Consider the following 57,671-nt stretch of genomic DNA (forward strand, 5'->3'; position numbering starts at 1 on the left):
GTGAGCGTGAGCGTGACAGCACAAGACGATACGCCCACCTCTTCAGATGGTGTTATTAACACTAACGAAGACACACCAACCTTCATTGAATGGAGTTCATTCGGAATTACCGATGTTGATTCACCTGATTCAGCTCTAGGTATTGAGATTACCGATTTACCAGATAACGGTCAGTTTGAGTATTTCGGTGATGATGGTCAGTGGCATGACATTTCGGTTGGTCAAGTTATTGACAAGGGCGAGTTTGATGCAAATAGAGTTAGATTTACTCCGGATGAAGATGAATCTGGGTACGATAGTCACTCAACTCCAGGTATCGGGGATCAACAACAAGATTATGCACAGATTGGTTTCAAACCAACGGATGGTGTAAACGTAGGCCAAGAGTCGACTATAGCGATAAATGTTACGCCAATTGCTGATGCGCCTAACTTGATTACTAACATAGACGGTATTGAACTACCGGATCAACAATTCAACGTAAATATGTGGAATAGTGTCTCTGTTGGTTCCCAATATGGGGTTGGTAATGGTGTGGACCCTGTTACCTTGATAAATGTCATCGATGGTTTGGATAGCAACAGTAGTTCTCCAAGTAATGTCAACGATGTGCGTGATGCTAGTCAAGGTGCGGGTCAAGCTACACTCATCACTGGCTTAATTTATTTAGAAGCAGGTAAATCTTATGATTTCGTTGGTAATGCGGATGATAGTTTAGCGATAAAAATTGGTGGCGAGCTTACAGATGATGCTCGATGGGGAGATAGTAGTGGGAGTATCCAAGGGATTGCATTTACACCGACTGTGTCAGGTTTCTATCCGATAGATGTTTACCACCATAACCAGAGTGGCCCTGGTAATTTCGATGTCAATGTTTCTGTAGATGGCGCGAGTCCTGTCAACTTAGATAACACGAACTTTGGTGTAGTCAGTGATGTGTCTCAGCTTGATAATATTGACATAAGAACATCACAACTAATTAACGAAAATGGCGTTGAGTTCTATCAGGTCTATACAACGAATGAAGGTCCGCAAGACACCCGTATTCCACTGACGGAGCTGCAAGCAAATTTAAATGATACTGATGGTTCAGAAACTTTGGCTGTTAATGTAAGTGGTTTCCCTATCGGTTCTGAGTTAAGTGATGGAGTTAATTCTCACACATTCACTAGCACTAATGAGACGTTTGATATCAGTAGTTGGGAGATGACAAATCTAACTGTCTTACCGCCTTCGGGAAGTCACGACGATTTTACTATTGATGTGGAAGCGATCGCTAGTGAAAAGGATTCAACAAGTACTGCTACGACTACGACAAGTATTGATGTGGTTGTTCATGAATACAATGTTACAAACACGCAGCCAGACACCCGTACTGTAGATGAAGATACAAGCGTCTCTGGTAACGTTTTAACAAACGATACTGATGCAGATAACATATTATCACTGCAGTCAATTGAAGTAGGAGGAACCTCCTATAACGTTGGTGACACTATCACGCTAACTGTTGGTGAGTTGACGGTTGAGCAAGATGGTAGTTACGCGTTTGTACCATCTGATCATTGGTCAGGTAACGTTCCGACGGTGACTTACACTACAAATACTGGTGTGAGCGATACTCTCGATATTACCGTTAGTGCGGTTGCTGATGCTCCTCGCGTAACTATTGCGGTCGGAGAGCTGCAACAATCACAAGCTGTGCCTGAATTTGGTACTTCACCTAGTGATATTAGAGACCTTGTAAGTAGTGGTGAGACATCTATTGGGGGTGTTAACTTCGACCACGTTGACCAGTCTCCAGCTTTCAATAATGGCAATCAAGGCGATGACTTGATGATCGCACCGGACAATGCGGCGGCTCAGCAGTTTGTTGGCGATCAGCAAGCCGTTAACCTGAGTCAACAGGGTAGCGATACGTTTGTTGGTACTAGTGGCAATGATTCGTTTTATGGTGGTAATGGGTCTCAGGATAGTAAAGTTGAAACGGATACAGTTATCTATCAAGGTAAATTGTCTGAATACGATCTTGATTTTAGAGGCCTGGAGCATAGCCAAGTACCTTATTGGTTAGTTAAAGATTCTCTTGAAAGAGATACATCTAGTGATAATTCACCTTCTACTGAAGATGGTGATCACTTATATGGTATTGAACGAATTATTTTCTCAGATGCTGTTGTTGAGATTGATAGTGAGACCGGAGAATATACAGTCCTACAAGACAGCGTAATACCGCTAGATATTTCAGCGGAACTCGTTGATAACGATGGTAGTGAATCGCTAGGTAATGAATTTACTCTTGAAGGCATCCCTCATGGTGTCGACTTGTACGTTGGTGGTCAGCTTATATCTCCAAACATCGACGGTTCGTATTCAATTGTTATACCTGTTTCTGGTGATGTTAGTGCAGAGCTTCGAATTCCTTATTCTTATGAAGGAGACCTTGATTTTGAGCTTTCTGTATCTGCATCATCTTCTGAATTGATTAATAATGATGAAGCAATAACTATCACGTCAGCAGATATAAGTTTCAGAAGCTATGATTTGGAATCTGGCTCCCACGGTGATGATAATATCAAAGGAACAGAGAACAACGATTTGATTGTTGGTGACGTTCAAGGGATTCAAATTGTTGCTGGCGAGGATTACAACATAGCGTTTATTCTCGATACGTCGGGCAGCATGGGAAGAGATGTTGAAACCGCAAAAGATGAACTGTTGGTTGTTTTTGATGCGATTCTTGCTAGTTCACAAGGGCAACATTCCGGTCAGGTCAATATTCTAATTACGGATTTTTCAAACAATTCAAATACGTCAGTATCTGTCGACTTGAGCAGTCAAAACCCAAGAGAGCAGTTCGTCGCAGCACTTGATTCCATCACTGATGCTGGCGGAGGTGGTACTAATTACGAAGCTGGATTCCAATCTGCTGTTGAATGGTTCGCTGACCAAAACGGTGGGAACAACATTTCATATTTCATTTCTGACGGTGAGCCGACTTCCTTCACTGACAGTAGGTTAATGAAAAGTGAGTTCGATGAAATATTGATCGATTATGATTTGAGTACGAACCAAGTTATAACACTGGCCGATTTATTGCCTGCCGGGTATACAAGTGGTGTTGTTAATTATCAAGGTAAAGTATTAATCGATGATAAGCACAAGTTATATTCACCATTAACTGGGGAACGAATTGGTGACTTAAGCATTAATGGTAATTCTTACGATTATTACGACAAGGGCGGAGTCAACAAGCAAGGGCAACACATGTATCAACTGCTTGCATTGATGTCTTCTGTTGACGCTATTGGACTAGGGAATTCACTAGATGAAGACGTTCTTGAAGATTATGACTCTGATGGCCTAGTTGAAACGTCAATAGATGTAACCAAATTGTCAGAGGTTATTCTTGGTAAAGAGGTGAGCTTGTTGCAAGGTGAAGACCAAATTGATGCTCTAGCTGGTGATGACATCATGTTCGGTGACTTAGTGCAGTTTGACGGTATTTCAGGGCAGGGCGTCGCAGCGATACAGAAGTATGTAGCTCAAGAAACTGGTCAGCAATTATCTTCTGTGTCAGCGCGAGATATACACAACTATATTTCAGATAACGTACAAGATTTTGACCAATCCCGAGCGAACGACAAGGATGATGTTTTATCTGGCGGTGAAGGCGATGATATTCTGTATGGTCAAGGTGGCGATGACACTTTAATTGGTGGCTTGGGGAATGATATTTTAGTTGGAGGAGATGGTGACGATTTGTTCCAGTGGGTTGACCAGCCATTCCAAGGTGATGTTGATACTATTAGCGACTTCGCTCTAGGGGAAGACCATCTTGATATCTCGCAATTATTGCCAACGGAAAATTCAATGTCTGATCTTCTGGAGCATATCACTATTGAGAAAGTCGATAACGGTGGAGGTGATAAAGATTTGGTTATTACTATTTCTGAAGACGCGAATAATGGAGGTCAAACACAAACTATCATTCTTGATAATACGGGGAACCAGTTTGATTCAGTGAATGCTCAAGGTGATGGTAGTGTAATAAGTAGCGATTTGAGTAATTTGGTCAATCAATTATTCGTTAACTTACCAGACTAAAAACAAAAAGGGCCGAAAGGCCCTTTTTTAATACGTCTGTTTTGCTATAAAAGCTAGATCCTAAAGCTTTAAAATTAAAGAACCTTACAAGCAAAACCTTTCAGGTAGAAACCTTCTGGGTAGGCCGTGTCCGTTAGGTGGTCGGCTGCTTGCTCGAAGCGTTCTACGAACTTAACAGTGCGGCCTGCGTCTAATGCAGCGTCGGCGATGATTTTCTGGAACAAATCAGTACCCATTAAACCAGAGCAAGAGTAGGTGAGTAGAGTACCACCTGGTTTCAGGATTTGCATCGCAAGCATGTTAACGTCTTTGTAGCCGTTAGCGCCTGAAGTCAGGTTGTTCTTGCTTGAAACAAACTTTGGTGGATCCATGATTACTACGTCAAACTTAGTACCTTGGTCTCGATATTCACGAAGCAGTTTGAAAACGTCAGCGTTTAGGAATACAGCGCGCTTTTTCGAGATATCAAACTCGTTAAGTTCAGCGTTGAACTTAGCTGTATCAAGAGCCAGTTGAGATACATCTGCGTTGATTACACGCTTAGCATCACCTTTAAGGGCATACAGACCAAAACCACCTGTGTATGAGAAACAGTTAAGAACATCTTTGCCTTTAACGTACTTCATTGACTCTTTACGGCTATCACGTTGATCCATGTAGAAGCCCGTTTTATGGCCTTCCATGATGTTCACGCTGATCTTCACGCCGTTTTCTTCAATGACTACTGACTTAGGTGGCTCTTCGCCATGTAGTACACCGACAGTTTGTTCTAAGCCTTCTTTTTTACGAACCGCTACGTCAGAGCGTTCGTAAATATTGCAATCAGGGAAACACTCAACTAACGCTTCAACGATAATGCTCTTGTTGAACTCTGCGCCAGCGCTCAGTAGTTGGCAAACTAAGAAGTCTTGGTATTTGTCGATAGTAATACCTGGCAGGCCGTCAGATTCAGCTGCCGTTAAGCGGTATCCTGTCAAACCATCGCGTTCGATAATATCTTCACGCAGTGATTGTGCGTCTTTAAATCTTTTGATGAAAAACGCTTTATTGATTTCTTCCTTTTCAAATGTCCAAACACGAGCTCGAATTTGAGAAGCAGGAGAGTAAGCTGCTTTCGCAAGCCACTGACCATTTTGAGCATATACGTCTACAGTTTCACCTTGTTTTGGTCCGCCTTCGACCTTATCGATACCGCGAGAAAATACCCAAGGGTGTTTGCGGCGTAGTGATTTATCTCGGCCTTTAGCTAGATGAATTGAAGGAGTCATAATTTACTCTGTTTGTTGAATTTGAAGGAGGGGTATTGTCGGGGAAGTACAGGTGAAAAGCAAATAAGAAAGGGCTGCAGAAGCAGCCCTAGTAATGATTAATCAACACTTAGTGGTTGGATATCAGTATTAAGCTTTAAGACCTGTCAGCAAACCTTCCATCGTATCGCTTTGTTTACGAAGTTGGTCGACATTGGAATTACTCTTACTGATCATCTCGCAGATACTGTCTGATTGATGACGAATCTCTTCAACACTTTGTGCAATGTTGTCAGCGACTACGCCTTGTTCTTCAGCCGCGGTAGCAATTTGAGTGCTGCTATCTGAAATAGACTGGTTCTTTTCAGCTAATGAACCGATCTCAACGTTCACTTCCGACATCAGTGTTTGGCCTTCACCAGCATTGTTTACCGTTACTTCCATCAGTTTGGTCAGTGATTGGCTGTTACGTTGTAATGACTCAATCATACTTTGGATTTCAACCGTTGCTTGTTGAGTACGACCAGCAAGGGCACGAACTTCATCGGCAACAACAGCGAATCCACGACCTTGCTCGCCTGCACGTGCAGCCTCTATGGCAGCATTCAGTGCCAATAGGTTAGTCTGCTCTGAAATGCCATTGATGGTTGCGACCACTTCATCGATCTGCGCCGCGTTGGCATCAAGCTCTTCTACTGCTTGTGAAGCGGATTGGATCTCTTGAGATAGGTTAGAGATAGACTCCAATGTATTTGAAACCTTGACTTGACCACTTTGAGCAACGCCGCGAGCGTCCATGGTTTGTGAACTAGACGCATGAGCAAGAGTTGCAACTTCGCGAATCGTAGCCGCCATCTGTTCCGTTGCACTTGCCAAGCTATTCAGGTGTTCCTGCTGGTTACCTGAGATGTCTGAACTTTGTTGTGTTGACTGGTTCAAGTCCGAGCTGATTTGCTGCATGAGAGCAACAGACTCTTGGATTGATAGAACCATGTTTTGTTCACGCTCTGCTACCTTGTCGATTGTAATCGCGATTTCACTGAACTCGTCACGAACTAAGAAGTAGTTCATGCGGCAAGTTAAGTCGCCATTCGCTAGAGTGTTCAAGGCTTTATTCATTGAGAACATCGCGCCGCCAATGAAGGTCATGATGTAGTAAACACCTAGCGCTATCAGCGTTAAGGTTACAGCGATGATAGAAACCTGAGTCGTCGATAGAGCAGACCAAAGGTTTTGATCATGGTTAGCAACTAGACTGAATGCACCATTCATCACCGAAACAGAACCAGCACCGTAGCCTAAAGAGATGGTTTCAGAGTTGCTAACAAGCTGAGCTACTTGGTCTTTAGTGAGTTGGCCGGCTTCGATAAGCCCTTTCATCAAGAGCATTTCTTCTTGATAAAGGTGAGCAAGTAAAGAGTCCGCGGCGCTATCTAAAACGAGAGTTAATATAACCAGGGCGAGAAGAGGCAATAAGAAGAGTAGATAGAACTTTTCTTGGATTTTTAGATGAATGAGATATTTGTCAATCCAACGAAATGGGATTTCTTTCATAATCGTTATACTCGAAGTAAGTCCACCAATAAGCGGTGAATGAATAGAAGCTAAACTATATCATTCATACAATTTATGAGGCAACGTTATGGAAAGTTCGCAATATATTTTTGTCGTATCAGGCGTAGTTCAATGTGTTGGGTTTCGTTATCACACCAGTAGACAGGCGCAAACTCTAGGTCTCTCTGGCTATGCAAAGAACTTAAATGATGGTCGAGTTGAAGTATTAGCTGTCGGAGAGAGTCAGCAAATAGAGAAGCTACATGCTTGGCTTAACATTGGCCCTTCAAGCGCGACAGTAGACAACGTAGTGATGCGTCAAATTAAAGAAAGTGAGCAACAGAACATACGTGTTGGGGAGTTTAAAATACTGTAGTTATAGCACTACAGTATTTATATCGAGCGTAACTAAATAACCTAAAGTGAGTTAGGTTTTACAAGCACTTTGCTGGTTTAGGTAAACCGGCGAGCTTGGTTGCTTGTTTTGCCGGCCCTTTTTTGAATAACTTGAATAGGTACTTGCTGTTACCTTTTTCTGGGCCGTGCGCTTTTTCCATCGCTTTAACTAGCATACGAACCGCTGGTGAGGTATTGAACTCTTCGTAAAAGCTCCTTACAAAATGGACGACTTCTAAGTGTGCATCCGTAAGTTCAATCGCCTCATCTTGAGCAAGAATTTCAATCATACCTTCTTCCCATTGCGTGTAATCCAATAGGTAGCCTTGAGCGTCGGTTTCGATTTGCTTGCCGTTATATTCAAACATGTTTAATCCAGAATCCAATTAACTATGCAGGTAGGGTACATGACCAAGTTTATCTTTCTCAATAGAAATTGTAGCTATCTATAGAAATATCGCACTTATAGATACAAAAAAGCCCAAGAGGTAGGCTCTTGGGCTAGATATTCTTCAATGATGGGAACGATTAGTCGTCGCTGCCCATGATGCCTAGGATACTTAGTAGGCTGATGAAGATGTTGTAGATCGATACGTACAAGCTGATCGTTGCAGAGATGTAGTTTGTTTCACCGCCACGAATGATGTTTTGCGTTGTAAGCAAGATAACACCAGTCGAGAATAGGATGAACATACCGCTCATTGCCAATGATAGAAGAGGCATCTGTAGGAAGATGTTTGCAACCATACCTACAAGCAGTACAACGAAACCAGCTAATAGCATGCCGTTAAGGAACGACAGATCACGCTTAGTTGTTAGTGCGTAAGCAGATGCGCCCATAAACGCCAGTGCTGTACCGCCAAGTGCAGTTAGGATTACATCACCCATGCCTGCGCCAACGTACATATTAAGAATTGGACCAATGGTGTAGCCTAAGAAACCTGTAAATAGGAATGTGAAGACTAGACCCATGCTGTTGTCACGGTTCTTCTCTGTTAGGAAAAGTAGGCCGTAGAAGCCAACAAGCATGATAATAAGACCCGGGCGAGGAAGGTTCATCGCCATGGATACGCCTGCTACAACAGCAGACCAAAGTAGTGTCATAGACAGTAATGCGTAGGTGTTACGCAACACTTTATTGGTTTGCAGAGCACTTTCTTGAGATGCTGTGCGTGAAAACATAGGGCTGTTCATAATCTTCCTCGTAAGGTGACTTCAATAGTTATTAGTACATTTATGGGGGTGAAAGTTCGAAAAATCAAGTCTCTCATTCCTCTTGTATACGTAAAATAATAATCAAAATAGTCGGTTAAGTGTTTCTGAAGGTGTAACAAAGTATTTCTTAAAGTGCAGTTAAGGTTCGATGTTCAATTTTTATCGCACTGAGTCGCTGTTTATAATCTTGAGAAACTAATTATAACACTGAAAACAAAGAGACGACCTAAGCCGCCTCTGTAGTTTATGCATCATAACACATTAGTGGTGTAAGATTTGGCTTAAGAAGTTCTGCGTTCTATCTGATTGTGGGTTTTCAAAGAAATCGACAGGGTTGTTCTCTTCTATGATTTCACCGGCATCCATGAAGATAACGCGATCTGCTACCTCTTTAGCAAAGCCCATCTCGTGCGTTACACAAAGCATCGTCATGCCTTCTTCTGCAAGCTCAACCATTACGTCTAATACCTCACGAACCATTTCTGGATCGAGCGCCGACGTTGGTTCATCAAACAGCATCACTTGAGGGTTCATACACAAAGAGCGAGCGATAGCTACACGCTGTTGTTGACCACCTGAAAGCTGACCTGGGAACTTGTCAGCTTGCTCAGGAATTTTTACACGCTCTAGGTATTTCATCGCAATAGCTTCAGCTTCATCCTTCGGCATCTTTTTGACCCAGATAGGTGCGAGAGTACAGTTCTCTAATACCGTCAGATGTGGAAACAGATTGAAGTGCTGGAAACACATGCCGACATCTCGGCGAACAGCTTCGATGTTCTTTAGATCTTCCGTCAATTCATTACCTGAAACGAAGATATGACCTTTTTGGTGCTCTTCTAATCGGTTGATACAGCGGATCATTGTTGATTTACCAGAGCCAGATGGGCCACAGATAACGATTTTCTCGCCTTTCTTAACTTCTAGGTTAATGTTCTTAAGCACGTGGAACTCACCGTACCATTTGTTCATGTCTTTCAACTCGATCATAAGACCTTGAGAGTTGTTTTCTGTCTGCTGCGTCATAATACGTCCTTGATCTTGTTAATTATCGTTTGTGACCGGTGTGAAGTCTGTTTTCTAGCCATATCGAATATCTCGACATGCCAAAACAGAACACCCAGAACACTAACGCGACAAATACATAACTTTCTGTTGAATACCCAAGCCATTCAGGGTCGGTATTCGCGGCTTGGCCAATTCCTAATACATCAAACATACCAATAATCAAAACAAGACTGGTATCTTTGAACAAACCAATGAAGGTGTTCACAATTGAAGGAATCGTGATTTTAAGAGCTTGAGGAAGAATGATAAGCCCGGTTTTTTTCCAGTAGCTTAATCCCAGAGCATCAGCCGCTTCGTACTGGCCTTTTGGTATTGCTTGTAAACCACCACGAATTACTTCTGCCATGTAGGCTGCACTGAATAGTACTACCCCAACAAGTGCTCTAATCAGCTTATCGGTTTCTGTTCCTTCTGATAAAAAGAGCGGGAGCATAACTGAGGCCATGAATAGAACGGTAATGAGCGGTACGCCACGCCAAATTTCGATGTATACGGTACACATACTGCGAATGATTGGCATCTCTGAGCGTCGCCCAAGCGCAAGTGCAACACCAATAGGGAGTGACACTACAATACCAACAAGTGCGATGATCAGTGTAACCAGTAGGCCACCCCATTTATGGGTATCAACAACTTCTAATCCAAAGACACCACCGTATAGCAAGCCTGCAATGATAAATGGGTAGATGTTTACGAAGAACAACCAGATCCACGTACGTTTAGGTGTTTTTTCGTAGGCTAGTAAGGCTACAAAAATGGCTAACGTTGCGTAGAAGAGGCGAGGTCGCCACAGTTCAGCTTCTGGGTAGAAGCCATACATGAATTGCTCCCAACGAACGCTAATAAAAACCCAACAAGCGCCTTCGCTAGTACAGGCATCGCGTGTGGTTCCTATCCAGTCGGCACTGATGAATGCCCAATCTGCTACTGCCCATATAAGAGTAAAAGCAAAGTAAGCAAGAACCACAGTGACGATGCTGTTAATTGGTCCATTAAATAGATTTTTTCTTAACCAACCGACTGGCCCAACGGTATTCGCTGGAGGCGGAAGATCAGGTTGAAATTGATGTGTACTCATCTTATCTCTCCACCAACGCTACTTTGCGGTTGTATATGTTCATTAGAGCTGATGTTAATAGGCTCAAGGTTAGGTAGACGCCCATTGTCATCGCGATTACTTCGATAGCTTGTCCGGTTTGATTCAATGTTGTTCCTGCAAATACAGAGACAAGATCAGGATAACCAATGGCCATCGCAAGTGATGAGTTTTTGGTCAGGTTTAGATACTGACTGGTTAGTGGTGGGATAATAATTCTTAATGCCTGTGGGATAATGACAAGCTTAAGGGTTCTAGAGCGTGGAATTCCTAGAGACATAGCAGCCTCTGTTTGCCCATGGTTTACGGCGTTAATACCTGAACGAACAATCTCGGCAATGAACGCTGCTGTGTAGATACTTAAAGCAAGCATCAATGCAGCAAGCTCCGGGATTATGCTAACACCACCCTTGAAGTTAAACCCTTTTAAAACAGGGTAATCAGCAGAGATAGGCATGCCCATAACAAAGTAAGTCACCAAAGGTAAGCCTAAAATCAACGCTGCAGCAATTCGCAACATAGGTGTTTGTTGGCCGGTAAGTTTCTGTTTGTTATTAGCCCAAATGTTGATAATAAACGTAGCGATAATACCAACAATCAATGATGCGATGACAATGCTACTGCCTTGCTCTAACACTGGAGCAGGGAAGTACAATCCACGTACGTTCAAGAAAATTGCTTCACCTAGGCTCATGCTTTGACGAGCAGAAGGCAAGGCTTGCAGAACGGCGAAGTACCAGAAAAAGATTTGCAAAAGAAGAGGGATATTTCGGAATATCTCAATGTAGACAGCTGCAAATCGGCTAACTAGCCAGTTTGAAGACAGTCTAGCGATACCCATACTAAAGCCAAGTATCGTGGCAAGCATGATGCCTAGTACTGAAACTAAAGCGGTATTGAGAAGACCGATAAAGAATGTACGACCGTATGAGAAGGTCTCGTCGTATTCAATAAGTGTTAAGCCGATGCCAAAACCAGCTTCTTGGGAGAGAAAATCAAAACCAGTGGCGATACCACGGGAATCTAAGTTAGTGAGTGCATTATTTACAATCGTGTAAAAGAAAGCACAAAGCGCCCCGACGGCGATAATTTGGAAAATGATAGAGCGAAAAGTGGGGTTGTAAAATAAGTTGGCACTTTTGGGCTGTGGCTTTGCCTGCGCTGGAGAAATAGTTTCATTAGGTTTCATACTACTATAACCTCAAATCCATTTAATAAATAGGGCGGAAAACTCCGCCCTAATTGATGCTTGAAAATTTATTAACGGATTGGTGGAGCGTACATAAAGCCGCCCGCATTCCATAATGCATTTACACCACGAGAGATTTGAAGTGGAGAACCTGTACCAACAGTACGCTCAAAACTCTCACCGTAGTTACCAACTTGCTTAATTACTTGGTAACCCCAGTCGTCACGAATGCCAAGGCCTTTACCTTTAGGACCGTCTACACCAAGAATACGTTTGATGTTTGGATCTTTTGACTTAAGCATTTCGTCTGCATTTTTAGAAGAGATGCCGTATTCTTCCGCGTTAATCATTGCTGAAAGTGTCCACTTAGCAACGTTAAACCATTTATCATCATCTTGACGAACAACAGGGCCTAGAGGTTCTTTAGAGATGATTTCAGGAAGTACTTGTGCAGATTTAGGGTCAGCGAGGTTTAGGCGAAGTGCGTATAGACCAGATTGGTCAGTAGTTAGCACGTCACAACGACCTGCGTCGAAACCTTTAGATGTTTGTGCCGCTGTATCGAATACCACTGGCTTGTAAGACATGCCACTGTTACGGAAGTAATCGGCTAGGTTAAGTTCAGTTGTTGTACCTGATTGAACACATACAGAAGCACCATCAAGCTCTTGAGCACTTGTTAGGCCAAGATCTTTCTTAACCATGAAGCCTTGACCGTCGTAGTAGTTGACGCCTACGAAGTTAAGACCTAGAGCAGTGTCACGATGTAGTGTCCATGTTGTGTTACGAGATAGTACGTCGATTTCGCCAGATTGAAGCGCAGTAAAACGCTCTTTTGCGGTTAGAGGTACATACTTAACTTTAGTCTTGTCACCGAGTACAGCCGCTGCAAGAGCTTGACAATACTCAACATCAATTCCTTCCCATTCACCTTTTGAGTTAGGGTTAGAGAACCCTGGAAGACCTGTACTTACACCACAAGTTAGAAAACCTTGAGATGTGACTTTGTCCAGAGTGCTTTCTGCCGCTGATGCTGATGTTGCCATCATCGCAGTTGATGCAGCTACTACTGAAGCAAGAAGTGTTAGTTTATTTGTCATTTGTATCCTTCCTTGTTAACCAGGTGACACCTGATACTCGTGCTCGTTTGAGTGTCTCTTATGTGTTGCGTTTTCTATGACCTTGTTGCTCAAATTACAAGAGTTGCATTTTGCAAATGAAACTGTGTGCGATTTAAGCAACTGTTTATAAGGTTAGGAAAGGATCCGTAGTTTCACAAATGTATAATTTAAAAAGAATTTTGAATGAAATCACAAATCCGAACACAATTAGAATGACCAAATGTTAACTGAATGTAAATAGTGCAACAGTTCACACTGTTGGTGCAACGAGATTTAGAGTTTTATATTGATAATCGACTAGATAAATATTCTGAATGAATGTCACAGTTGTGGAGCATTAGCCTTAAAAAAGATTGAAATTTGGTCAATAAATATTTTTATTGCACTTCGGTAGTTATGAATATGCTCCAAATTTGGTAGCATGGCTGAATAGTTATTGAAGTAGTCTCAAGGAAGAACATGCGTTATTTCCCAATGTTTTTGGATGTAGAAAATAAGTCAATCTTAGTGGTTGGTGGAGGTGAGGTTGCTTGCCGTAAAGTCGATAGCTTGCTACGCGCTGGTGCCAATGTGACTTTGGTGTCTCCCAAGGTAGCACCTTACTTAAAGCAGCTTGTCGATGAAGGCCAACTTCACTGGGTACAAAACTTTTACTCGTCGCAAATTATTTCAAAAAATTACCTTCAGGTATGGGCGACAACAGACAATCCAAGCCTAAATCATCAAGTACATAATGATGCAAAAAAAATGGGTATTCTTGTCAATGTGGTCGATGATTTACCCTTTTGTGACTTCATTACTCCATCAATGATTAATCGCGGAAGGATCCAAATTGCCATCTCTAGTGGCGGTGCATCACCTGTTTTGGTAAGAAATATTAGAGAAAAACTCGAAACGGTATTGCCACAAAATATAGGTTTGATAGCAGACTTCGGTGCATCAAAACGCAATTCGATCAAAGAGTCATTTCCAACTGTCGATGAGCGTCGTAAATTTTGGGAGCGCTTTTTATCGTCCAGTTTCATCGAACAGGTGACTGACAGAGAGCAGTTAGAATCATACTACCAGCAAGCGCTAACGGAAGGCATTGATAGTGAAGGACAGGTGACTTGGATTGAATTCGAGCAGGACGTTGAGTTGCTGTCTATGAAGGCTTTACGTTTGATGCAAGAGGCAGAGCTCGTACTTTCACCGAGCGATTGTCCATTCGAATTTGTCGACCTGTGCCGTCGAGACGCAGAAAGAGAGAGCTATGCTAACAGCGGAGAGCTATCAACCAAGCTTGAGCAGGCAAGAGCTGAGAAATTGCGAGTGTGTGTGTTTATTCCACCAGCAAGCGTAGAGTTTAATTTGTTGGTCGGCAAAGACCTAAAATTGTCAGCGGCCAAAGTACTTAGTTGAGTTGGCTGATTACCAGCTAGGAACTTCGATTTAAACTGACCAGATAAATAAAAAGCCACTTCCTATAAAGAAGTGGCTTTCTGCTTTTCAAACACGATATTGTGATGAGGAATGAGCAATCTAAATAAGCGGTCGCTCAAACTCAAAAATTAGTCGCGGAAGTTGTCAAACTGGAATGGTTGACCAAGTTCACCGTTACGAACCAGTGCCATAACCGCTTGTAGGTCATCACGCTTTTTACCCGTAACACGAACTTTCTCGCCTTGGATAGCCGCTTGAACCTTAACTTTGTTGTCTTTGATTAGCTTAACGATTTTCTTAGCTACATCAGTTTCAATGCCTTGCTTAAAGATAACCGTTTGGTGCCAAGTGCGACCTGTTTGGTCTGCCGCTTTTGCTTCCATCGCGTTAGGATCAACATTACGCTTTGTTAGGTTGCTACGAAGGATATCGCGCATTTGCTTCAGTTGAAAATCGTCTTGAGCAGTCAATTTTACTGATTCATCTTTGTAATCAAAGCTTGCTTCAACGCCGCGGAAATCGAAACGAGTCGATAGTTCACGGTTTGCGTTGTCTACCGCGTTACGCAGTTCTACTGCTTCTACTTCAGAGATAATGTCAAATGATGGCATTGTGTTGTTTCCTTAAGCTAAGTTTCTATCTTTAATTGCTGTTGCAAGCATGTCTAGCATTGTTGCCGTATCTTCCCAGCTCAGGCATGGGTCAGTAATTGACTTGCCATATTCTAGGTTGTTGATGTCGGTCATTGGCTGGTTACCTTCAACAATGAAGCTTTCCGCCATGATGCCTGCAATTTGGTTCTTGTTAGATTTAATTTGCTCACAAATGTCCTGTGCAACTTCTAACTGCTTACGGTGTTGTTTCTGACAGTTAGCGTGGCTAAAGTCTACAACCAAACGTTGAGGTAGATCGAATTCAGCCAGTTGCTTACATGCGGTATCTACAGATTCAGCGTCGAAGTTAGGGCCTTTATCACCACCACGTAGAATAACGTGACCGTATGGATTGCCAGAAGTGCGGTAAACCGTCATGCGGCCGTTCTTATCTGGAGAGTAGAAGTAGTGTGACGCATGCGCTGCACGAATTGCATCGATAGCAATCTTGATGTTGCCGTTGGTCGCGTTCTTGAAGCCAACTGGGCAAGACAGTGCTGAAGCCATTTCACGGTGAATCTGAGATTCAGTTGTACGAGCGCCAATCGCGCCCCAAGTGATAAGATCTGCAATGTACTGACCTGTGATCATATCAAGGAATTCAGTCGCTGTAGCTAGGCCAAGCTTGTTGATATCTAGAAGAAGCTTACGTGCTTTATTCAAACCTGTTTCAAGTGCGTACGAACCATCAAGGTTAGGATCGGTAATTAAACCCTTCCAACCTACAACCGTGCGAGGTTTCTCGAAGTAGGTTCTCATTACAACGAACAGTTCATCTTTATATTGGTCTTGAATCTGGCTTAGGCGTTCAGCGTAATCGAGTGCCGCATCTGTATCGTGAACAGAGCAAGGGCCTACGATAACTAATAGGCGGTTATCACGACCAGTTAGGATATCTTCGATTTGGCGGCGAGAATTTTTAATGCGCTCAGCAACGTCGTCAGTAATAGGGTGTGCATTGCCTAGTTCGGCAGGAGTTGGCATAGGATCCAGAGCTTGGGTTCTCAACTCATCAGTTTTTAATGGCATGTGATAGCTTTTTTATTCTATTGCGAAGTGGTTAAGATAACGGAATTGAACAGAGGAATAAACTCTCTTAAGTCAAAGTTATCTCTGTTATTGCTAATATTCTTATTTTTATCAGCGGGCCAGCGTCAAATAAGGGATTTTCACTTGTATTAACAGGCAGCTATCGGTATTTTCGTTTGAACACAACATAAAAATGCTGGAGCAGCAATGACTCAAGAAAATCAAAGCACTTTGCACCCAGAACTTGTTTTAGGTGATGTGCTGCCTTCTTACAACGATAATAATAATTCCAACCACTTATACGTTTCATTATCTGAATTAGTGATGGACCGTGTCTTCTACCACCCAAGTATTGAAAGTCATTTAGATAGACTGACTGATATCGAAGAAACGTCTTTAAATGCCATCCTTGGTGATAAAACAGTCGATGAGCATTTTGTGTCGACGTTAGTGATTGCGATTCAAGCTGCCGTTCAGCCAAATCACACTTCTGTTCGTATCGCATTAAGCAGTGCAGACAGCTATGGATTCCGTTCGCTGCTTGGCGGGAACTGCGAAGCTGAAGAGATTAACCCAGCACTAGGCGTTCGTGGCGTTGCTCGCTATGCGACACCAGAATACAGCAAGGCTTTCGCTTTAGAATGTCAGGTTATTAAGGCATTACGTGAGCAGGGCATCAACGTTGAAGTAGTTGTGCCTTACGTTCGTGCGTTAAGCGATGCCGCTAAGATTATTGACCTGCTTGCCGAGCAAGGGTTACCACGTGGCCTTAATGGTTTGAAAGTACTGTTCTCGTGCGATGTGCCGTCTGCAGTGCTACTGAGCGAAAGATTGCTGCATTACTTCGATGGTGTAGTGGTAAACGTTGATAGCTTAGCGTCTTTCACTTTAGGCGTAGACAAACACAATGAAGCTCAGCAACACGCTTTTGATCCACAAAATGAGGCGGTTATTACCTTGTTGGATATGATTGTTAAAGCAACCCTGAACGCGAAGAAGCCAGTGTTGCTAGTAACTCAAGGCTTAGTGGATTACCCACGTCTACAAGGTTACATAGCTGATCTTGAAGGCGTAGAAACGGTCGTGACTGCATAGATCGGTTTGTTGTCTTAGTAAATCAACTGGCTGTATCCGTTTATTTGAAGCGCTAAAGCTTTGAGAATGAAAGAGATATCATTATGCGATGATATCTCTTTTTTGTAACATTTTTTTGACATCTCTTTCGCTAATCGATTAACTGGTCTGATGACTGATTTAACTAGGTAATCCGAATGTTGACCCCTCTACAAAAAGCAAATTTCTACTTGAGCATGTTTGGTTTTTTCAAAGTGCCTCTGATCTGGTTATGCAGACCAAAATTGCTCGCACTGGATAACCAACATGTTGAGGTCAAAATTCCTCTTAAAAGGCGAACGAAGAACCACCTTAATAGCATGTATTTTGGTGTTTTGGCTGTCGGTGCTGATGTGGCGGGTGGCTTTCTTGCGATGAGCAAATCTCAGCAGCAAGGTGAAAAGATTTCGTTGGCGTTTAAAGAGGTGACGGGTAACTTTTTGAAGCGCCCTGAAGGTGATGTACATTTCACTTGTCACGACGGTGAGCTGATCAACACAATGTTGGCAGAAACCATGTCGACCGGAGAACGGGTCAATCAACCCGTCACCATTATCGCGACTTGTCCATCTTTACATGGTGACGAGCCGATGGCGGAGTTCACGCTTACGCTTTCAATTAAAAAAGTCCCATCTAGAAAATAGCGATTAAATAATAGATTTTGGTTTAGAAGTCATGGGTAACGTTGAAGAGATAAAACAACGGTATGTGAATGGTTTCCACATACCGTTATAGAGAACTTTATAACGGCTCTATGACTCTTGAGTGATCTGCTCAATATCAACGATTTTTGAACGGTTCATAACGATCTTCCAACGGTAGTAGGTTGGTTCGTTATCATGGTTGTTCTCTTTAATGATCAGGTTGAGAAGATGACGCTTTTCTACTGATTCGCGGCTAACTTGCCCTTCATTCAAACGGTAGATCTTGTTCGAACCCTTATCCATCAATCGTGTCAGCGCCCTTAGGCTGATGGATAACGTTTCACGAGTCTCTTCATAACCACTCATGAACGTCGATGTCGACATCTCAGTGTGCGAACGGTAGTGCAGGATTTGCTCTTCACGTTGGACGACACGCTTCTTACGTATCGATTGAATACGGTCTGCTAACTTAGAGAAATTTGCATAGTCCAACCATTCCAGTTTATGGCCGACAGATTTATTGGTCGTTGGGTCGAAGTAACGACGCTTCCATTTCGGTTTACCTTTACGCAGCCAGCGCCAAAGAATATCTCTCAAATCATCTTTGAAGATCTCACGTAGAGCGTAGATGAAAGACATCGCCACAATGAAAGAGGCGGTAATCTCACCAAGAAAGTCACGAGCCAAGATCACAGTAGTGGTCACGACAACCATCACCAAACCCGTTGCAATACCTTTCACGGCGCGCTTAACGTTCTTACCCATCGATGTCGTCTTTTCTTTAAGCACGATAGGGTGCTCAATCAAACGACGCAGCAAACGCATCTTGTTACTCAAGCGAGTAACGTCTTCTCGAACTCTCGCTGAGTTGTAGCGGTTCAGTTTACGGTGTGCAGTCTCTTTATCACAAAGCGTTAAGAGTCGTTCTTTAATCGTTGAATACTCACTGCCACGTGGCATATGCGAAACCAGCGATAAGAACTTTTGCTCTGTGTACCATGAAAGGTAGTTATCAATGTTTGCGTAGTAGCGTTTGAGGTTCTCTTCATAGGGAATACTACGACGAAGCTTTTTCAGAATATCTAACGCCAGTTCAATTACTTCATCTACTTCATCAGCCGTTACGTCGTCACTATCAGTTTTATTTAAGCTGCTGACTGCTTTATCTAAAGCAATAACATATTGGTAGGCAAACAGACTCAAACTGACACGATACTGTGTTGTAGATAAGCGTCCACGTTTTGCTAAGCGACTGTGTACCAAAGGTAAAAGTGTTTTGTCACTATAGTAGGCACGTTTTTGAGTGATCGAGCTGTAGAAAAAGGCACTTTCAGAAAGCACTTCAGGAGTCAGTCCAAGTTCACCGGGAATGAATAGATAAACGTCCATGTCGAGCTTTTTGGTCTTAGCCATGGCATGGTTAATTTTAAGTGTTATCGCATCTTGTTTATCAACGGTGATCAACGATGTCTCCTAGAATGTAAAAATATGAATGAAACTAGCGAAAGCATATCAGAGATCACGTATAATCTCCGCCAAATTTAAAGTAGAGACAACCTTGATGATTAATATTGGTCAAATAAACAACTTAGAAGTAGTGAAACAAGCAGACTTCGGTGTATTCCTTGACGCGAGCGACTATGGAACCGTGTTGCTGCCTAAACGATTTACTCCTGAAGGTGTTGAAATTGGTCAAAAGCTAGATGTTTTCTTATACATAGATTCTGACAACCAGATCGCTGCAACGACTGAAAAACCGATCGCTCAAGTAGGCCAGTTTGGTTTGATGACGGTTGAAGGTGTTAACAGCACTGGTGCGTTCATGAGCTGGGGCGTGAAAGGTAAAGACCTTCTTGTTCCTTTCAGCGAGCAGCGCGGCCGTTTAAACGAAGGCCAGTCAATCTTAGTATATGTGTATATCGATAAAGCATCGAGCCGTATCGTTGGTACAACGAAGTTCAATAAATGGTTAGACAACACGCCTGCGACTTATAAGCAAAATGAGCAAGTCGATCTCATTATCGCTGAGCGTAGCCAATTGGGTTACAAAGCGATCGTGAACGGTGAACACTGGGGTATGATTTTCCCATCTGATATCATCGGTAAGCTGTTCATTGGTAAAACACTAAAAGGCTATATTAAAAACGTTCGTGAAGAAGACGGTAAGATTGATCTGTCTCTTCAGAAGGTTGGTGTGGCTAAGATGGATGACCTAAGCACTAAGGTTCTTGACCTGCTTGAGAAGAAAGGCGGTTACCTGCCTTTGAATGATAAGTCTTCTCCTGAAGTTATTTTCTCTGCATTCAGAACCAGCAAAGGTACGTTCAAGAAGACCATTGGTGGTTTGTACAAATCTGGCAAGATCACTATCGACAAAGAAGGCATCAGCCTAGTTAAATAAGCGAGCTTGTCGGTCAAAAAAAAGCCCAAACTTTCCTGTTTGGGCTTAGGGGAAAGGGCTCCGAAGAGCCTACGCTAATCGTTTTAATTCTTTGACTGTTAGACTGAAGTCTAGTTTAAATTTCCTAATAAGCGATTTTTGTTATTGGAAATAGCGACTTGAATTGATATTTATGTAATTAATTGTTGATTTTACAGTGCTTCCCTTGAAATGAACTAGCCGACAAGAATAGAAAAAGCCCAAACAATGAAGATTGTTTGGGCTTTTTGTTTTTCTCAGTACAGTGTGAGCTTTAATCGAACGACTAGAAAAGGTTTTTGTCGCGTACTAGCTCTCTTGGTAAGCCGTTCTTCACTCGGTTACCTACCCATTTGCCAAGGCCGATGATTGCGCCGTTGTATTTTACTAGTACTTCGCCTTTGCCTGACAAGCCTTCTGGGCGAACGTCTCGGCCCATGAACCATTCTCGAGCATCTTCGATGCTGAGGTCTATAATGTTAGCTTCATTACCTGTCGCGAGCGTTGTCGCGACTTGATGTTGCCATCGATAACCTTTTTTATGGGTTTCAGCGATCTTGATGCCCATGCGAGAGAAACGGAATGCACCGATCATAGGCTCTAGCGCTTCTGGGAATAGCCAAACGTCTTTATCTCGGATCCAAACTTGAGTATCACTTGGTAGTTCGATATCGAGAGCACTAAGCAGTTGTTCAGCGATTTCTTGCTGAGCTTTCTTTGGCGCTTTTTCAAATGGGAACTTACCCATGCGTTTTTTAACTTCTGGTGGAGTCACAGACGCTAGTTTACGGATACGTGCAACAAAGAAACCTTCAGAGTCATATACCTGAGGGAAGATGTGAAGAAAGCCTTCTTCAGTCGTCGTTGCTTTTGCGTTGTCGAACAGTGATTCAAGAGATTCAAACTCAACCGCATCACCAAAGGTTTCTTTTAGGTGATGGCACACTTGTTGGTTCTCTTCAGTGCTTAACGTACATGTTGAGTAAACCAAAACACCATTAGGTTTAAGAGCATGGAATGCACTTTCAATCAGGTCTTTTTGCGTGTCGGCAATATCGACTACAGATTGATACGTCCAGTTCTTCATCGCATCGGCGTCTTTACGAATGGTACCTTCGCCAGAGCAGGGTGCGTCAAGCAACACAGCATCAAACTGTTCTGGTAACCAACCACCGAAAACTCGACCGTCAAAGTTACTTAGAGCGGCATTACGGACACCGCAACGTTCGATGTTAGCGTGAAGGACTTTCACACGGCTTGCTGCGTATTCATTGGCAACTAACACACCGCGATTATTCATTAGTGCCGCGATTTGCGTTGTTTTAGAGCCGGGTGCAGCCGCAGTGTCTAACACCGCTTGGTAATCAGCTTCACCTTGGAAAAGTGCCGAAGGTGGCATCATCGAGCTGGCTTCTTGGATGTAGAAAAGACCAGACATGTGTTCTGCCGTATTACCTAGTGGTGCTTCACTTTCGTCCGCTGTAATCCAAAAGCCCGTTTCGCACCAAGGTACAGGTTCCAGTTCCCAGCCTTTCTCTTTTGCTCGTACTAGGAAGTCTTCAACACTGATTTTCAATGTGTTGACTCGAATACTTTTACGAAGTGGTTTTTGGCATGACGCGACAAAAGAAGCCATATCTAGATGACTAGGCATGATTGCTTCGATGTGCGTTAGGAATTCTTCAGGAATATATACGTTAGCGTGCAAAAGACTATCTCGATTTATTGCATTAATGCGGGGAGTTTAAAGCAAAATGAGGTCGCCCTAAACCATATTTATAGCAAACAACAAAAATGCAGCCGAATGGCTGCATTTTGATGAAGAATTAGTCTTTGTTAAGCGGCATTAATTTGCATGGAGCTTCTGAGGATTCACTCTATGGACGAGGAATCGCGGTTCTCCATGATTTCCACTCATCTTCGGCTTGAGGATAGAGGTAGAAAGACTGATCTTCGCTTGCCACTGGTTGAAGCTCATTCGTCGGTGGTGTTGAGAATGTAATACCACCTCTTAATAAGCTGTCTACCGTTCCAGCTTTGATGTTTGCGCCTGACAGACCGATAGAGACATCGACGCCCGATACGTTCCAGAACACGGTGTTTGCGCGGATCAGATACGCATAGTCTGGTTCTATTTGAATCGTAGAGATGATGCGGTCAGCAAACTCGCCCAGCTGAACATCAATAACACTGCCGATTTCTAGCTCACGGAATAAGATAGGAGTGCCTTCAGATACCGAGCCTCTCGTTTCGCTTTGTAGCTTGAATATCTTGCCTTCAGGCTGCACGGGTCCCTTGCTAAGCTCAAATTTCGTGTTTCTTTCACCTTTGCCAGGATCTACGTTGATGTGCTTAGAGAGTAGCGCAGAGACGTTTTTGATGCCGTTAAGGCCAATCTCAGGTTCTGCCAACCAAAAGTGACTGTTCGCCACGGCAATCTTGTCGACGTACTCAGGTAAAATACGCGCAGTAATTTCAATACCGCCCTTGTTGAAGTTCGGAATCACCAAAGTAACCTCACCAACAGTGACACCTTGATATTTGATCGCCATGCCCTTGCTGACTTCTTGATCGCCAGAAGAGGTGATAGTAATTGCGCGGCCAAATTTTCGAGCGGATTTGGAATCTTTATAGAGCTTCCACACATCGCCGAGTTTGTTATCGATTCCCGGCAGCGAGTCAAAAGCAATACCGCCTTGGATAAGGGTTTTAACTGGTGCCGCCTTAATACTGATACCTGATAGCGACGCATCAACCTCAACGCCTGAGCGGTTCCAGAAAACGGTATGCTTATTGAGTAAGTGCGTGTAACGATTTTCGATCGTGACTTTGATTCTTACGCCACCGTCTGCAAGCTGAAAATCAGAAATACTGCCCACTTGTAGGTTGCGGTAGAGTAGTGGGCTACCTTTAGAAATTGATGGTAATTCACTCGCAAATAATGAAAGCGTCTTTGAACCAGACTGATTAAACTTGGCGATTTCTGCTAACGATTTACTCTGGAAAAGTTGGTAGTCCGTTCTAGCTTCAGATTTGCCTTCACTCACAAAGCTGATCGAGCCAGTAAGAAGCTGTTTTGCCGGTGGAACCGTAACACTTAGACCTGATTCGGTCAGCTCTGCAGTCGCACTACCTGTAACAAAGAAACGGTTGTGACTTTTGATAAGGTGCGCGTACTCGTTATCGATAAGCGCATCCATGAATACTTCGTGCTTATCAGAGCCAGAGCCAACACCATCGACTAAACCCACTTGGATGATAGAACCAACGGCAATGCCTTTGTAGAGCAGTTGTGTGCCGACATCTAACCCAAACGAATTGTTCGACGTTAAGCGAATCGCAACGGATTTCTCTTGTTCCTGACTGAATTCATTTTTGCGGATCGCAGTAAATCGACGCGCTTTTTCACCTTCGCCCGGTACTAAGGTTAAAAAGTTACCTGTCACTAAGTTGGCAATATTTTTCATACCAGTAAGTGACAGTTCAGCCTCTTCTAGAACGAATTTACTGCCGCTATTTAAAAAGTCACTGAATGCTGGTTGGATAGCGGCAGATGCAACCACGTTCTCGCGCCCTTCACTCAGCGACAAGTCAGTGATTTGACCGATTTCGATGCCGCGATACATGATCGGAGCACCTGTTGCACTGATCTTGTTGTCGTCTGGAACAGCGATCTTGATAGAGATACCACGGCCCGCTGTTTTCAAATCTGGGTAGAGTTTGAACTTGGTGTTCATCTCAACCGGTTGACCTTCTCCTGGAGAGTCAACCGCAATTGAACCGCCAAGTAATGCACTTAGGCTTTCTAAGCGAACGTCAACACCTGAAAATCCAATACTGGCGCCTAAGCCACTTACATTCCAAAAACGGCTTTGATCAGTAATGATATGGCTGTATTCATCTTTAATTGACGCTTGAATGGTTACGGATTTAGCGTTGTCGTTTAACTGGTAGTTGTAAACCTCACCAATGGGAATTTTACGGTAAACGATTTGAGAACCAACAGACACACCACCCAGGTCTTTGGTCGTCAGTGAAATATTCAAACCTTCAGAAGCCAGTAGGTCGGAAGGGGCGGATTCTAAGGCTTGGAAAACGGTTTCTGGGTCTTCTTTGGTTTCGCTAGGGTGAATAGCGATATAGTTACCTGAAACAAGTGCGTCTAACCCTGATATACCAGACAAACTTGCAGTCGGCTTCACAAGCCAAAAACGAGTTCCTTTTGAAAGTAGCTTCTTCGCTTCTGGGTAGATGTCAGCATCGACATAGATGCTCGATAGATCTTTGGATAAAGTGATGTCGCGCACCATACCCACCTCTAAACCTTGGTAACGAATCGTTGTTCGACCTGCGACTAAACCTGCGGCATCTGAGAAGTATATCTGCACACGTTGCCCAGCATCGTGTATTGATTTCATGACCAACCAAGCGGCTAAAGCGACGGTTAATATCGGCAGAATCCACAAAGGTGAGATGCCTTTGTTTTTTCTTACTTCTGGTGAATATGATGTTTGTGACTGGTTATCGTTGTTCATTCACTGACTCATCTTTAGAGGTGTAGTTATCCCAAATTAGCCTAGGATCTAAGCTTTCCGCTGCCAGCATCGTGAGAACAACTACGACGCCAAAAGCGACTGCACCATAACCTGGTGTAAAGTTTAAAATCTGTCCACGGTCGACCAAGGTCATCATGATCGAAATAACGAACAGATCCATTACCGACCATTTCCCCACCCATTTCACGATGAAATAGATGGTCATACGTTGCCTGTGGTAAACGGCGCGATTCATCTTGATGCAGATTAAGATGTACGCGAGGCCCAGTATTTTCGCGACGGGCACGACGATACTGGCAATGAAAATGATTGCTGCGATGCCATACATGTCGCTATTAATCAGCGAAGCGACACCGGAAATGATGGTGTCTTCCAGCCTTTGACCGTTTGTTATCAGGATAGAGATAGGAATGACGTTGGCTGGCACAATAGCCACTGATGCGGCAAATAATAGTGCCCATGTTTTCTGTATAGAGTAGGGCTTGCGGTGGTATAAGTCATGGTGACAACGCACGCAAGTATGTCCATCCGGTTGAGATAGGTGGCAGTTGTGACAGTGTACGTTCTTACTTTCAGCAAATGAGTAGTCAGATTCTTTTGTCCAAGCTTCCCAATAGCGACGCACGCTGATGCGGCTTACCAGTAATACACTGAAAAGCTGCAGAAGAATCAGGCCAATCAACCCAGGGCCGACAAAAATATCTGAGTAATCTTGCAGTTTGAAACATGAGACCGCCAAACTTACCAGAAACACATCCAACATCATCCAATGCTTTAATGTCTGGATGATGGCTAACGCATACTTAAATGGTGTAAAAAATTTAAAGCGCAATGATAAATGGGTAATGAGTACCGACGTACACACGAGCAACGGAGCGATCGAACTACAGAACAGGATCAGTAAGCCAAGCAGAGGGAAGCCTTCACCCATTAAAGTAAAGACGCCGGATGGTAACGTTGCAGGTATCATGACGCCAATCAGGCGAATACTGATGAATTCAAAAAAATGTGAGGGGATAAACAGCAATAAGCAGGTAATCGCAATTGCTAGGTTTCCAGAGAGGCTAGGGGTGCCGCCTCTATAAAGCTGAGTACCACACCTTGGGCAGTAAGCGGATTTCCCCAAAGGGATGTCCATTTTATCTACGGGAAGCTCGCAGCCCTGACAAAGGCGCACTGAGCTGCTGTCGCATTGGTGTTTTGTTGATAAAGGATTGGTTACGGATGGGGAGGTCACGCGACCTCCCAAGTTGAAACGTAAGTTAGGTTAGCAACCCGACTTAAAGACCCAGAGACACAAACATCAGGCGTGCGATTGCACACTGCCGTAGAGTGTTTGATAGAGTCCTTGTTGTTCAACCAATTCACCATGTGTTCCCGTCTGTGTGACTTGTCCATCTTCTAAAACATAGATTAGATCGGCTTGTTTCACCGCTGATAATCGATGAGCCACTATCAAAGTTGTGCGATCTTTCAAAAACTCGCTCAACGCTTTATGCAGCGCTGACTCTGTTGCTGTATCGAGTGCAGATGTCGCTTCATCAAGAATAACAAACTTAGGATTGCTCAGCACCATACGAGCTATTGCTAAGCGTTGTCGTTGACCACCAGACAGTCGAACGCCGTTCCTACCAATTTGTGTATCTAAGCCATTACTCAGTTGCTTGATGACATCTTGCATTTGAGCGACTTCAAGCGCACGCCACAACGACATTTCGTCGTATTCAGCACCAAGGGTCAGATTATGCCTTAATGTATCGTTAAAGAGTATAGGTTGTTGTAAAACAACGGCAATTTGATTGCGTATTACATCAAAGCTAATGTCATCGGTTGTTTCACCGTTATAGCGAATGTGCCCCGAGTCCGCTTGGTAAACCCCAATCAGCAACTGGATTAACGTAGATTTACCCCCACCACTAGCTCCAACCAACGCGACTTTCTTACCAGCAGGGATGTGCAGTGATAGCCTATTTAAAACAGTGTTTTCTAATGTGTAAGAGAATGTAACGTTTTCAATGTCGACTGTCACTTCTCGATCTTCATGAAACGGATTTACTTTGCTAATAGGGCGCCTCTCTTCTTCTAGTTGAAGAAGATCATTGATGCGTTGCAGTGCCGCCTTCGCACTATACCAAGAGAATTGAATCCCTAGCAGCTCTTGAACAGGGCCCAACATAAACCATAAGTAACCGAACACCGCGAAAATCTGACCGATGGTTAAGTCACTGAATAGCACCATTAACATCGCGACTGCGCGGAAAAGCTCAAAGCCTAATAGAAAGAGCAGAAACGAAACACGTCCAGCAGCTTCAGATTGCCATGCGTATTTATCGGCATCGATTCTTACTTGGTTCGCTTGAACCTTTAATTCATCTAGGAAGATTCGTTCTTTATTGGCAGCTCGTAGCTGATAAATGCCATCTAAGGTTTCCACCAAGCGATTCTGAAAGCGTTCGAAAGATTGGTTCTCGTACTTTTTAAGGTGCTTAACCTTGCTGCCTAGTTTACGAGAGAAATAAATAACAACAGGATTGACCAGTAGAATGAACAGTCCTAAACGCCACTCTAACCATAACAACACGATTGCGGTGCCAAACACGGTTAAGAAGCTGATGAGGAACTTAGACAGAGTCGAACCAATGAACTTATCTATTGTCTCTATGTCTGTTATTAGATGGGCGTTAATACCGCCACTGCCTTTGGTTTCGTATTGTCGAATACTGATGCGGCCAAGCTTATCTATCATCTTGCTGCGCATTTGATAGGTAATTGTTTTGGACACAAGCGTAAACTGGCGCCCTTGCAGAATGTTTAACGCTTGGCTAACGGTGCGCATGATAATCACTAACAGCAAAGTTAGTGCTATATAGCCAGTCGGTGTTTGTAACGATGATGGAAGTAGGTGGTTCATCATCTCTAAACCAGAAGCCGGCTTATCAAGTAATACTTCATCAACCATTAATGGCATGAGCAACGGGATAGGGACACTAATGAGAGTTGCAAATATGGCAATAATGTTAGCAAACAGTAATTTGGACTTGTGTTTTTTTACTTGAGTTATTAACCAAGAACGGCTAATAGTGTCTTTTGAATTGTTCATTGTAATGAGAATAAGTCCTATTTAGTTTGATTGCCGCATTCTACTGCGTTCTCTTGATAATGGAAGTCTCAATTTAATTGGAAGTTAATATGAAAATAGAACATTACCAACGCTTAACCAAACAAGCCGTTGCATTAATTGAATCAGAAACCGATCTAACTGCTAATCTTGCTAATATCAGTTCATTATTATTCATGGAGTTGGATGAACTGAATTGGGCGGGTTTCTATTTAATGAAGCAGGACCAAGCTAAGGAAAAAGACGAACTTGTACTGGGTCCTTTCCAAGGCCAACCTGCTTGTGTACGAATTCCTGTAGGGCGTGGTGTGTGTGGAACTGCGGTTGCGACGAATACAGTACAGCGCATTCATGATGTTCATGAGTTCGAAGGTCACATCGCATGTGACGCTGCAAGTAACTCCGAAATCGTTATTCCGTTCTCGATTGGCGGAAAAATCGCGGGCGTTCTTGATATCGATAGCCCAAATGTTGGTCGTTTTTCTCAAATTGACGAGGACGGATTAACATTTTTCATGGCAGAAGTGGAAAAGCTGCTTAATTCGCACGCGAACAAGGCATAAATTATTCTCTTACTGTGGTTTTTCCCAAGCATCTCTCTATAATACGTAAAAATATTTTCTTAATGCTCGCGGAAAACCGCAAAAACCAGGAACCCACATGGAAAACACTGAAAAGTTAAAAAACAGCAAAGAAGTTATCGCATATATTGCTGAATGTTTCCCTAAATGCTTTACTCTAGAAGGTGAAGCGAAGCCACTTAAAATTGGTATTTTTCAAGATCTTGCTGAACGTCTAAACGAAGACGAAAAAGTAAGTAAGACTCAGCTTCGTGCAGCGTTAAGACAGTACACATCATCATGGCGTTACCTGCACGGCGTAAAAGCTGGCGCAGAACGTGTTGACCTAGACGGCAACGCGTGTGGCACACTAGAAGAAGAGCACGTTGAGCACGCTAAAGCTACACTTGCAGAAAGCAAAGCGAAAGTTCAGGCTCGTCGTAAAGAACAAGCACAAAAAGCTCGTGAAGAAGGCAAAGCGAAACCTAAGGCGAAGAAAGCTCAACAGCCTCGTCGTCAAGCGCCTAAAGCACCAAAAGTAGAAAAGCCTGTAGAAACACGCGCTTTGAACGCTGACGAATTCATCGCTGGCAAAGAAGTAAATGTGAACATGGGTAAAGGAAACATGGCTGCGACCATTGTTGAAATCAATAAGGAAGATGTGCGTGTTCAGTTAGCAAACGGCCTACAAATGGTTGTTAAAGCGGAGCACTTGCGCGCTTAAAGGAGATACTCCTACGCATGAAATGCCGTTCAAAATTGACACTGATTGCTGCTAGCTTTTGGCTAGCAGCTTCAGCTCAGGCTCTTGAAGCCAAATTAGATCAGGACGATTTACCTCTACTCGCTCCTGAGGTCCAACACGAAACTGCTAGTAAACGTGTTACTTCTCGATTTACTCGTTCTCACTATAAACACTTCAATCTCAACGATGATTTCTCTCAAGCTATCTTTAATCGTTACTTAGAGATGCTGGATTATAATCGTAATATCTTCACTCAAGCTGATATTGACTTTTTCGCTGCGTCATCTACACAAATTGATGATCAACTGAAAGCAGGCAATAACCAGATTGCATTCGATGTTTATAATTTGTCCATGCAGAAGCGTTTTGAACGTTTTCAATATGCATTGTCTTTGCTAGATACAGAGATCAAGTTTGATACCGATGAAAGTATTGAGCTAAATCGTAGCGAAGCGGAATGGCCAAAAGATATCGCTGAAGTGAATGAGCTTTGGAGAAAACGCGTTAAATACGATGCGTTGAATCTAAAACTTACTGGTAAAGAGTGGCCAGAGATTCAAGAAGTTTTGGAAAAGCGTTACAACAATGCGATGAAGCGTATTACGCAATCGCACAACGAAGATGCTTTCCAAATCTACATGAACGCATTCGCGCGTGAAGTTGATCCGCACACCAGTTACCTTTCTCCAAGAAATGCAGAACAATTCCAATCTGAGATGAACCTATCTCTAGAAGGTATTGGCGCTGTACTTCAGATGACAGACGACTACACCGTTATTCGTTCTTTAGTGGCTGGTGGCCCTGCTTCAAATAGCAAACAATTGAGCGATGGCGACCGTATTGTTGGCGTTGGTCAAGATGGCGAAGAGATTGTTGATGTTATCGGCTGGCGTTTAGACGATGTAGTGCAATTAATTAAAGGACCGAAAGGGACTAAAGTTAAGCTACAGATCTTGCCAGACGGTAAAGATGCAAAAAGTCACGTTGTCACAATTGTACGCGATAAGATTCGTTTAGAAGACCGCGCTGTTAAGTCAGAAGTTATCGAGAAAGATGGCAAGAAGATTGGTGTACTAGAAGTACCTAGTTTCTATGTTGGTCTTTCTAAAGATACCGATAAACTGATCACCGAGCTTAAAGAGCAAGGTGTTGAAGGTATTATTGTTGATCTGCGAAACAATGGTGGTGGTGCACTAACGGAAGCAACCGAACTCTCTGGTTTATTTATCAAAGAGGGGCCTGTTGTTCAGGTTCGTGATAGCTACGGTCGTGTTAAAGTGAACAGCGATACTGATGGTGAAATCAGTTACCAAGGTCCGTTAACGGTATTGGTGAATCGCTATAGTGCTTCGGCATCTGAGATCTTTGCAGCAGCGATGCAGGATTACGGTCGTGCAATCATCCTAGGTGAAAACTCTTTCGGTAAAGGTACGGTACAACAGCATCGTTCTTTGAATCATATTTATGATTTGTTCGACAAAGAGTTGGGCTACGTTCAATACACAATCCAGAAATTCTACCGAATCAATGGTGGCAGTACGCAAAACAAAGGTGTAGTACCTGATATTGCTTACCCAACGCCAATTGACCCGGCAGATACTGGTGAAAGTGTTGAAGACAATGCTCTACCTTGGGACAGCATTGATAAAGCAAATTACTCAGTGTTACAGCGTAACGATGAGCAAATTGCTGCTTTAACAGCTCAACACCAAGCTCGTATTGCGACAGATATGGAATTTGGCTTTATCGCGCAAGATATTGAAAAATATAAGGCAGATAAAGACGATAACGACCTTTCTTTGAATGAAAAGGTACGTCAGCAAGAGAGCGATGATGCGGATGCGCTTCGTCTAGATCGTATTAATCAACGTCAAAAAGCCGCTAAGTTAGAGGCGTTTAAAACGTTGGATGATATTCCTAAAGACTATGAAGCCCCGGATGCTTATCTTGATGAGTCTGTTGCTATCATGCTGGATATGATCAAGAAATAGAGCAAGCGCCTGTTAAAAGGTGATTGTTCCAAGACGCAAAATTTAAAAAGCGAGCCTAGGCTCGCTTTTTTTGTGTCTATGATTTGACAGAAATATCTGATTGTAACCGTTTAGGTTGGCGCAAATAGCACTCAATATTCAGGGTAATTTAGCTCTGTTTTGTGTTGAATAATGACACTTAAGTTACTTCGCACTTAAAATTTAGTGACTTGGATCATATTTTTTCGCTTTCTAATCATTACGTGCCTAAGCTTAAAGAAAACGAGGGGGCGCGTATGAAATGGATTCTACTAATTTTATCTTGTTTAAGTTTTGTTGCTTTTGGGAGCGAGGTCGCTTCTAGCAGCCAACAATCAAAAAGTGATAGTAATCTATCTCATTTTGACCTTCCTCTGTTGCTTGGTGATTGGTATTTGATGAATCCAGATCCTGAGCAAGGTACTGAAAACTTTAGAGCAATCAAACTTACTCTCGATTCAAATTACTCATTCACTATCGATATCCAAAAGAAAGACTACAGTGTGGATCATTGGGAAGGTTTGTATAACGCCAATGAAGACACGATTATTTTGGGTTTGAATACTTCTGAGCCTCAGGTTTACGCGTACAGTAGTAATCATAATATGCTGAATCTTAACGGTGTTATGTTCACCAAAGCCTTGCCCAACGCCCTAGCTGGAATTTGGTCAAGCGCTGAATTGTCTGGAAGCGATTTGCGTGCGAGTAACATTCAAAAAATGGATTTAGTGCTTCAACCTGATTTTATCTTCATGTTCCGAGTGTCCGATGAAGAAGGGGGTGAAGTGATTCGTCGCGGTGTGTATTACACTGAGGGCGACCAATTAGTACTACTTTATGAGAACGGCGAACACGGTACTCGTTACACATTGAACAGTGATGTTTTGACACTTCAAGGTGAAGAGGGAGACATGTTCGCGGTGCTTAATCGCATACGATAAGTACGAGATTTAGCCATTAAATCGGCTCGTTGAAAATATGGTTCACAGTTCATTTCTTAGCCGTTCCTTTCTGATTTGATTGATAAAATAGCAAAACATGGAGGCATTTTCCTACAATGCCTCCTTTTTTTAATATTCCCCTTGTGTTCTTGGCGCTCAACCTTTAGATATATACAGTTAACAAATAATTACGTATAACGATCAAAAGGAACCCGTCATGGCACATACACCTCAAGCCAAGTATCGTAAAGATTATCAATCACCATCTCACACTATTTCTGAAATCGATCTTACTTTCGATTTGTACGATTCAGCATCCATCGTTACGGCGGTGTCTAGTGTTAAGCAAGAGAAAGATAGCTCGACCTTAGTACTTGATGGTGAAGGCTTGAAGCTGGTTTCTGTTCTGGTAGAAGGTAAAGAGTGGACTCAGTATGAGCAGTCTGAAACTCAACTGACACTGAACGATCTACCACAAGAATTCACATTAACGATCGTGACTGAAGTCGATCCTGAAGGGAACAGTGCACTTGAAGGCCTGTACAAATCGGGTGGTGCTTTCTGTACTCAATGTGAAGCCGAAGGTTTCCGTCGTATCACTTACTACATGGATCGCCCAGACGTATTGGCAAAATTCACCACCACGGTTATCGCAGACAAAGCAGAAAATCCATTCTTATTAAGTAATGGTAACCGTGTTGATGAAGGTGAAGCTGAAAATGGACGTCACTGGGTGAAGTGGCAAGACCCACACCCAAAACCTGCTTACTTGTTTGCACTTGTTGCTGGTGACTTTGATGTACTTCGTGATGCTTATACTACGCAATCGGGTCGTAACGTTGACCTAGAAATCTTTGTCGACAAAGGCAACCTAGACAGAGCTAACCACGCGATGGTTTCTTTGATTAACTCAATGAAGTGGGATGAAGAGCGTTTCAACTTAGAGTACGACTTAGACATCTACATGATTGTAGCCGTTGATTTCTTCAACATGGGTGCGATGGAAAACAAAGGTCTGAACGTATTCAACTCTAAGTTTGTTCTCGCGAACGACCAAACTGCTACGGATACCGATTACCTAGGCATCGAAGCGGTAATCGGTCACGAATATTTCCATAACTGGACCGGTAACCGAGTGACTTGTCGCGATTGGTTCCAGCTGAGCTTGAAAGAAGGCTTAACCGTATTCCGCGATCAAGAGTTCTCATCTGATCTTGGCTCTCGCGCAGTAAACCGAATCAACAATGTTCGTATTATTCGCGGGCCACAATTCGCTGAAGACGCAAGTCCGATGTCTCACCCAATTCGTCCAGAAAAAGTGATAGAAATGAATAACTTCTACACATTGACTGTGTACGAAAAGGGCAGTGAAGTGATCCGAATGATCCACACATTGTTGGGTGAAGACGGTTTCCAAAAAGGCATGAAGCTTTACTTCGAACGTCATGATGGTACAGCTGCAACATGTGAAGACTTCGTCGCGGCAATGGAAGATGCGTCGGGCGTCGACCTATCTCAGTTCCGTTTATGGTACAGCCAGTCTGGCACGCCGACGCTGTCTGTTGAAAGCCACTACGACGCAGAGAAGAAACAATACACGTTAACAGCTCGCCAAGTCACGTCTCCAACTCATGAGCAAACGGAAAAGCAGGCTCTGCATATTCCTCTTGATATCGAGTTATACACGGCTGCGGGTGAAGTTGTTGAGTTACAATGTAACGGAAAGCCAATTCATAACGTATTAGATGTGAAAGAAGCAGAGCAAACGTTCGTGTTTGAAAACGTTTCTGAGCAACCGATCCCATCATTACTTCGTGAATTTTCTGCGCCAGTGAAACTGGAGTACAACTATTCAGATGAAGAACTGATCTTCTTGATGGTGAATGCGCGCAATGAGTTCTCTCGTTGGGATGCGGGTCAAATGCTATTAGCGAAGTACATCCGCAGTAACGTGGAGAAGGTTCAACAGGGTCAAGCGTTTGAGCTTTCTGATTCTGTTGTTGATGCATTCCGTGGTGTACTGCTGAGTGATTCACTAGAGCCTGCGTTTATTGCAGAAATGCTTTCTCTACCAAGCCACAATGAAGTATCGGGTTGGTACGAGCGTGTTGATATTGATGCGGTCGCATTGGTTCTTAACTCAATGAAAGTCACACTAGCTGCAGAACTTGAAGACGAGTTAGCGGCGGTTTATCACAGCCACGCACTAGCGGAATACACAATCGATCACGATTCGATTGGTAAGCGCACTTTACGTAAAGTTTGCCTAAGTTACTTAGCGCACACAGAACAGGGTAACGATTTGGTTGTTGCAATGTACCAGCAAGCAAACAACATGACCGATACAATGGCAGCAATGGGTGCGGCAAACAGTGCGCAACTACCATGTCGTGAAACCTTGATGGCGGATTACAGCGACAAGTGGAAACACGATGGTCTTGTTATGGATAAGTGGTTTGCTCTACAAGGTACAAACCCAAGTTCCAATGCTCTTGAAGTGATCAAAGCATCGATGTCACATCAAGCGTTTAGTTTGAAGAACCCGAATCGAACTCGTAACTTGGTTGGTTCATTCTTAAACATGAACCCGGTACAGTTCCATGACAAGTCAGGTCAGGGCTATGAGTTTGCTGGCGAGATCTTGCGTGAGCTTAACAGCAGTAACCCGCAAGTTGCTTCACGTCTGATTGACCCGCTTCTTAAATTCCGTAAGTACGATGATGAACGCCAAGCTCTGATCAAGAAAGAACTTGAGACTTTAAAGGGGATGGACAACCTAGCTAAAGACTTATTTGAGAAAGTAACGAAGGCACTAGAAGCTTAAGTTAAACGTTCTCAAGGTTAACGGTTTACTAATAAACTGTTTGCCATAACGAAAAGTCATCAGTGGTAGAGAATATCTGCCACTGATTTTTTGTTTCTGATTCATCGAATTTTCGATAAGCTAGAGAAGTTTTCAAGCTAAGTTTCACAGTCAGACATCGTTAAGTGCCAAAAAACACTGGCACTGTATATTTATACAGGTATCGTATGAATCGCTATATTTTCCAACTTAACATCTCATATCAGCAGTTTTTGGCCAGTTATTCTGGTGCGGCAAGTAAAGTTCAAGTGATAACAACAACAGGTTTACGTTTACAGTTACCTGCAACTCGATTCAGGCCATTTCTTACACAAATAGGGGTTAGAGGGCAGTTTAGGCTGACAACTGACCAAAAAAATAAGTTTATTAAGTTGGAAGCTCTGTAAACCTTGGCGTGCCTAGTGAGTTAAAAGGAATCTTAATCACATAATCAAACATTTCACCTCTTACCACCTCCAAAACAATTAACTATTTTTCAATAATGCTTTTACAATAAATGAATGCATTACCTTTGCTTAACTCGTTAGTAGAAAAGCGCTCAACGGCACGTTTCAAACACCAGATTAAGTGATCCCCCTAATAATAAAATATAATTCTAATTGTGGAGTGTGACTATGACCGCACGTGAAACTGTGGTTCCAGTTTTACTTGAAAAAGTTTACAAGCTGATTCAAGACAAACTTGACCTTGCTCATCGACCTCTCGTAACTCAACTTGCTCAACACTTGTTTAGTAACGTTTCTCACGACGATCTGACTCAGAGAAACGAATCCGATTTATATGGTGCTGTAGTTAGCTTATGGCATCACATCAATGAAAAGAAAGCCGACGAAATCTCTGTACGCGTTTTCAACCCGACGGTAAGTCGTCAAGGCTGGCAGTCTACTCATACTATCGTTGAGATAGTCGTTCCAGACAGTCCGTTCCTTGTTGATTCTGTAAAAATGGCACTTACTCGCCTAGACCTTTCTTCTCACCTTATGCTTCATAACCCAACACAAATCTCTCGCTCAGATAAGGGCAGTGTTGTCGGTGTTAGCAATAACGAAGGTGCATTCCAATCGCTTTTCCATATCGAAGTAGACCGTCTTAGCAGTAAAGCTGAAATGACAGCTCTTAAAACGGAGCTACTGGATATCTTTACCGATACTAGCTTAGTTGTGAACGATTGGTTGAAGATGGTTGAAAGACTTGAAGAAGTAACCAATCAAGTAGAAAAGCAAAAAGAGAGCATTCCTGTAGATGGCCAACGTTTTGATGAAACGTTGGCGTTTCTTCGTTGGTTAGGTGAACACAACTTTACATTCATGGGTTATAAGGAATATGACCTAGTTTCAGTTAACGGCGACACTGAACTGCAACCGACCAAGGAGCAAGGTCTTGGTTTGTTTGCGAACTCAGATCGTGTACGTAACGTTAAGCTATCTGAGTTTTCTGATTCGGCACGTCTTGAAGCGAAAAAGCCTTATGTGCTTATCGTAACCAAGGGCAACACGGCTTCACGCATTCACCGCCCAGCTTACAACGATTACATTGGTATTAAGAAGTTCGATAAGAACGGTAAGGTCATTGGTGAGCACCGCTTTACTGGTCTTTACACATCTGCCGTTTATAACCAAACCGTTGAAACGATTCCTCTGGTTCGCGAGAAAGTAGAGCGTATCTTAGACGCGAGTGGTTACCGCGAGGGGTCATACTCTTACAAAGCACTGCACAACATTCTTGAAAACTACCCACGTGATGAACTGCTTCAAGCTCGAGAAGAAGACTTACTTGAAGTGGGTACTGGCGTAGTGCAAATGCAAGATCGCGATCTTTTGCGTTTATTCGTTCGCAAAGACCCGTTTGGTCGTTTCTTTAGCTGCATGGTTTATGTAACAAAAGATCGTTACAACACTGAGCTTCGCCGCCAAACACAACGCATCTTGAAACAGTACTTTGGTTGTGAAGAAGAGGTTGAATTTACAACGTACTTCTCTGAAAGTCCGCTAGCAAGAACGCACTATATTGTTCGTGTTGATAACAACAACATGGATGTGGACGTGAAAACAATTGAGCAAAATTTAATGGAAGTATCGTCTACGTGGGATGACCGCCTGTCTGAATCAATTATTGCAAACTTCGGTGAGAGCAAAGGGCTTCCATTATCGAAAGAGTACATGCGTGCATTCCCACGCTCGTACAAAGAAGACATGATGCCAGGCTCGGCTGTTGCTGACATCGAACGCTTAGAAGCACTAAGTGAAGACAACAAGCTGGGTATGCTTTTCTACCGCCCTCAAGAAGAAGCGGCAGATTCTAAAGCCGTTCGTTTGAAGTTGTTCTATCACAGTGATGAGCCAATTCACCTTTCTGATGTTATGCCAATGCTTGAAAACTTTGGCCTACGCGTTATTGGTGAATCTCCATATGAAGTGGGTAAAACCAACGGTGTGACATATTGGATCCTTGATTTCTCTATGCTGCACAAGAGCGATAAGACCATTGATCTTCGTGAAGCTCGCGATCTTTTCCAACAAGCGTTCGCGGCAATTTGGGCAGGCGAGTTAGACAGCGATGGTTTCAACCGTTTGGTACTTGGCGCTGGTCTTTCTGGCCGCGAAATCTCAATCTTACGTGCTTATGCTCGTTACATGCGTCAAGTGGGTTTCCCATTCAGCCAACAATACATTGAAGACACATTGTCTCATTACCCAGAGTTAGCAAAAGGGCTAGTGAGCTTATTCGGCAAGCGTTTTGATCCTAAACTAAAGGGCAGCGCGAAAGGCCAGCAAGATCTTATCAAGAAGATCACTGAACAGTTGGATCATGTAGAAAGCTTGGATGATGATCGTATCATTCGTCGCTACATGGAAATGATCACTGCAACGCTTCGTACCAACTACTACCAAGTTGATGAAAACAAGCAGTCTAAGCCTTGGCTGGCTCTGAAAATGAGACCAAGCGAGATTCCAGATATCCCTGCGCCGGTTCCAGCGTTTGAGATCTTCGTTTACGCACCAGATATTGAGGGTGTGCACCTACGTGGCGGTAAAGTAGCACGTGGTGGTTTACGTTGGTCAGACCGTCAAGAGGACTTCCGCACTGAGATTCTAGGTTTAGTTAAAGCGCAACAAGTTAAGAACACGGTTATCGTTCCAGTTGGTGCTAAAGGTGGTTTCGTTTGTAAGCGTCAGCACACTATGTCTGGCCGAGATGAGATCTTCGCGGAAGGTCAACGTTGTTACAAGCGCTTTATCCGTGCCTTACTAGACGTATCAGACAACATCATTGAAGGTGAGGTTATCCCACCTAAGAGTGTTGTTCGTCATGATGAAGATGACCCGTACTTGGTTGTTGCTGCCGATAAAGGTACCGCGACATTCTCAGATCTAGCGAACTCGGTAGCTGAAGAGTACAACTTTTGGTTAGGTGACGCGTTTGCCTCTGGTGGTTCTAACGGTTACGACCATAAAGCTATGGGTATCACGGCGAAAGGTGGTTGGGAATCGGTTAAGCGTCACTTCCGTGAAATGGGCATCAACTGTCAAAGCACAGACTTCACTGCAATTGGTGTCGGTGATATGGCGGGTGACGTATTTGGTAACGGTATGCTGCTATCAAAGCACATTCGCTTACAAGCTGCGTTTAACCACATGCACATCTTCATTGACCCGAATCCAGAATCAGCGTCAAGTTGGGTAGAGCGTGATCGTCTGTTTAATCTGCCTCGCTCAAGCTGGGAAGACTACAATAAAGATCTGATTTCTCAAGGTGGTGGTATTTTCTCTCGTCGAGCGAAGTCTATTTCCCTAACACCTGAAATTCAGAAAATGCTGGGTACTAAGAAAGCTTCTATGGCACCAAACGACTTGATCAAAGCGATCTTGTCTATGCAGGTTGATCTACTTTGGAATGGTGGTATTGGTACTTACGTTAAGTCTTCTAGCGAGACTCATACTGATGTGGGTGACCGTGCAAATGACGTGCTACGTATTGATGGCCGTGACCTGAAAGCTAAGGTTGTTGGTGAAGGCGGTAACTTGGGTATGACTCAATTGGGTCGTATTGAATACGCTCTAACGGGCGGTCGAGTGAATACCGACTTCGTTGATAACGTTGGTGGTGTAGATTGCTCGGATAACGAAGTTAACATTAAGATATTCTTGAATGGTTTGGTGTCTAACGGTGATCTAACCGTTAAGCAACGTAACCAAGTTCTAGAATCTATGGAAGATGAAGTAGGCGAAATCGTACTAGATGATGCGTACTGCCAAGCTGAGTCTATCTCTGTTACTGAGCATCAAGGTGTTGGCTTAGTGAAAGAGCAAATCCGTTTCATCCACACAATGGAAAAAGCAGGGTACTTAGACCGTGGTTTGGAATACATCCCAGATGACGAAACGCTGCTAGAGCGTGAAAAACAAGGCCAAGCACTAACAAGACCTGAGCTATCAGTATTGATCGCTTACGGTAAAATGGTTCTAAAAGAAGATCTTGTGAGTGATGATATTGCGAATGATGAGTTCCATGCTCAACAACTGATGCAATACTTCCCAACAGAGTTACGCCGTAACTACTCCCAGCACATGGATAACCATCCACTACGTGCAGAGATCATTGCTACAGCACTTGCGAACCAAATGGTTAACGAGATGGGTTGTAATTTCGTGACTCGCTTGCAAGAAGAGACGGGTGCAAACATTGTTGATATTGCGAATGCTTACGCAGCATCTCGTGAGATCTACGGTCTAGGTAAGGTATTGAAGAGCATTCGTGAACTGGATAACATCTCAAGTTCTGAAGCTCAATACGAATTGCTTTACCATGTGCGCCGTACGCTTCGTCGTCTAGCGCGTTGGTTACTAAGAAACCGTACTGGGAAGCAATCAGTGAACGCATTGATTGAACTGTACCAAGGTGATGTGGCTGCGATTACTGAAAAACTGGACGAAAACCTAGTAGCTTCAGAAGTAGAAGAGCATCAAGCAATGGCTCAACTATGGATTGACCAAGGTGTAAACGCTGAGCTGGCTAATTCAGTGGCTCGTTTGTCTAGCCTGTACTCAGCACTGGATATATCCACAGTGGCTCGTGAAACAGGTAAAACAGTACAACAAGCGTCTAAGCTTTACTTCAACCTTGGTGACCGTTTGTCACTGCACTGGTTCTTGAAGCAAATCAATGGCCAAGCTGTAGACAACAACTGGCAAGCACTGGCACGTGCTGCATTCAGAGAAGATCTGGATTGGCAACAACGTCAGTTAACTGGCCAAGTACTTAACTGTGGTTGTGCTTCAGACATCGATGTGATTAAAGCGCTTGATGACTGGATGGAAAGTAACTCTGTTTCTCTACATCGTTGGGAGAGCATCTTGAACGAATTCAAAGTGGGTTCTGTTCATGAGTTTGCTAAGTTCTCAGTGGCGTTACGTGAATTGATGTTGTTGAATCTAAACTGCATGTCGAAAGACTAGTCACTAGATAAAACGAAAAATATAAGGGCAGGCCACAAGGTCTGCCTTTTTCGTTTCGGTAAAGTGGGATCCATTGGTCTAATGATTTTTGAAGGGTCAATCTCGACGCACACGTTGTTTGTTGTTGAGTGAGTTGCTTGTTATTAAGTGAGCTGGTGGCTGTACTAAGGTTGAGATTAGAAATGGGTTAATAACCTGAAGAAACGATAACGTTTGCTTAATAATGAACCTCATTCGTTAGCAAACTCGATTATCTTACCCTTACAGACAGTAATAGATTGAATAGTTGGGTAAATAAGTAAATAATATCGCCCCGTTTACACGGGGCTTTTTTCTATCGGAGGCACAATGCTTTACCGTCTAGCCAGAACTGGCTTTTTCCAACTTGATGCCGAAAAGGCACATGATCTTGCAATTCAAAATTTCAAACGCTTCACAGGCACACCAATTGATCTTTTGTATCGCCAACAATTACCTCATCGACCTGTAGAGTGCATGGGTCTTACTTTTAAAAACCCAGTTGGCCTTGCAGCCGGCCTAGATAAAAACGGCGAATGTATTGATGCATTTGGCGCAATGGGTTTTGGTTTCGTAGAAGTAGGCACAGTGACTCCACGTCCACAAGCGGGTAACGACAAACCTCGTTTATTCCGTCTTGTTGAAGCTGAAGGTATCATCAACCGTATGGGCTTTAACAACCTAGGCGTCGACAACCTTGTTGAGAATGTTAAGAAGTCGAACTACGATGGCATCTTAGGCATCAACATCGGTAAGAACAAAGACACACCAATTGAAAAGGGCGCTGAAGATTACTTGATCTGTATGGAGAAGGTATATCAATACGCTGGTTACATTGCTGTGAACATCTCATCACCAAATACTCCAGGACTTCGTTCTCTACAATACGGCGAAGCTCTAGACGATCTGTTGTCTGAACTTAAAACCAAACAATCTGAACTGGAAGAGAAGCATGGTAAATATGTGCCTCTTGCTCTTAAGATTGCTCCGGATCTAAGCGACGACGAAATTCGCCAAATTTGTGAATCATTGATCAAAAATAAGATCGATGGTGTGATCGCAACAAATACAACATTGGATCGTTCAATCGTTGAAGGTATGAAACATTGCGATGAAGCGGGTGGCCTAAGTGGACGTCCAGTTCAATCTCGCAGCACTGAAGTAGTTCGCAAACTTCACGAAGAGCTTGGTGACAAACTGCCGATCATTGGAGTAGGTGGTGTTGACTCGTATGTTGCTGCAAAAGAGAAAATGATGGCAGGCGCGAAGCTTGTACAAGTTTACTCTGGTTTCATCTACAAAGGTCCAGGTCTAGTTGGCGACATCGTTAAAAATTTATAAGCTGTAAATTGCTTTTATTCTTGAAAAGCGGAAATCTGACATCGTCTTACTAAAAGAGACACTGTAACTCACTGAGTTGTAGAGAAAAGCGATAAGAAAGAGGAATTCATTTCCTCTTTTTTTTTGCCTATTGCTCAGTAAAATTACTGTAATTGAAGGTAATTTTGCGTTTTACCTAATGGAATGGTTCAACAGTGTGAGACGAAATGATGCTTAAACCTAGCGATACATGGAGTTGGTATTACGATGAGCAGCAATGTTCATTAATGCTAAACCTCGGAGAGGATATGATTTTCAAAACGAATCTGGTCCGCAATAAGCTGGTGGACTGCGCGTTTAGAGATAATGAATTCACCGTTGATGACGCATCTTCATACCAAACCTTCAAAGAACAAATTTCTGGCTTAGAACTGTCTGAGCCTCGCCAAGCTGAACTCGCGCTTTATTGTGTGGCAGCAAAACGCTTCCATAAGCCTGTACAGCCTAAGAGTTGGTTCTTCGACTCACAGGGCGCTGGGCATGAATATCCTCAAGAAGGGGATATCGTACAAATGAATAACGAGCATAGCTTAGGGTATTTCATTGTATTAGAAGTGGGAGAGTGCGCGAGCCTATGTGCATTTGTCGACCTAGAAGAGTTTCTGCTTACACCTTCAAAAGGGTTACGCTTTGGCGACTCGATTAAGGTCATGCACGATAGAATGATAGACGCGAACGCTATTCTTCATCAAACGCACATTGCGATGGTCGGTTAGCCTTCTATTCAGTCCATCATTTCTCACACACATCGCAACGCGTAAACCTGTCAAACCTTCCCCAAAATCGGCTCAATAGCCGATTTTTTTGTGCCTAAAAAACCTCATCCTGATAAATACATCACTGCTTAACTATTTAAATAGTGAACTTACGACTATTTTTTCGCCTTAATTTCAGCCTGTTTTCATCGCTAGAAGTGTAATTTGTCCATCTTTATTCCCTGTTTTTGGTCTTTTGTAGCTAAATTTCACCCATAAACCCCTTTTGGTATATACCAATTTAAAGGTGAATATAAATTCACATTGCTGTTTTGGTTAACAAATGGTCAGAAATGGAGTTGGTTCGATAGGTCTTGTGTTCTAAGGGGATGTGGGTAAGCGATCGCTTCAAGACTGTGCATTTGCTAGCCAGTTAGTCGAAAGATTCAATGAAAAGACGCGTTTAGTGTGATGCTCTAGTTACAAATTCAGGTATAATCGAACTCATTTTTATCAATAAAAGAACACTATGAATCAATATCTAGCGGTTACCTCAAACGGCCTTGAGAATTTATTAGTTGAAGAACTAACCCAACTAGGGATTACAAACGCAAAACCTGTTCAAGCAGGTGTTAAATTCAAAGCGACCAATGAGCAAATTTATCGTTGTTGTTTGTGGAGCCGTTTGGCTTCTCGATTTGTACGTGTCCTTTCTGAATTCACTTGTATGGATGACATGGATTTGTACCTATCAACAACTGCGGTTAACTGGGTAAATCAATTCCATAGCTCTAAGCGTTTCGTTGTTGACTTTAATGGTACGAACAACGAAATCCGTAACAGCCAATACGGTGCGATGAAAGTAAAAGATGCCGTTGTTGATTGCTTCGAGAAGAAGTCTTTGCCTCGTCCTTCTATCAGCAAAGAGAACCCAGATGTTCGTATTCACGTTCGTCTACACCGTGATAAAGCGATTCTTGGTGTTGATATGGTGGGAAGCGGTCTTCACCAACGTGGTTATCGTCCTGAATCAGGTCGCGCACCTCTGCGTGAAACGCTTGCTGCAGCGATTCTTCTTCGTAGTGGTTGGGATGCAACTAAACCATTCTTAGACCCTATGTGTGGTTCAGGTACGTTAGTGATTGAAGCGGCAATGATGGCTGCAAACATGGCTCCTGGTGTTAAACGCCAGAAGTGGTGTTTTGAATCACTAGAAGATTTCGAACCAGAGCTTTGGGCTGAAGTTAAAGCTGAAGCGAACGTTCAAGGTCGTCGTGGCGTTAAGAAAGTAGAATGTAAGTTCTATGGTTATGATAATGATGAGCGCATGATCAAAACAGCACGTGACAATGCTCGTCGTGCTGGTGTTGAAGAGTTGATTGAATTCGAAGTAGGTGACGCTGCAAAGCTTAAACGACCTACAGAATTTGCTGATGGTGTTATTGTTTCTAACCCACCTTATGGTGAACGTTTAGGTACAGAGCCTGGCCTAATTGCACTGTACACGGCATTCGGCGCACAGCTTAAAGCTGAATTTGGCGGTTGTAACGCGTCTATCTTCTCTAGTTCAGACGAACTACTTAGCTGCTTACGCATGCGTGCAGACAAACAGTTCAAATTGAATAATGGTGCGTTACCGTGTCACCAAAAAAATTACTCAATTTCAGATCGTCCGATGTCAGAACGTCCAGCGGGCGAGCAAGAACAGCTGATTGCTCCTGACTTTGCAAACCGTCTTAAAAAGAACATCGGTAAAATTGGCAAGTGGGCTAAGAAAGAGCAATTAGATTGTTACCGTATCTACGATGCAGACTTACCAGAATACAATGTAGCGATTGACGTATACCCAGGTCACCTTGTGATTCAAGAATACGCAGCGCCTAAAGATGTACCGGAAGAGAAGGCAAAACGTCGCTTAACCGATATCATCCGTGCTTCTATCCAAGTAACAGGCGTTGAAGCAAACAACGTTGTGCTTAAAGTTCGTCAGAAGCAGAAAGGCCGTTCTCAATACCAGAAGATGGCTCAAGACTCATCTAACCTAGAAGTGAACGAATACGGCGTTAAGCTGATTGTTAATCTTCATGATTACTTAGATACAGGCTTGTTCCTAGATCATAAGATCACTCGTTGTCGTATCGGTGAGATGGCTGCAGGTAAAGATTTCCTAAACCTGTTCGCTTACACAGGTAGTGCCTCTGTTCATGCTGCTGTCGGTGGCGCTCGTTCTACAACAACGGTTGATATGTCTAATACCTACCTTGAGTGGGCAAAACAGAACATGGAGCTTAATGGCCGTGTTGGTCGTCAACATCAGTTTGTGCAAGCTGACTGCTTACAGTGGTTGGTTAAAGAGCAGGGTTCTTACGATCTGATCTTTATTGATCCACCTACGTTCTCAAACTCTAAACGTATGGATCAATCTTTCGATGTTCAACGTGATCACATTCAGTTGATGGAAAACCTTAAGCGTCTTCTTCGTGAAGAAGGTACGATTGTGTTCTCTAACAACAAACGTCACTTTAAAATGGATCTAGAAGGTCTAGAAGCGTTAGGTCTTAAGGCTCAGAATATCTCTGCTAAGACACTTCCATTAGACTTCTCTCGCAATAAGCACATTCATAACTGCTGGTTGATTACACATAAGTAATTAAGAGATTGTATAAGGATATAGCGTGCTGACTCTCTACAGTACAGAAGGGTGCCATCTATGTGAGATGGCATTCCAACTCACGGAACAGTTAAATATTAGCCATCACGTCAACGTTGTCGACATTGCATTCGATGATGAGCTCTTTTCCCGTTACGGGGTCACTATTCCGGTGCTCAAATTTGAAAGCTCTGATCTTTCTCAAAGCTCAGAGCTTAACTGGCCATTTGGCTTGTTAGAACTTAATGATTGGTTAAAGAAGAATGGCATTACTTACAATTCATAATGGGCAATTAGCGTTTGGCGATCACCCGTTATTAGATCGTGCAGACTTTGCACTGCAAGAAAACGAACGTGTATGTTTAGTAGGGCGCAATGGCGCTGGTAAGTCTACATTGATGAAAATCCTGTCTGGGAACATCATCATGGACGACGGCAAGATGCAAATCACACAAGATGTGGTTGTATCTCGCCTTGAGCAAGATCCACCGCGTAATGAAGAAGGCACCGTTTATGATTACGTTGCTGGTGGCCTAGCGGAAATCGGCGAACAGTTGAAGATCTACCATGATCTTCTGGATCTCATCGGTACTGACCCAAGTGAAAAGAACTTAAACCGTCTTACTCGCGTTCAAGAGCAGTTGGATCATGCGAACGCATGGCGCTTTGAAGATCGCGTAAGCAACGTATTGGCTGCACTTAAGCTGACAGCTGAAACAAAGCTGACTGATTTATCTGGTGGTTGGCAACGTAAAGCGGCGCTTGCTCGTGCACTTGTGTGTGACCCTGACGTGCTTCTACTAGACGAACCGACTAACCACCTGGACGTTGCAACCATTGAATGGTTAGAAGGCTTCCTGAAAGACTTCCGTGGTTCCATCATCTTTATCTCGCACGACCGTGCGTTTATTAAGTCGATGGCAACACGTATCGTCGATCTTGATCGCGGTAAGTTGAGCTCTTTCCCAGGTGATTACGAAAACTACCTAGTTGAAAAAGAAGAAGCGCTTCGTGTTGAAGAGATGCAGAACGCTGAATTTGATAAAAAGCTCGCTCAGGAAGAAGTATGGATTCGTCAGGGTATTAAAGCTCGTCGAACTCGTAACGAAGGCCGTGTACGTGCGCTTAAGAAGCTACGTGAAGAACGCTTGAACCGTCGTGAAGTACAAGGCAAAGCAGTTATCCAAATCGACGATGGCCAGCGTTCAGGCAAGATTGTATTTGAAGCTGAGAACATTAACTTTGGCTTCGAAGGCAAAGAGATTGTTAAAGACTTCAGCTTCAACATTATGCGTGGCGATCGTATCGCTCTGATTGGTCCTAACGGTTGTGGTAAGAGTACGGTACTCAAGCTGCTTCTTGACCAGCTTAAACCTGATTCAGGTCGTCTGCATTGCGGTACTAAACTTGAAGTGGCTTACTTCGACCAATACCGTGAAATCCTTGACCCTGAGAAGTCTGTAATTGATAACCTAGCGGATGGTAAGCAAGAAGTCACTGTAGGCGGCCGTGAGCGTCATGCGCTAAGCTACTTGCAAGATTTCTTATTCTCTCCAAAACGTGCTCGTACGCCTGTTAAGGCATTATCTGGTGGTGAGAAAAACCGTCTGTTATTAGCTCGTATTTTCCTTAAGTCGAACAACTTATTGATTCTTGATGAACCAACCAACGATCTAGATATCGAAACTTTGGAACTTTTAGAAGATTTGCTTGCCAACTATCAGGGTACGCTTCTTTTAGTGAGCCACGATCGTCAGTTTGTTGATAACACGGTTATGACAAGTTGGATCTTCGAAGGTAACGGTGTGATTGAAGAATTTGTTGGTGGCTATCACGATGCTCAGCAGCAAAGAAAGCAAGCATTAGAGTACCGACAGGTTGAAAAGCCATCAAAGCCGGCGAAAGTAGTTGAGGAAACTCCCAAAACTGCGCCAGTTAAGGCTAAACCTAAGAAGTTATCGTATAAGCTACAACGAGAACTAGAAGCGCTACCAATACATTTAGAAGAATTGGAAACTCAAATTGAAACTCTTCAGGAAGAAGTTAACGACCCAAACTTCTTTTCAAAATCTGTAGAGCAGACACAACCAGTATTAGATAAGCTATCTGCAGTAGAGCAGGAGCTTGAAGTTGCTTTTGAGCGCTGGGAAGAGCTCGAGGCACTACAACAGGAAAGTTAAGAAGTAATAATGACTTGTACTAAATTTAAATTAACAACAGTTGCAGCATTAGTTTTTGCTGCAACTAATGCGAATGCTGCGCTTTATAAGGTAGTAGAAGTTACTCCTTCGATTACAGGCGCGTCAGAGATATTCGGTGTGGCTATTCAGCCAGCAACGGTTTCTGGAACCGAGAGTTGCTTTACGACAGGTACTGTTGGTGGTGTTGCGTGTGATAGCTTCAAATTGGCTGGCGAAACTCGTAATACTGTCGAAGCGGTAAGTTATCGTGAAGAAGTCCCATTCGCGATGGATGCTCCGTTTCAATATATCCAAGAGTTCGATGATTTCGAAAACTATTGTTATAGAGAGCTAAGATACTCTACATGTGAGAGTTGGGCGCAAAACCGTTGGAATGATACTTGGAGTAAGGAAAGAAATGACCTTACTTACGTCAATGCAAAAGCATTTGTAGAAGGTGGTGATACATTTACTAGTCGAAATACTGTCATTAACTCACTGTATGCCAAATCTGCGACAGAAGTTGAACCTTTGGGGGTAAAATCTGAAGGTGGTATCCGTAATAATGCGCTTCACACCGACTCCGTTGCTCCAGATGGTACTTCGGAAACTCGTGCGTGGCGTGCGATAAAAGCGAGTAACGGCAAAGTTTACAATGTAGGTAGTGTCTCTGAAGAGTTTGTTCCGACTGATACATCAGAACCAGATAAGGCCTATGCTTCTAAAGCGGCGATCTGGGACGGTACTACGACCAAAGAAATCGATTGGATTCGCAGCGGTGACGCTAAACAAGGTGATTACTTTGCTCAAGGCAGTATGCGTTCAATCGTTGAATCAGGTTCTGGTTTTTACGGTGTTGGCTATAATACTGCAGATGGTAATGGTGACCTACAAGACATGAACGCCAGTGTTTTTGTGAGTGACTCATTAGATCTTACTGGTGCAACATGGACGACTACACAGATTAGCGGTGCAGAGGTTAAGTCAGGCTCGTCTAACGACGATGCTAGATACAGTAACTCTGTAGCGACTGACATCAACGATAATTTGTTCGCTGTTGGTTATTCTAAGCGTAATGGTTATGTACCAGAGAGTGGTAGTGCAGGTAATAAGCCTTTCGTTGTAACCGATGCCAAAAACCCAACAGCAACGTACTTGTCTGGTGGTATCTTCTTTGGTGGTTCGAGCGGTGAAGCTAAAGCAGTTAACAACTTTAATGAGTTTGTTGGCCAAATAGATGCAGAAACCACTCGTGAGGTTGATGGTAGTGAAAGAAGACACAGAGGCTTTATATATCCTTATAACGTGTCTTCATCAACTGAAGCTCGTCGTGTAGACATCTTTAACGGTCAGGCTTGGTGGTTAGATGATCTAACAAATGATGGTAATGTTTCCGGAGAGAACAACAAGTTCCGAATTATTGATGCTACTGACATTAACGATGCTGGTGTGATCTCTGCTACTGCTATCAAATGTACAGTTGGAGGAACGACTCAACCGTATGACACAACGTCTCACAATTCATACTGTGGTGGCGCGTCATCTAACGCGGTAGAAGAGGTTGTTGCAGTTAAGCTTGTGCCAATTGCCGGTGCAACTAAAGCTGATATCCAAACTCGTAGTGCCGACTCAGAGAAAGTTGATCGTCAAGGCGGTAGCCTAGGTTGGTTAACTTTGACTGTGCTTGGTCTGTTAGGGTTCCGTAGAAAATTTAAATAATTTATCTCTTGAGCCCGAGTTCACAATTCTGAACTCGGGCTTTTTTTCGCCTTGAGAAAAGTGAAAATCTGATCGATCCTTAAAGTTGGAGTCACAAAAACTCCGCTAAGTTGTAATCATTGTATGTTAGTAAATCAACACCCGTATGAGGACTGCACTATGAAGAGACAAAAGCGTGATCGACTAGAACGAGCACAATCTCAAGGCTACAAAGCTGGTTTAAATGGTAGGTCGCAAGAAGCTTGCCCATACAGCCAAATGGATTCTCGGTCTTATTGGTTAGGTGGTTGGCGTGATGCCAAAGATGATAAAAATGCAGGACTCTATAAATAGATAGGGCGCAAAGAATTCAAGGTCAAGGCTCCATTGTTGATTGAAACATTGGAGCCTTGTTAGTTTCAGACGAGTGTTAAGCTCCCCAGAGCTATAAAGTATTATAGTTTCGCTATCACAAGAGCGTTTTGCTGGTGGATTTAACTTATTTCATATTTAGGTCTAGGTATCCTGATGCACTATAACTGATTTTATTGGAGCAAAAATAAAGCAGCCAAAGGCTGCTTTATTAAAATACATCAAGCCGATTAGAACGCTGACGTATCTTGGAAAAGGCCAACTTTCAAGTCTTTAGCAACATAGATCTCTTTACCATCAACAAGTACGCGACCATCAGCAAGGCCCATAACTAGGCGACGGTTAACAACACGCTTCATGTGGATCTCGTAAGTTACTTTTTTCGCTGTAGGTAGAATTTGACCTGTGAATTTCACTTCGCCTACACCTAAAGCTCGGCCTTTACCTTTGCCGCCAACCCAACCAAGGTAGAAGCCAACAAGCTGCCACATTGCGTCAAGGCCTAGACAACCAGGCATTACTGGATCACCAGGGAAGTGACAGTCGAAGAACCATAGGTCAGGAGTAATATCCAGTTCAGCAAGAATCAAACCTTTACCGAAATCACCTTCAGTTTCAGACATTTTAGTGATGCGATCCATCATCAACATGTTCGGTGCTGGTAGTTGAGGACCTTCTGGCCATAGTTCGCCTTGGCTTGATGCTAGAAGATCTTCGCGAGTGTAAGAATCACGTTTGTTTTGCATTATCAATTACTCCGATTTTTGATAGGTGCATATTAGTGAACAGGTGTACGCTAAACAAGTCCGATCAGTACTAGACAAACCAGTTTTTGATGCGTCCAACAATTCCAATAGGGTGCTCATGTCTTTCAAAGTTTTCAATACGTTCCGCGATTTTACTCAGAACGCTTTCTTGTTCATCGTCTCTAAATGGTTTGTTCATAATCAGAGGAATCGCTTCATCTACATTAGACACAGACCAAATATGGAATTCTTCATTTTTGATGCTTTCAATAAGGTCAGGTTTAAGAGCCAGATGCCTTAAGTTAGATTTTGGAAGGATCACGCCTTGCTCGCCGGTTAAGCCATTGTGCTTACACACATGATAGAATCCTTCGATTTTCTCGTTTAACCCACCAACCGCTTGTACACGACCAAACTGATCGACAGCCCCTGTTACCGCAATATGCTGATTGATAGGGTACTCAGAAAGCGCACTCACTAGAGAGCACAGTTCAGCAAGAGAAGCGCTATCGCCATCAACTTCACAATACGACTGTTCAAACACCACAGAAGCTGCGTATGGCAACGGATCTTCTAGGTTTAGTGCGCTGCTCACAAATGCTTGCATGATCATCATACCTTTAGCATGAAGATTACCACCTAACTCGGCTTTGCGCTCAACGTCGGCAATATCACCATCACCAAAGTGAATAACGCAGGAAATTCGAGCAGGTTCACCATAAGAGATCGGGTGTCCGGGAACATCGATAACCGTCAGGCCATTAACTTGGCCAACTTGTTCACCCTCGGTTTCGATAATGACTTGGCCATCTCGAATGTCATCCAGAGCGCGTTCTGGTAAGTACGATTCACGGTTGTATTTGTGCTGTTGAGCTTGTTGGATATGGTGAATATCAATCTCACCATTGTCGGCTTCAATAAGAGCTTCGTTCAATAACGCATTGTGCCAAATAGGGCATAATGGAATATAGCTCTGATCTTCAGTCTCTCTTGCTCCGGCAGTAAGAATGCCCGTCAACGCTTGTTGCGTGATGGTTGGCAATTCATAGCGTAGTTGAAGCCACTTAAGGTAACCAAGATATTGAGTCAAAGTCTCTTCAGAGAGCTTGATATCTTGTTCAATTTCGCTAAATAGGCAAAAACCGGTTTGAATATCGCTGTCCAGGTAATCAAGGTCACCTAGTTGAGCTCTGTCTCCAACCACAATCAACTTAATGTTGTAAGTCAAAGGCAAAGTCGGGGACTGGTTCAAGTGCTCTGGATTACTGCTGATTGGTTCTACGGCTTCACCAAGCAGTGCTGATTTAAGCAGTAACCAGCTTCCTGGGTTGGCCAAGATCAAGTTTGCTGAAACGATCAGATAGCCGTTGTTTGCTCTAGCCAGTAGGCCGGGCTTTGTCGCTACAACCTTACCGTCTTTTGATTGAACTTGGTCAAACAGAGAGACAGCATTTAAAGACTCAGTTTTTATAACCGGTAGAGTGTGATCATCTAAAGCAGTGACTAGAGATTCAACAATCATTTGACGATAGATCGAATTGTCTGGAGCGTTTACAAGTAAAACACGCGAAAGGTTAGACAAACGGACAAAGCGGGTTAGCGCATCTTTGAATCTATGTTGAATATCTGAAAACGGGAAAGGCGAGATGTCAGGGAATTGCTCTAATTGAGCGCTATATTCGTCGTACTGAGGCGTAACATGTCGCCAATCTACTTGAGTCATTTAAGTTTCTGATTATGATAATGAGGTAGGGAGTATATAGAAAAACCGATCTCGCTTGTAGCTCTATGTTGTAGTTACTAATCACTAAGCTAATATAAGTATGATCTTGGTCTATTCTTTCAAGATCATAATTGTTAAATAGCCTATTTTGGGTTACGCTGTCACTAGGATTAACTCTCGAGATTAGACATGAAATATCAGCAACTTGAAAACTTGGAATGTGGTTGGAAATGGAACTATCTGGTCAAAAAATGGAAAGAAGGCGAGTCGATCACCTGCCACATAGACTCAAGTGAAGCTGACGTTGCTGTTAAAGCCTTATTGAAGCTTGAACACCAACCTACAGGTGTCCTTGAGTGGATATCTAACAACATGTCTCCTGAGCTCGATAACAAGCTTAAACAAGCGATCAGAGCTAAGCGAAAACGCCACTTCAATGCTGAACAAGTTCATACAAAGAAGAAATCAATCGACCTTGATTACCGTGTATGGGAAAAGCTATCTCAACGTGCGAACGAGCTAGGTTGTACGCTCTCAGATGCCATCGAGTATTTGGTTAGCGAAGCGTCTCGTAGTGAGCAGGCCAGCAAGACGGTGACTAGCCTCAAAGAAGACTTAAGCAAGCTCCTTTCTGACGATAAATAACCATCAACAGTAGTGGTGACATTATGATGTACGTAATATTAATCGGTGCGGTATTAGTTTTTTGGTTAGTAGCAGTCGATCGACCGGTGTTGAAAATTAAATTTAGTGACGGGGCGATCGAACAAGTTAAAGGGCATCTTCCACCGAGCTTTAAGCATAACCTTCAAGAGATTGGTCATAACAATACCTTTAAAGGTGAGCTAAAAGTGTATGCAAAACGTTCTGGCTACAATCTCAAGTTCACTAAAGATGTGCCTAAAAACGTACAGCAACGTATTCGTAACGTGTTCCCGCATAATGGTTTTAAGTCTAAAGGCTCAAAGAAAGCGTAATCGTAGAGTTACGCGCTAGCTAGTCAATCTTCATACTAAGTTAATCCTTCATTTCTCTTAAATCTCCGCATACTGTTCTCACCCTCAACAAAGAGAGAGCAGTATGAGATACCTAGTATTACTATTATGTTTTTTATCCCCAGTCGCTTTTCCCGACGATGCATTGGTTAATCCTGTAGCCAAAAAGATAAAAGTCACCGTCATGAAAGGGCTCAACAAGAGTAATGTTGATTTCGAGGGTTATTGCGATCTGATGATTGAGATGAAGCACTCTAAAGGTTACGCAAGAATCAAAAAGGTGAGAACGTCTGGAGATAGTAAAATTTGCAAGCAGGCAAAAAAAAATCTACCGACGAAGAAAAGGTTCAAATACAGCTTTCCAGAAAAGTATATCCGGCTACATATCACACACTAGCCACTCTCAACGCACTATAACTAAATATCCTTAATTTTATTGAAACAATTTCGTGAACCAATCTCTAATTTCTATTAATATTAGTTTTGTTATAAAGGCAGGATATGCCGATACAAGAGCATTTACGGCAAAGGAAAGTCACGGTTGTTGTTAGCAAATAAAAGTTATACCCCTGAAGTCGTTGAGATCTCAAGGAAGGTCTCAATCAATGTTGAAGCTCGCTTTAATCGATGGTTAATCTCACCTGAATATAAGCTCGCACAATCTACAGTAGACACGTTACTAAGTTTGGAAAATAGGTATTGTGATAGCGTCATATTTGATGAATCTGACCGCATATCTCACAACCAACGTATTTTATTGCGCTGCGAGCAGGATAGAGTCAATGCTCATCGCGAGAAAGTCGACGCGAAGCAACAAACCTTACGATACGTTATCGATGATGTCAGCAATGCCGCTTCTGCGCTAATGCTTGAGAAGCTTCAAGGTACCTTAATAAGTTCGTTGTTTTCAGACTTACCCGATTACAATCAATTCGCTAGTGTTGCGTATTCGCCATCTTTAAACTTTTCCAAACTCCATAAAATATCCGCGAAAAGTAGGCCATTGAGCTCAAGTTTAATCGAGTTTGTTTCCAATCAAGAGTTTGCAGATAAATATGGAAAGAAATCTAAGGTGATTCTCGATCCAAAAATTGCAGCACGACAGATAGGTATTGAAAATTGTCGTTTATTGTTCCCATTGTTAATGAGTCAACAGCTGATCAAGTGGAATGATGGCAACATTAAACACATCACACCTAAGGTTTGGCAGCACTTGGTCGTGACGTCAAATGCGACTCGAATTCGACTTCAAGAAACGTCGGTTAAAGACCCAAACGTAGGAATTTTACTTGGCGTGTTGCGAGTTCTGCCTTTGTTTCTAATTTGTAACCACTTTTCTTCCACGTTTGAAGACGCATTGGTAAAAACGATGCTTGGTTATCGTGAAGCAAGTGACAAACATGACGAATATTATGCTTGTACTGAGGTGATGCCAAATACACAGTTTCTCGAAGCGATGGTCGAGCAGTTAGAGCTTAAACTACTAAAAAACCTCGTTGAATTTATAGATTGGAGCCCTGGAAACCAGTTCATCAAGAGGGCACTTCTAGAGGAAGTGAATGACATTCCTGTACTTGAGCGAACGGTTTATGGGGCAGCTTTGGCTCAAGGTAGGAAGTATTCTGTTTTCGAAGCGTTAGAGAATAGTGAGTTATTTAACGTTAAGCACCGACCTTATTGGTTTTCAACTGTTCAAATGTCTATAGCGACGATTGAGCAGATGCAAGATAAAGTGCCTGGAAAACTGACGACGAACATGTAAAAAGGGAGCCACATTAAATGTGGCTCCCTTTTTCGTTGCACTGTAACTTAATGAAAGTGTCTGACTTATTGATATAAATTTTGCTGTATACCGTTTAACAGACCACTTCGAATGTAAACGACTCCTGCTTGGCAATTGCATGCTTAACGGGTATACCAAGGCGCTGGCAAGTCATCAGAACTTTCAGCTTCCTGTCGGCAGGAGCGTGCTCTGACAGAATCACCGAGCTTAGGCATTCTCTATTAAGGTAGAGCTTATTACCGATCATTTCCTCATCAGATAGCACCCAACGGTATTCCTTTTCGTAGCACCAATTAGAATGCTTAATTTTGAATATCTCAGCTCCCAGTCTTGATGTTTGTAAACCACTTAACGATACCGGGTGGAACATATTCGGTTCGTCTTCATACTGGACTTCAAAACAGTTGAGATTGGCCTCGCCGTTATAGCAGTTGAGATCATACTCGATACACATGCCTTTAAAGTTGTCACCGTACTGCGACCATAGTATTGGGTGGTCGCTCGACTGAGAGAAACACATGATCTTAAAGTTTTGTTGAAGCTCTCTGTTGAATACGTGGTTAGACTCAAAAGGGTTATTAAAAGTTTTAGCGTAATCAAACCACAACGAACACTCGGAAATAGATTGTATGTTTCTGTCGTGGAGCGATCTGAACTTATAAAGTTTAGGCAACATATCAAACACCTAGTTTACAAAATTGCCTGATGTTAACACTTTAATTTATTTTTAAGGATTGAATGCATAGCATTTGATTGCTTAATCACCAAGTTTACTCATATAATTGTTTGATAGATCAAAATTTAAACACGAAATAGTAGCCTGTTAAAGTGGTTTATTTTTCGTTAAGGCAAAGCTTTTAAGTTGTAACTTTTCACATAAGATACAACGTAACGTTATTTATGGTTGAATTGTCTTGTTAAAGTAGAGGCCGAGTAGGGAAATAGGTGATCAAAATTAAAGCCGAGCTTTAAAAGGACGGCTTTAGTAGCATTGAGCCTACGAGTGAATCAAGTTTAGAAGTGGTACCTTGCACCTAGGTAAGCGGTTTGGGGTGATACATCGATGGATTCTATTTCAACGTTTGCATAGCGGTAACCAATATGGATGTCGATGTTGTCTGTTACTATAGCACCAAGTTCAGCACCAACTTGGTAGGCTGCTTCAGACTTAGAGTCTGATACTCCAAAAGCTTTCGCTTCGATATCCATAGAGCCAACACCGGCTAATAAAGATACATACAGATCTAAGACGTCACCTTTAACAATAAATTTTGGTTTAATGTTTACGAAGAAAGCTTGGCTTTCAATATCCATTAAGTCGTTATAGTTAACTTTTCCGATTTTTCGGTACTCTGCCTCTAGTCCCAGTTTGACGACATCGTGTGTATTGAACTCGTAGCCTCCAACCAAGTTATAGCTAAAGTCTGATAGATCAGATGAATCTTCAATGACGCTGCCACGATATTCTAATTCAGTTTCATTATAAAAGCCGATATCAACACCAACATAAAAATGGCCATGCTCTCTGGGTGATTTTTCGTTTTCATTAGCAAGTGCCTGCGAGCTGATGCCAAAAAAAGCGGTGAATAGCGATAGGGCGATTGTACTGATTTTCATGTAAAGCCTTCTAAGATAATAAGTTATTCAGTTCCAAAATATGTTAACAAACAAAAGATACTCTAACTAATTGAAAACTAGCCTAAATATCAGATTTTAAAGACTTGTTGGTAATAGAAGTGTCATTATCGCAGTTATGAGACAAGGTAATATAGTCCAGGCAGAGGTGAATAGAATTTATGTTGCACTGTGACTTACTATCAAAATGCGGATTCTGTCTCGCTGAATCTTAGGTTCATCAAGCGGCCAGTCGCATCATCAATGAACACCAGTAGGCAGCATTTGTCGCTGCGGCCCTCAAACCAGTCATGATGTGAGCCATCTATCTGAATCAATTCTCCAAGACAGTCTCGACGGTAACGAGGTTGATAGACTCTAGGTTTTCGTTGTGAGTGCGGGATCCAAAGGTTGTCGGCAATCATCCATTGGCGAAGTGTCTCTAACGAGATAGCTAAATTATGATTTTCTATGATCTTTTCACGTGCAAATGTGGGCGAGAAATCAGAATAGTGTTTATGGATAGTCGAAAGAATCTCTTTGCGATATTCGTCAGAATAACGCCGATTACTGGGTTTACCTCTAGAAGCATGGGTTAAACTAGCCGCACCATGTTCACGTAGTTTGTTCATTAACCGCTCACTTAACGAAAGTATTTCTGCCGCATCAGTACGACGCAAACGATGTTCACAGACGTCTTGAATAACTTTGAATCGACTAATTTCTTTTTCACTCATGGCAATCAACATCTCAGTAGTCCTTAGTAACCGAAGCTGGTACATGAAATGTAGTCAGCAACCAGTACAAAGGTGACATTTTAATCTAGCTCAAAAGTGACATTACTATCTGGGGTTTACATAACAATCCCACTGCGTATTATTAGCAGAGTTATGTTGAGTGGTTTGCTTGCTTAACTGAATAAGAACGTGGGCGAGTAACATGCTCAATGAGGAGGTCGGCTTGTCCGGCCTTTTTGATGCTCGTTAGGAGAATCGTTGTTAGAAGTTAACCCGTAACATAACTACGCATAATACTTGCACTAGCGAGTTTGTTATCTAATGACATACCAGTTTGTCAAAAAATGACATACCAATCAAAGAAAGCCACCGAAACCGAGGCAAGCGAAGCGCGGGGCGGTGGCTTTGGTCTAGGTTCGGAGATGTGAAACCCCCGTCTAGTATTACGGGGGTACTTTCCCTTTAAACATCAGCGCGGCATCTATCTCCAAGCGTAGCGCGGCAGTGTTTGAGCGTTAGCGAGTCTACGAAATTTCCCTCCACCTCCATATGGTTAAGTTTT

At 42.9% G+C, this 57,671-nt stretch carries 43 protein-coding genes and 1 pseudogene; 24 read left to right on the forward strand and 20 right to left on the reverse strand.

What is annotated here, in order from left to right; all coding sequences use genetic code 11:
* The first annotated feature begins 12 nt into the window (after positions 1-12).
* Positions 13-4,104 carry a VWA domain-containing protein gene (locus A142_RS01145; protein ID WP_139137149.1) on the forward strand — a complete coding sequence of 1,364 codons (4,092 nt, stop codon included), beginning with the start codon at positions 13-15 and terminating at the stop codon, positions 4,102-4,104.
* Between the two features lie 74 nt (positions 4,105-4,178).
* On the opposite strand, the gene A142_RS01150 is transcribed toward A142_RS01145, so the two are convergent.
* Positions 4,179-5,372, reverse strand: coding sequence for a class I SAM-dependent methyltransferase (locus A142_RS01150; RefSeq protein ID WP_019823208.1), 1,194 nt, complete (start codon positions 5,370-5,372; stop codon positions 4,179-4,181).
* A gap of 129 nt (positions 5,373-5,501) precedes the next feature.
* Complete coding sequence (locus tag A142_RS01155; protein ID WP_019823210.1) at positions 5,502-6,905, reverse strand: methyl-accepting chemotaxis protein; 1,404 nt, start codon at positions 6,903-6,905, stop codon at positions 5,502-5,504.
* 88 nt (positions 6,906-6,993) lie between these two features.
* Between A142_RS01155 and yccX the strand changes: the two genes are divergently transcribed.
* Positions 6,994-7,281, forward strand: coding sequence for an acylphosphatase (gene yccX / locus A142_RS01160; protein ID WP_019823212.1), 288 nt, complete (start codon positions 6,994-6,996; stop codon positions 7,279-7,281).
* 58 nt (positions 7,282-7,339) lie between these two features.
* Here the strand turns inward: yccX and A142_RS01165 are convergent, their stop codons facing one another.
* From A142_RS01165 to A142_RS01190, 6 genes are all read right to left on the reverse strand, one after another.
* On the reverse strand, positions 7,340-7,669 hold the full coding sequence (locus tag A142_RS01165) for a TusE/DsrC/DsvC family sulfur relay protein (RefSeq protein ID WP_017057205.1): 330 nt from the start codon (positions 7,667-7,669) through the stop codon (positions 7,340-7,342).
* A gap of 160 nt (positions 7,670-7,829) precedes the next feature.
* Positions 7,830-8,495, reverse strand: coding sequence for a Bax inhibitor-1/YccA family protein (locus A142_RS01170; protein WP_017057206.1), 666 nt, complete (start codon positions 8,493-8,495; stop codon positions 7,830-7,832).
* A gap of 282 nt (positions 8,496-8,777) precedes the next feature.
* The gene (locus A142_RS01175; RefSeq protein WP_017057207.1) at positions 8,778-9,542 is read right to left on the reverse strand and encodes an amino acid ABC transporter ATP-binding protein; all 765 of its coding nucleotides are present in this window, start codon (positions 9,540-9,542) and stop codon (positions 8,778-8,780) included.
* A gap of 22 nt (positions 9,543-9,564) precedes the next feature.
* Entirely contained in the window at positions 9,565-10,662 is a 1,098-nt protein-coding gene (locus A142_RS01180) for an amino acid ABC transporter permease (RefSeq protein ID WP_019823217.1), read from the reverse strand.
* A 1-nt stretch (position 10,663) separates the two neighbouring features.
* Positions 10,664-11,869, reverse strand: a complete 1,206-nt coding sequence (locus A142_RS01185) for an amino acid ABC transporter permease (protein WP_019823219.1) — start codon at positions 11,867-11,869, stop codon at positions 10,664-10,666.
* A gap of 71 nt (positions 11,870-11,940) precedes the next feature.
* Entirely contained in the window at positions 11,941-12,969 is a 1,029-nt protein-coding gene (locus A142_RS01190; RefSeq protein ID WP_010440731.1) for an amino acid ABC transporter substrate-binding protein, read from the reverse strand.
* A 480-nt stretch (positions 12,970-13,449) separates the two neighbouring features.
* On the opposite strand from A142_RS01190, the gene A142_RS01195 reads away from it, so the two are divergent.
* Positions 13,450-14,391, forward strand: coding sequence for a precorrin-2 dehydrogenase/sirohydrochlorin ferrochelatase family protein (locus A142_RS01195; protein WP_019823221.1), 942 nt, complete (start codon positions 13,450-13,452; stop codon positions 14,389-14,391).
* A 149-nt stretch (positions 14,392-14,540) separates the two neighbouring features.
* Here A142_RS01195 and A142_RS01200 read toward each other — a convergent pair whose 3' ends face one another.
* Entirely contained in the window at positions 14,541-15,023 is a 483-nt protein-coding gene (locus A142_RS01200; RefSeq protein ID WP_019823223.1) for a YajQ family cyclic di-GMP-binding protein, read from the reverse strand.
* Positions 15,024-15,035: 12 nt separating this feature from the next.
* Positions 15,036-16,094: a 3-deoxy-7-phosphoheptulonate synthase gene (locus tag A142_RS01205; protein WP_019823225.1), complete on the reverse strand. Its 1,059-nt coding sequence runs from the start codon at positions 16,092-16,094 to the stop codon at positions 15,036-15,038.
* A 207-nt stretch (positions 16,095-16,301) separates the two neighbouring features.
* On the opposite strand from A142_RS01205, the gene A142_RS01210 reads away from it, so the two are divergent.
* Complete coding sequence (locus A142_RS01210) at positions 16,302-17,189, forward strand: putative PEP-binding protein (protein WP_019823226.1); 888 nt, start codon at positions 16,302-16,304, stop codon at positions 17,187-17,189.
* Between the two features lie 176 nt (positions 17,190-17,365).
* Positions 17,366-17,851, forward strand: coding sequence for a PaaI family thioesterase (locus tag A142_RS01215; RefSeq protein WP_017630032.1), 486 nt, complete (start codon positions 17,366-17,368; stop codon positions 17,849-17,851).
* Positions 17,852-17,959: 108 nt separating this feature from the next.
* Here the strand turns inward: A142_RS01215 and A142_RS01220 are convergent, their stop codons facing one another.
* Positions 17,960-19,315, reverse strand: coding sequence for a hypothetical protein (locus A142_RS01220; RefSeq protein ID WP_019823229.1), 1,356 nt, complete (start codon positions 19,313-19,315; stop codon positions 17,960-17,962).
* Between the two features lie 28 nt (positions 19,316-19,343).
* On the opposite strand from A142_RS01220, the gene A142_RS01225 reads away from it, so the two are divergent.
* Positions 19,344-20,252, forward strand: a complete 909-nt coding sequence (locus A142_RS01225; protein ID WP_017059694.1) for a CvfB family protein — start codon at positions 19,344-19,346, stop codon at positions 20,250-20,252.
* Positions 20,253-20,556: 304 nt separating this feature from the next.
* Here the strand turns inward: A142_RS01225 and rsmF are convergent, their stop codons facing one another.
* The 4 genes from rsmF to A142_RS01245 form a co-directional block, all read right to left on the reverse strand.
* Positions 20,557-21,978, reverse strand: coding sequence for a 16S rRNA (cytosine(1407)-C(5))-methyltransferase RsmF (gene rsmF / locus A142_RS01230; protein ID WP_019823231.1), 1,422 nt, complete (start codon positions 21,976-21,978; stop codon positions 20,557-20,559).
* A gap of 169 nt (positions 21,979-22,147) precedes the next feature.
* Positions 22,148-24,805, reverse strand: a complete 2,658-nt coding sequence (locus A142_RS01235) for an MlaD family protein (RefSeq protein ID WP_019823233.1) — start codon at positions 24,803-24,805, stop codon at positions 22,148-22,150.
* Complete coding sequence (locus tag A142_RS01240) at positions 24,792-26,075, reverse strand: paraquat-inducible protein A (RefSeq protein ID WP_019823235.1); 1,284 nt, start codon at positions 26,073-26,075, stop codon at positions 24,792-24,794. Before A142_RS01240 ends, A142_RS01235 begins: the two co-directional genes overlap by 14 nt.
* A gap of 54 nt (positions 26,076-26,129) precedes the next feature.
* Positions 26,130-27,926: an ABC transporter ATP-binding protein gene (locus A142_RS01245; protein WP_019823237.1), complete on the reverse strand. Its 1,797-nt coding sequence runs from the start codon at positions 27,924-27,926 to the stop codon at positions 26,130-26,132.
* 89 nt (positions 27,927-28,015) lie between these two features.
* Between A142_RS01245 and A142_RS01250 the strand changes: the two genes are divergently transcribed.
* The 14 genes from A142_RS01250 to rmf all read left to right on the forward strand — a co-directional run bounded on the left by A142_RS01250 (position 28,016) and on the right by rmf (position 49,493).
* Positions 28,016-28,507 (forward strand): GAF domain-containing protein, encoded by a 492-nt coding sequence (locus A142_RS01250; RefSeq protein ID WP_019823239.1) that lies wholly within the window; start codon positions 28,016-28,018, stop codon positions 28,505-28,507.
* 97 nt (positions 28,508-28,604) lie between these two features.
* Positions 28,605-29,228, forward strand: a complete 624-nt coding sequence (gene proQ, locus A142_RS01255; protein ID WP_017057223.1) for an RNA chaperone ProQ — start codon at positions 28,605-28,607, stop codon at positions 29,226-29,228.
* 17 nt (positions 29,229-29,245) lie between these two features.
* Positions 29,246-31,240: a carboxy terminal-processing peptidase gene (gene prc, locus A142_RS01260; protein WP_019823242.1), complete on the forward strand. Its 1,995-nt coding sequence runs from the start codon at positions 29,246-29,248 to the stop codon at positions 31,238-31,240.
* Positions 31,241-31,515: 275 nt separating this feature from the next.
* On the forward strand, positions 31,516-32,199 hold the full coding sequence (locus A142_RS01265; protein ID WP_019823244.1) for a hypothetical protein: 684 nt from the start codon (positions 31,516-31,518) through the stop codon (positions 32,197-32,199).
* 217 nt (positions 32,200-32,416) lie between these two features.
* Positions 32,417-35,023, forward strand: coding sequence for an aminopeptidase N (gene pepN / locus A142_RS01270; RefSeq protein ID WP_019823246.1), 2,607 nt, complete (start codon positions 32,417-32,419; stop codon positions 35,021-35,023).
* 206 nt (positions 35,024-35,229) lie between these two features.
* Complete coding sequence (locus A142_RS01275; RefSeq protein WP_004733645.1) at positions 35,230-35,448, forward strand: DUF2835 domain-containing protein; 219 nt, start codon at positions 35,230-35,232, stop codon at positions 35,446-35,448.
* 228 nt (positions 35,449-35,676) lie between these two features.
* Positions 35,677-40,518 carry an NAD-glutamate dehydrogenase gene (locus A142_RS01280; RefSeq protein WP_019823248.1) on the forward strand — a complete coding sequence of 1,614 codons (4,842 nt, stop codon included), beginning with the start codon at positions 35,677-35,679 and terminating at the stop codon, positions 40,516-40,518.
* A gap of 348 nt (positions 40,519-40,866) precedes the next feature.
* On the forward strand, positions 40,867-41,877 hold the full coding sequence (gene pyrD, locus A142_RS01285) for a quinone-dependent dihydroorotate dehydrogenase (protein ID WP_017063847.1): 1,011 nt from the start codon (positions 40,867-40,869) through the stop codon (positions 41,875-41,877).
* A 206-nt stretch (positions 41,878-42,083) separates the two neighbouring features.
* Positions 42,084-42,632 (forward strand): cell division protein ZapC, encoded by a 549-nt coding sequence (locus A142_RS01290; protein ID WP_017059680.1) that lies wholly within the window; start codon positions 42,084-42,086, stop codon positions 42,630-42,632.
* 508 nt (positions 42,633-43,140) lie between these two features.
* Positions 43,141-45,261: a bifunctional 23S rRNA (guanine(2069)-N(7))-methyltransferase RlmK/23S rRNA (guanine(2445)-N(2))-methyltransferase RlmL gene (gene rlmKL, locus A142_RS01295; protein WP_019823249.1), complete on the forward strand. Its 2,121-nt coding sequence runs from the start codon at positions 43,141-43,143 to the stop codon at positions 45,259-45,261.
* 25 nt (positions 45,262-45,286) lie between these two features.
* The gene (locus A142_RS01300) at positions 45,287-45,547 is read left to right on the forward strand and encodes a glutaredoxin family protein (RefSeq protein WP_019823251.1); all 261 of its coding nucleotides are present in this window, start codon (positions 45,287-45,289) and stop codon (positions 45,545-45,547) included.
* Positions 45,525-47,441 (forward strand): ABC transporter ATP-binding protein, encoded by a 1,917-nt coding sequence (locus A142_RS01305; RefSeq protein WP_019823253.1) that lies wholly within the window; start codon positions 45,525-45,527, stop codon positions 47,439-47,441. Before A142_RS01300 ends, A142_RS01305 begins: the two co-directional genes overlap by 23 nt.
* 9 nt (positions 47,442-47,450) lie before the next feature.
* Positions 47,451-49,160: a DUF3466 family protein gene (locus A142_RS01310; protein WP_019823254.1), complete on the forward strand. Its 1,710-nt coding sequence runs from the start codon at positions 47,451-47,453 to the stop codon at positions 49,158-49,160.
* A gap of 159 nt (positions 49,161-49,319) precedes the next feature.
* A complete protein-coding gene (rmf, locus tag A142_RS01315; RefSeq protein WP_016767713.1) occupies positions 49,320-49,493 on the forward strand; it encodes a ribosome modulation factor in 174 nt (57 codons plus the stop codon).
* A gap of 248 nt (positions 49,494-49,741) precedes the next feature.
* Here rmf and fabA read toward each other — a convergent pair whose 3' ends face one another.
* Positions 49,742-50,257, reverse strand: a complete 516-nt coding sequence (gene fabA, locus A142_RS01320; RefSeq protein WP_010440782.1) for a bifunctional 3-hydroxydecanoyl-ACP dehydratase/trans-2-decenoyl-ACP isomerase — start codon at positions 50,255-50,257, stop codon at positions 49,742-49,744.
* A gap of 70 nt (positions 50,258-50,327) precedes the next feature.
* Complete coding sequence (locus A142_RS01325; protein ID WP_019823261.1) at positions 50,328-51,980, reverse strand: AAA family ATPase; 1,653 nt, start codon at positions 51,978-51,980, stop codon at positions 50,328-50,330.
* A gap of 189 nt (positions 51,981-52,169) precedes the next feature.
* On the opposite strand from A142_RS01325, the gene matP reads away from it, so the two are divergent.
* The 4 genes from matP (at position 52,170) to A142_RS01345 (ending at position 54,737) form a co-directional block, all read left to right on the forward strand.
* Complete coding sequence (gene matP / locus A142_RS01330) at positions 52,170-52,625, forward strand: macrodomain Ter protein MatP (protein WP_017059673.1); 456 nt, start codon at positions 52,170-52,172, stop codon at positions 52,623-52,625.
* A gap of 23 nt (positions 52,626-52,648) precedes the next feature.
* Positions 52,649-52,957: a DUF3634 family protein gene (locus A142_RS01335; RefSeq protein WP_017059672.1), complete on the forward strand. Its 309-nt coding sequence runs from the start codon at positions 52,649-52,651 to the stop codon at positions 52,955-52,957.
* Between the two features lie 103 nt (positions 52,958-53,060).
* On the forward strand, positions 53,061-53,372 hold the full coding sequence (locus A142_RS25355) for a hypothetical protein (protein ID WP_019823264.1): 312 nt from the start codon (positions 53,061-53,063) through the stop codon (positions 53,370-53,372).
* Positions 53,373-53,516: 144 nt separating this feature from the next.
* Positions 53,517-54,737, forward strand: a complete 1,221-nt coding sequence (locus A142_RS01345; RefSeq protein WP_019823266.1) for a hypothetical protein — start codon at positions 53,517-53,519, stop codon at positions 54,735-54,737.
* Positions 54,738-54,831: 94 nt separating this feature from the next.
* On the opposite strand, the gene A142_RS01350 is transcribed toward A142_RS01345, so the two are convergent.
* The 3 genes and pseudogenes from A142_RS01350 to A142_RS01360 form a co-directional block, all read right to left on the reverse strand.
* Entirely contained in the window at positions 54,832-55,434 is a 603-nt protein-coding gene (locus A142_RS01350; RefSeq protein ID WP_019823268.1) for a DUF2971 domain-containing protein, read from the reverse strand.
* Between the two features lie 338 nt (positions 55,435-55,772).
* Positions 55,773-56,375 (reverse strand): porin family protein, encoded by a 603-nt coding sequence (locus A142_RS01355; RefSeq protein ID WP_019823269.1) that lies wholly within the window; start codon positions 56,373-56,375, stop codon positions 55,773-55,775.
* Between the two features lie 203 nt (positions 56,376-56,578).
* Positions 56,579-57,109: pseudogene (locus A142_RS01360) on the reverse strand (ISNCY family transposase); the annotation flags it as partial.
* Positions 57,110-57,671 lie beyond the last annotated feature (562 nt).

The organism is Vibrio splendidus 12E03 (assembly GCF_000272105.2).
GTDB classification, from domain to species: domain Bacteria; phylum Pseudomonadota; class Gammaproteobacteria; order Enterobacterales; family Vibrionaceae; genus Vibrio; species Vibrio splendidus_I.

Coding starts and splice junctions, on each gene's coding strand:
- A142_RS01235 (WP_019823233.1), bottom strand. CDS start 24,805: ATGAACAACGATAACCAGTCACAAACATCATATTCACCAGAAGTAAGA.
- A142_RS01190 (WP_010440731.1), bottom strand. CDS start 12,969: ATGACAAATAAACTAACACTTCTTGCTTCAGTAGTAGCTGCATCAACT.
- A142_RS01175 (WP_017057207.1), bottom strand. CDS start 9,542: ATGACGCAGCAGACAGAAAACAACTCTCAAGGTCTTATGATCGAGTTG.
- pyrD (WP_017063847.1), top strand. CDS start 40,867: ATGCTTTACCGTCTAGCCAGAACTGGCTTTTTCCAACTTGATGCCGAA.
- A142_RS01290 (WP_017059680.1), top strand. CDS start 42,084: ATGATGCTTAAACCTAGCGATACATGGAGTTGGTATTACGATGAGCAG.
- A142_RS01280 (WP_019823248.1), top strand. CDS start 35,677: ATGACCGCACGTGAAACTGTGGTTCCAGTTTTACTTGAAAAAGTTTAC.
- A142_RS01265 (WP_019823244.1), top strand. CDS start 31,516: ATGAAATGGATTCTACTAATTTTATCTTGTTTAAGTTTTGTTGCTTTT.
- rlmKL (WP_019823249.1), top strand. CDS start 43,141: ATGAATCAATATCTAGCGGTTACCTCAAACGGCCTTGAGAATTTATTA.
- A142_RS01205 (WP_019823225.1), bottom strand. CDS start 16,094: ATGCCATTAAAAACTGATGAGTTGAGAACCCAAGCTCTGGATCCTATG.
- A142_RS01180 (WP_019823217.1), bottom strand. CDS start 10,662: ATGAGTACACATCAATTTCAACCTGATCTTCCGCCTCCAGCGAATACC.
- A142_RS01245 (WP_019823237.1), bottom strand. CDS start 27,926: ATGAACAATTCAAAAGACACTATTAGCCGTTCTTGGTTAATAACTCAA.
- A142_RS01325 (WP_019823261.1), bottom strand. CDS start 51,980: ATGACTCAAGTAGATTGGCGACATGTTACGCCTCAGTACGACGAATAT.
- A142_RS01165 (WP_017057205.1), bottom strand. CDS start 7,669: ATGTTTGAATATAACGGCAAGCAAATCGAAACCGACGCTCAAGGCTAC.
- rmf (WP_016767713.1), top strand. CDS start 49,320: ATGAAGAGACAAAAGCGTGATCGACTAGAACGAGCACAATCTCAAGGC.
- A142_RS25355 (WP_019823264.1), top strand. CDS start 53,061: ATGAGATACCTAGTATTACTATTATGTTTTTTATCCCCAGTCGCTTTT.
- A142_RS01155 (WP_019823210.1), bottom strand. CDS start 6,905: ATGAAAGAAATCCCATTTCGTTGGATTGACAAATATCTCATTCATCTA.
- A142_RS01195 (WP_019823221.1), top strand. CDS start 13,450: ATGCGTTATTTCCCAATGTTTTTGGATGTAGAAAATAAGTCAATCTTA.
- A142_RS01200 (WP_019823223.1), bottom strand. CDS start 15,023: ATGCCATCATTTGACATTATCTCTGAAGTAGAAGCAGTAGAACTGCGT.
- A142_RS01350 (WP_019823268.1), bottom strand. CDS start 55,434: ATGTTGCCTAAACTTTATAAGTTCAGATCGCTCCACGACAGAAACATA.
- A142_RS01210 (WP_019823226.1), top strand. CDS start 16,302: ATGACTCAAGAAAATCAAAGCACTTTGCACCCAGAACTTGTTTTAGGT.
- A142_RS01185 (WP_019823219.1), bottom strand. CDS start 11,869: ATGAAACCTAATGAAACTATTTCTCCAGCGCAGGCAAAGCCACAGCCC.
- proQ (WP_017057223.1), top strand. CDS start 28,605: ATGGAAAACACTGAAAAGTTAAAAAACAGCAAAGAAGTTATCGCATAT.
- A142_RS01150 (WP_019823208.1), bottom strand. CDS start 5,372: ATGACTCCTTCAATTCATCTAGCTAAAGGCCGAGATAAATCACTACGC.
- matP (WP_017059673.1), top strand. CDS start 52,170: ATGAAATATCAGCAACTTGAAAACTTGGAATGTGGTTGGAAATGGAAC.
- A142_RS01335 (WP_017059672.1), top strand. CDS start 52,649: ATGATGTACGTAATATTAATCGGTGCGGTATTAGTTTTTTGGTTAGTA.
- A142_RS01215 (WP_017630032.1), top strand. CDS start 17,366: ATGTTGACCCCTCTACAAAAAGCAAATTTCTACTTGAGCATGTTTGGT.
- fabA (WP_010440782.1), bottom strand. CDS start 50,257: ATGCAAAACAAACGTGATTCTTACACTCGCGAAGATCTTCTAGCATCA.
- yccX (WP_019823212.1), top strand. CDS start 6,994: ATGGAAAGTTCGCAATATATTTTTGTCGTATCAGGCGTAGTTCAATGT.
- A142_RS01170 (WP_017057206.1), bottom strand. CDS start 8,495: ATGAACAGCCCTATGTTTTCACGCACAGCATCTCAAGAAAGTGCTCTG.
- A142_RS01355 (WP_019823269.1), bottom strand. CDS start 56,375: ATGAAAATCAGTACAATCGCCCTATCGCTATTCACCGCTTTTTTTGGC.
- pepN (WP_019823246.1), top strand. CDS start 32,417: ATGGCACATACACCTCAAGCCAAGTATCGTAAAGATTATCAATCACCA.
- A142_RS01305 (WP_019823253.1), top strand. CDS start 45,525: ATGGCATTACTTACAATTCATAATGGGCAATTAGCGTTTGGCGATCAC.
- A142_RS01310 (WP_019823254.1), top strand. CDS start 47,451: ATGACTTGTACTAAATTTAAATTAACAACAGTTGCAGCATTAGTTTTT.
- A142_RS01225 (WP_017059694.1), top strand. CDS start 19,344: ATGAAACTAGCGAAAGCATATCAGAGATCACGTATAATCTCCGCCAAA.
- prc (WP_019823242.1), top strand. CDS start 29,246: ATGAAATGCCGTTCAAAATTGACACTGATTGCTGCTAGCTTTTGGCTA.
- A142_RS01275 (WP_004733645.1), top strand. CDS start 35,230: ATGAATCGCTATATTTTCCAACTTAACATCTCATATCAGCAGTTTTTG.
- A142_RS01250 (WP_019823239.1), top strand. CDS start 28,016: ATGAAAATAGAACATTACCAACGCTTAACCAAACAAGCCGTTGCATTA.